Consider the following 57,671-nt stretch of genomic DNA (forward strand, 5'->3'; position numbering starts at 1 on the left):
AATAGGAGGTAACGATACTGCCTCGTGTGGAGTGTTATACCCCTCGTCCCTTCGGGGTTGCGAGAACACGATGAAGCGCTAACTTGTGTAAATTTGATTGAATTGTATAGATTTAGTTAAGTTTATCGTATCGGAATAAAGGATACGGCAGGAGAAATTACAAAAGCAATTATGACAGGTGTAATGAGTCCAGATTGGTCGTATGTATCTTTGCCAGATGGTGAAGATTTATTACATGGTTTAATTGATACGTTGGCAATTGCGATATTAGGTACATTTATTTCTGCCTTTTTATCTATTCCATTCGCTTTTTGGGCGGCAACGAATATGAGCAGTGGGAAATTAACTTCAGGAACTGGGAAATTTGTACTTAGTTTTGTTCGTACATTTCCTGAATTAGTTATGGCCATTTTATTTATAAAAGCTGTTGGACCAGGCTCTTTTGCCGGAGTTCTAGCTCTAGGATTACACTCTATCGGAATGTTAGGGAAATTATATTCGGAAGGAATTGAAAATATAGATAAGGGACCGACGGAAGCGTTAATAGCAACAGGCGCAAATCGGTTTCAAATACTTTGGTATGCAGTATTGCCACAAGTATTACCAGATTTTCTATCGTATACGTTATACAGGTTCGAAATTAATGTACGATCCGCTGCCATTTTAGGTGTTATTGGAGCAGGTGGGATTGGGACACCGTTAATTTTTGCATTGAGTTCACGCAATTGGTCTCGTGTGGGGATTATTTTATTAGGCATCATTTTAATGGTCATTATCATTGATTTTATTTCAAGTTCGATACGGAAGAAAATCGTATAATTTGTTTTAGAAGCACCTATAAAAGGTGCTTTTTTATATAATAAGAATAATGAATGTGGGTAATAGGAGGGATATTTTGGCTTTGCAGCACGAGTTCGTATTTATTTCGAATGAAAAAAGATTGGATTTTAAAGAGGTAGATTGGATTGAACTTTGTTTTTTATATAAAGAAGAGGCAACGATAGATGAGTGTATTGTATTAAGTGATGAGTTAATCGTATATCTATTAGATTTTATCCATTGGGTTCCAGTCTATTATCCAGCAAAAAGAGCAGAAGGGTTTGGCATTCATTATTATGGTATTACAAAAATTGAGCAACAAGGGGCAGTGATAGCAGAACAGTTATTTTGTTCGCTAGTTAGCATATTTTCTTTAGCGCCAGAAACAATTGAGCTAACAGGACAGTTTCAATGGGGAAATGATAATAATACTGATGGAGAATATGAAAGATACGTATTTGATCGAGATAAATTATGCCAAGATTTACAGTCGTTTATTCATTTGCTTCGCAGAGTGAAAAATGGGGAAGGATATATTTTGCATTATGGAATTTGAAATTGATGAATAAATATACAGATAATTCCCTTTCTTTTTAAAATAAAAATAATAAAAAAGTATGTCATATTGAATACCCATACATTCCCGAAATCATTGATTTTTTTATAAAAAATCAAAAAAACATCAACATATTTGTCGATACATGTTGTATAATCTTGCGTGGGAAGCTATCATATAAATGTATAAAACGTTTACTAATATAAGCGAAGGGAAGAATAGCATGTCACATTCAATCGAACAACTTTCTATCAACACGATTCGCACATTATCCATCGATGCGATTGAAAAAGCAAACTCTGGTCACCCAGGAATGCCAATGGGTGCAGCACCAATGGCTTATACATTATGGACTCAATTTATGAAACACAATCCAAATAACCCAACGTGGTTTAACCGTGATCGTTTCGTATTATCTGCAGGTCATGGTTCAATGTTATTATACAGCCTACTTCACCTATCTGGTTATGATGTAACAATGGATGACTTAAAGAACTTCCGTCAATGGGGAAGCAAAACTCCAGGACATCCTGAGTACGGTCATACAGCTGGGGTAGACGCAACTACTGGTCCACTTGGACAAGGTATTGCAACTGCTGTAGGTATGGCGATGGCTGAAAGACATTTAGCTGCTAAATATAACCGTGATGCGTATAATGTAGTAGATCATCATACATACGCTATTTGTGGTGATGGAGATTTAATGGAAGGCGTTTCTGCTGAAGCATCTTCATTAGCTGCTCATTTACAATTAGGTCGTCTTGTTGTGTTATACGATTCAAACGATATTTCATTAGATGGCGATTTAAATCGTTCATTCTCTGAAAGTGTAGAAGATCGTTACAAAGCATACGGATGGCAAGTAATCCGTGTTGAGGATGGAAACGATATTGAAGCAATCGCGAAAGCAATTGAAGAAGCGAAAGCTGACGAAAAACGCCCAACGCTAATTGAAGTAAGAACGACAATTGGTTTCGGTTCTCCAAACAAATCAGGAAAATCAGCTTCACATGGTTCTCCACTTGGTGTAGACGAAACGAAATTAACAAAAGAAGCATATGCTTGGACTGCTGAGCAAGACTTCCATGTTGCAGAAGAAGTATATGACAACTTCCGCAAAACAGTACAAGATGTTGGTGAAACTGCGCAAGCAGCTTGGAACACGATGTTAGGCGAATATGCACAAGCATATCCAGAATTAGCAAACGAATTGCAAGCAGCAATGAACGGTCAACTTCCAGAAGGTTGGGAGCAAAACTTACCAACTTATGAATTAGGATCTAAAGCAGCAACTCGTAATTCTTCAGGTGCTGTAATTAATGCAATTGCAGAGTCTGTACCATCATTCTTCGGTGGATCTGCTGACCTTGCTGGTTCTAACAAAACATATATGAATAACGAAAAAGACTTTACAAGAGATGATTACAGCGGTAAAAACATTTGGTACGGTGTACGTGAGTTCGCAATGGGTGCAGCAATGAACGGTATTGCATTACATGGCGGTTTAAAAACTTACGGTGGTACATTCTTCGTATTCTCTGACTACTTACGTCCAGCAATTCGTCTTGCAGCATTAATGCAATTGCCAGTAACGTATGTATTCACACACGACAGTATCGCTGTTGGTGAAGACGGTCCAACACATGAACCAGTCGAGCAATTAGCAGCGCTACGTGCAATGCCAAATGTATCTGTTATTCGTCCAGCTGATGGTAACGAATCTGTTGCAGCTTGGAGATTAGCTTTAGAATCTACAAAAACACCAACTGCTTTAGTATTAACTCGTCAAGACCTTCCAACATTAGAAGGTGCAAAAGACGATACGTATGAAAAAGTAGCAAAAGGTGCATATGTAGTTTCTGCAAGCCAGAAAGAAACAGCTGATGTAATTTTACTTGCATCGGGATCTGAAGTAAGTCTAGCTGTGGAAGCACAAAAAGCGTTAGCAGTAGACGGCGTTGACGCAGCTGTTGTCAGCATGCCATCTATGGATCGCTTTGAAGCTCAAACTGCTGAGTACAAAGAATCTGTATTACCAAAGGCAGTAACAAAACGTTTCGCAATCGAAATGGGTGCTACATTCGGATGGCACCGTTACGTAGGTCTTGAAGGAGATGTGTTAGGTATCGATACATTCGGTGCTTCTGCTCCTGGTGAGAAGATTATGGAAGAGTATGGATTTACTGTAGAGAACGTTGTTCGTAAAGTAAAAGAAATGCTTTAATGATTTTAGAAAAATCTCTCCGGCATGGAGAGGTTTTTCTATGTAAATGAGTTTTTTCGACAGAAAAAGTTTTTTATCTCTCCGCAGTCAGACAATCATTGCAAAATTTCTTCTATATAATGAAGGGAAAAGGTTGTCCAGATTGGGAGGCAAAAGATGAAAACGTATGAATTGTATTTAATTCAAGAGGATATTGCGAAAGCTTACTTTGGTCGTGAATATTTGTTTTTTGATTTATTTGCTCGATTTTCAGAATCTGGGTCCCTTTCAGAGAAAAAAGTGTTATATAAACAAATGATGTATATAACGAGACCATTACAAGTAATGAAAATTCATCATAAATTAGAGCAAGCTTTACGTGTTCTTGGTAGATATGATAGAAAACATCATACACATACACTTTTTACAGGAGCGGAATACGGCGAAATAATGGTGAAACCACACTATATTCGTATGAACACCTCTGGAAATGTCTCTATGGAAACGACGTTCTTTGAGGTGCTTCGAAAGTGTGAATTAACATTTTTAGCTATGGATTATGAAAATACAAAGTACGGATGGCTGAATCCTCTAAAACAAGTACGAACATATGTGTAAAAAATGTCGAATTGTATCTTGTCTTATTGAAAAGGTTTTAGTACACTGTAAGGTAGACAACATGAAGGAGGAAAATATATGCCAATTTGGTTAGGTATTCTAGTGGGCGTAGTAGCACTAGTAGCAGGCGTGGCGTTAGGATTTTTCATTGCCCGCAAATACATGATGAACTACTTAGAAAAAAATCCACCAATTAATGAACAAATGTTAAAAATGATGATGATGCAAATGGGACAAAAACCTTCCCAAAAGAAAATCAATCAAATGATGAGCGCGATGAGCAAGCAACAAACAAAATAAGCGCTAAAAGACACTCGCTAAGAGTGTCTTTTCTTTTTGCTAGTTATAGAGTTTAAAACTTCCAAAAATTCTGTATTTTTGATAAACTGAAAACATCGCTCATTTTAAGGGAGGAGGATAAAAATGAAGGTATTTATTAATTTAGCGTGGTTTTTTAAACAAGAAAAACGAGCGTACATAATTGGAATTATTATGTTATTTGGTGTCGCGCTTCTTGAACTTGTAGCCCCGAAGGTACTAGGTATTGTAGTAGATGAAATTAATAATGGAACATTAACATCTGAAAAGTTGTTGAAGTTGGTTATTTTGTTAGTAGTTGTAGGGATTACTATGTACATCTTACGTTATTTATGGCGTATTATGATTTTTGGATCTTCGTTAAAACTAGCCCGTCAATTACGAAAGAATTTATATGAACATTTTACAAAGATGAGTCCATCTTTTTATCAATCACGTCGTACGGGTGATTTGATGGCGCATGCGACCAATGATATTCAGGCGATTCAGCAAACTGCTGGATCGGGTGTTTTAACACTTGTTGACTCATTAGCAGTTGGAGGATGTGTACTCGTAGCAATGGGTTTTACAATTAGTTGGAAGTTAACATTGTTAAGCTTAATTCCAATGCCGATTGTAGCAATTTCGACAAATTATTATGGCACGTTATTACATAAAAGGTTTCATAAAGCGCAGCAATCGTTTTCGGAAATCAATGATAAAGTGCAAGAGAGTATGAGTGGGATGAAGGTAATTCGATCACTTGGACAAGAGAAAGAAGACTTACAAGCATTTCGAAAAAAGTCAGAAGATGTTGTACATAAAAATATGTTAGTTGCACGTATTGATTCGTTGTTCGATCCGACAATCTCACTTATCGTTGGATTTTCTTTTTTAATTGCAGTATGTTACGGGTCAGTATTAGTTGTGAGAGGGGAACTAACTGTAGGGGATCTCGTTACATTTACAACGTATTTAGGTACCCTCGTTTGGCCAATGTTAGCCTTTGGATGGTTGTTTAATATTATGGAGCGTGGGCGTGCTTCGTATGACCGTGTAGAAAAAATTCTCTCTCAAAAATCAGATGTAGTAAATAGAGAAGATGCTGTACATAAAGTAGCAAGCGGTGACGTTACATTTGCGGTCGATTCATTTTCATATAAGAAAAATGAACTGTTACAGCTAATAGATGTTCACTTTGATTTGAAGAAGGGTGAAACACTAGGAGTTGTCGGACGTACAGGAGCAGGGAAAACGACGTTATTAAAATGTTTAATCCGTGAGTATGATCATTTTAATGGTGGATTAAAAGTTGGGGAGCGGGATATTCGCGATGTAACACTTTACGGTGTCCGTTCTGCCATTTCATACGTGCCGCAAGATCATTTTTTATTTTCAGCGAGTATTGGGGAGAATATTGCCTTCGGAAAGGCGGATGCTACATATAATGAAATTACCCGCGCTGCAGAGATTGCTTGTATTCATAATGATATCCTCCAATTTTCAGAAGGGTATGAAACAGTAGTAGGAGAAAGAGGCGTTTCGTTATCTGGAGGCCAAAAACAGAGAATTTCTATTGCACGTGCTTTATTAACGAATGCGGAAATTTTAATTTTAGATGATTGTTTATCAGCGGTAGATGCAAAAACAGAAGAAACGATTTTAAATGCATTAAAGAGGGAAAGAGCAGGAAAAACGACGATTATTACTGCTCATCGTTTAAGTGCAATTCAACATGCTAATCTTATACTTGTTGTGGATGAAGGGAAAATTGTGCAACGAGGTACACATGAGCAATTAATGGAAGAAAACGGTTGGTATAAAGAGATGTATGAGAGCCAGCAGTTAGAAGCATTAGTTGAGAAAGGAGGCGTATGATGACTGAGAAGAAGCAGAGTGATTTAAGTAGATTGCTTTCTTATATGAAGCCATATAAGGGGTTGCTATCTTTAGCATTTATCTTTTTAGTTGGTGCAACAGTAACTGAAATGATGGGTCCTTTTTTAATTAAACAATTTCTTGATGAACATTTAGTACCACGAAACTTTGATCAATCAGCACTTGTTACTCTATTTGTAGTGTATCTTATTGCTCACTTATTAAAAGTATTATTTACTTATTTAGACTTATTGTATTTTCAAAATATCGCTTTTAAAATTGTTCAAGATATGCGTGTTGAAGTATATGATCATGTTCAAAAGTTGTCATTAAGTTTCTTTGATCGTACGCCGATTGGTACGCTCGTATCGCGCATAACGAATGATACGGAAGCAATTAAAGATTTTTATGTTAGTGTATTATCCACATTTGTCAAAAATGTAGTCTTTTTAATAGGTATTTTAGTAGCAATGTTTTTATTAAATGTAAAACTAGCCCTATTTTCTCTCGTATTAATTCCGATTATGTTTGCAATTATGGTGCTATATCGCCGGAAAAGTGCAGCTTTTTATTTAGAAGTACGTAATCAATTAAGCGTGTTAAATGCGAAGTTAAATGAGTCTATTCAAGGAATGAATATTGTTCAAGTGTTCAGACAAGAAAAGCGTATGAGAAAAGAGTTTGAAGAAGTGAATAATAAACATTATAGTGCAGGGCGACGGACTTTAAAGTTAGACGCGTTACTTTTACGTCCAGCAACGGATTTAGTTCATATTGTAGCCATTGCGTTAGTACTTGGTTTATTTGGAATTGATGCTTTGAAAAGTCCTGTTGAAGTAGGAGTTCTATATGCGTTTGTTAATTATATACATCGTTTCTTCCAGCCTGTAAATGAGATGATGATGAAATTATCATTTTTCCAACAGGCACTTGTTTCATCATCACGTGTATTTCATTTAATGGATGAGAAAGATTTAGCGCCAGTTCAAAAAGGGGATGGAAATCCTCAAGTTGTTAATGGAGAAATTGAATTTAAAAATGTTACTTTTTCGTATGATGGAAAACGTGATGTTTTAAAAAATGTATCTTTTCACGTGAAACAAGGGCAAACGGTTGCTTTCGTTGGACACACTGGTAGCGGGAAAAGTACCATTATGAATTTGTTAATGCGATTTTATAATATTAAGTCAGGAAATATTGTAATAGATGGTGTGGATTTAGAGAAATTTGAAGAACGAGAAATTAGACAAAAAATAGGACTCGTATTGCAAGATGCATTTTTATTTGCGGGAAATGTAAAACAAAATATTCGTATGTACAATGAAGAAATTACGGATGAAGAAGTAAAAGAAGCGGCACAATTTGTGCAAGCCAATACGTTTATTGAAAAATTACCAGAGCAGTATGAAACAGAAGTAGTAGAAAGAGGAGCTGCATTTTCTAGTGGTCAACGCCAATTAATTGCTTTTGCTAGAACGATAGCAACGAATCCGAAAGTATTAGTATTAGATGAAGCAACAGCTAATATTGATACAGAAACAGAAGATGCGATTCAAACAGCATTACAGCAAATGAGAAAAGGGAGAACGACGATAGCCATTGCGCACAGATTATCTACAATTCAAGATGCAGATCAAATCTTTGTTATGCATGATGGAGAAATAGTAGAAAGAGGTACACATCAAGAATTACTGAGTGAACAAGGGTTGTATTATAATATGTATTTACTACAAAATAAAGGAAGTTTACAAAAAGCCTTGTAATTACAAGGCTTTTTTACTTTGTTTATAAAATATGTTTGCTCTCAATGTCTATAGTATAAACGTCGTGACCCTTTATTAAAGTTGTACATATTGTATGTATACGAAATGAAAAAAATTGATAGGAGCTTTTATATGCAAGATAGATCTAGTTCAAATATTACGTTTATCGATGTGTCTCATTGGGAAGGGAATATTGATTGGAATGCAGTGAAGGGGTCCGGTATTTCAGCGGCGTATGCAAAAGCGACAGAAGGTGTAAATTACATTGATCCTACTTTTGTTCAAAATGTACAGGCTGCAAAAAATGCAAATGTATTGATTGGTGCATATCATTTTGCGCATCCAGAACAAAATGATGCGATTTTAGAAGCGAAATATTTTGTGAGTATATTACAAAGCAATCAGACAGACTTAATGCCAGTTCTAGATTTAGAATCACCGGTAGATCCGAGTAATAGTAATTTAACTGGTACAGCTATATCTAATTGGGCAAGAAGTTTCATAAATTATGTGAAACAGGCTACTGGAAAAGATGTTATGTTATATACAGGAGTTTGGTATATTAATGAGTTCGGAATTAGCGGGTTAAGTGATATACCACTTTGGATTTCCAAATATTCTAGTACGCCGCCTGCTGATGCTGGTGGATGGACAGAGTGGACAGCGTGGCAATACACAGATTCAGGACAAATTTCAGGTGTAGGAGGAAATTGTGACGTATCAGCAGCTGTTTCATTAGAAGCTTTACAAGGGAATGGAACAAATGGTGGTGGAAATGTTTCCCCGCCTAGTACTGCTACTGCGGTCTACGGCGTTGCTGTAATTAATGGCGATAATGTAAATTTACGGAGTGGACCTTCTTTGCAATCTAGTGTAATCCGTCAGCTAAAGCGTGGCGAATCATATGAAGTTTTGAACGAACAAGGTAGCTGGCTTGCTTTAGGTGGAAATGAATGGATATACTATGATCCAAGTTACATTCAGTATAAACATTATGTGGCGACTATTACTGGTGATAACGTGAATCTGCGGGATGCTCCATCATTAAATGGAAATGTTATAAGACAGTTACATCATGGTGAGGCTTATAGAGTATGGTGTAAGCAAGACGGATGGCTTGGTTTAGGTGGAAATGGCTGGATATACTATGATCCAAGTTATATTCAGTATGGTGTACAATAAAATGCACATAGAAGGTATCTCGCCTGAGATGCCTTTTATTCTGCTATTTGCGGACAACCTGAAACAATCAGTGGGGAATGGGAAAAATCGCTTATTAAAGTCTCGCTTCGTTAAAAATATGTAATTTTTACAAAGTGTATATTGAAAGCATAGTATAATATAATGGATGTTTATAAAAATAAATGAAAATGAAATAAAGGAGTAAAAATATGGATTATGTGCTAATAGGTGTGATTTTATTATTATTAGCTGTAGTATTCGTGCTGTTCTATAAAAATAAACAGCTAGAATCAGAGAGTCAGCAAGTAGAATTCGAAAAGAAACAAGCAATTGAAACGTATGAAAATGAAATTGCAGCTACGGTTACAGAGCATAAAGAACAACAAAGTACATTGAAAAATATGGAACAGAAGAAATATAATAATTTACAAATAAGTGCAGCTAGAGAACTTGAAAATATGCGTATGATGAAAAATCAATTAGCTATGCAACATAGTAAAGAACGCAGTGAAATGCAAGAAAAACATAGTAACGAAATACATATGTTTCAAAATTTAATTGCAAATTTACGAGAGTATACGAAAAATGGAGCTGAAGTGAATACACACGAAACATTACATTATATGAAACGAGGCTTCGTAGAACAAGGCATAATACTAGATAATGAATTTCATATTATGCCGAATGTTTTTATTAGAAATCAGCACGGCGGAAATGATTTTCGAATTCATCATCTTGTCTTAAGTAAAACGGGCATGTATCTACTTGAGACGAAAGAATGGACAGGTAAATTAATTCATGGCTTAACGAAAGAAAATGCTAGTATATATTCATTTATGATTGATGAAATTGGCAAGTATCAACAAGAAGTAGAAAAAGAAGAGACGTTTGAATGCATAACAGGTGAAGAGTCATTAACGATACAAGTGAAAAATGAAGGGAATCCAGTATATAGAGCGAAGAAACTATCTCATATTCTATACAATTGTTTGAAAGAAATCCAAGTTGATATTGTAAAGGAAAACGTAAAACCGATTGTATATTTTTATAATGAGAGTGGGAAAGAAGTGCTAGATCTTTCTGAAGAAAAAACGCCGAGATTAAAAGATAGAGAGCAAATTGTAACGTTCTTCAGAAATGAGGTCTTAACAGGAAAAGTAATATATACAGATCAAGAGTTAGAAAAACTTCGAGAAATCATTAACTGGATGAATTATAAAATGAATTAAAAAGAGGTGGGATTTTTGAGTGCTATATTAAGGGGTATTTTGTATATTTATTTTTGTTTGTATATACTAATGTATCTTGCGTTTATCTTTGTTATTGATGCGGTTCATATGTCATTAAGTGTAAAAAGTATGTTTGTAGTAGTCATACCATTTGTTTTATTAGTCATGATTCAAAAGTTCGTCTTACATACTTCTACAAATCGTAATACAGAAAAGAAGCAAATGCTAGGTGTAATGATAGTAGGTTGCATTCTATTGTTAGTGTGCACATGGCAATTAAGTATGAATACATACACTTCAAAGTTTAATCAAGATCGCTGGTTACATGCTGAAGAGAAACGGGTCCACATGGTAGATGATTTATTGCAAAAATATAAATTAACAGGGAAATCAAATGAAGACATTACAAAATTATTAGGAGCACCTACTGAAACAAAAAATGGAGAAGAAGGGATTATCACTTCGTACTATCTTGGAAATGAACGTGGCTTTATTTCAATAGATAGTGAACAGCTTGTTTTACAATTTGATAGAGATGGTAAAGTTATGGAATATAAGGTGCATAGAGATTAACGAAACGTAGAGAGAAGCTATATAATAGCTTCCTTTTTTATTTTTCAATACGTTATGGAAGGGAGAGAATGGTTTTGAGGGGAATAAGGAATGAAAGCGGAGGTGATACATATATATAGATGCATTGGGGTGTTTTTTATCGTGCATAAACGGGAAGCCCGATTATAATCCGTGTGGAGTGGACCAAACCTCTACTGATTAAACTTTCACTTTATCATATTGTATAAATGAAGAGGAGGTAAGACGGTGAAAGCTATACCGACTGATGTCCTGAGTAAAGAGTTGATGGAAAGAGAAGGGGTTATATCTATTACTGTAAAGGAATTTGAAAAGATAGAAGTAGCTGGAGTAGTAGTCGCTGGTCCTGCGATTATTTTGATTAATCAAGATTAAGTACATATTATCAATTTTGAAAAGTACGAAAAGCATCCGTCCAGGGTGCTTTTTATTTGTATGCAAGGAGGAATATGGTGGATAATTGGATTACTGGAGGGAGAGTTTGTGGCAATTATTATAACGATGTTAGTAATGGGGGTTTTATTAGGGTTTGTTGGAGCAGGGGGAGCTGGTTTTATTATCGCAATACTCACTTTAGTATTCCACATTCCTATTCATGTTGCGCTTGCAACGTCTTTAACTGCCATGGCATTTACGACATTATCTGGGGTTATAAGTCATTATCGCGAAGGAAATGTTGTATTTACTATAGGCGGGATTGTTGGTGGATGTGGAGCACTGGGTTCTTATATCGGTTCAAAAATTGGTTCACTTATACCACCGCATCTTCTTCATTGGTTTACAGCTGGGATGTTATTTTTATCTGCAATTTTTATGTTTATTAAAATAATTAAGTTTCAAAATAGGGAAGAATTACTTTTAGCAGAAATTAAAGATTTTTCGAAAGAAAACATAATGAAATGTATATGTCTTGGATTAGTCACTGGAATTATGGCTGGTTCATTTGGGATTGGTTCTGCACCATTTATTCAACTTGGATTAATGGTTCTATTAGGATTAACGATTCCGCAATCTGTAGGAACAACAATGCTTGTTATATTGCCGATTGCGATTGGAGGTGGGCTGGGATATAGTTCAGAAGGGTACTTAGATTATATATTGTTATTGCAAGTATTAATTGGGACGATGTTAGGAGCATATATCGGGGCGAAGTTTACAAATTATGCACCACGTATGCTTTTGAAGGTTTCAATGATTATGACACCAGTTTTAGCGGGATGTATGTTATTGATAGAATGAAAATAATATAGCAAACTAATATGTTTTACGAATGAATTATGTAAGTAATTCATATTTCCCATATAAAAGGATTTGCTTTAATATAATGAGTGTAAAGTTCGAGTATTCGAAGTACTACTTGAATTATATCCCTATCCCTTTTCTAAAAATGCGAACAAGTTTTGCCCTATTCTATTCAATATTTAATTGCATAGAAATATATTGTTCGATGACCATTATGGAACGTACATAATGGGAAAATCCCGATCCTTAAAGAGGATGCCCCTAATCTTCATGTGAAAATATGATCGGATATGAAAGCTGACCAATTTATGGTCAGCTTTCTTTTTGTTCAAAAACTATTTCTTCTTTAATTTCTGTTTGTAATAATAAAGCTTTTCCGAAACGACGTTTACATTCCATACGCACTTTTTCAATGGCTAGTAGCTGAGTAGTGGCGGGAACTGTGACGATAGCTTGACGAGGTTTTCGATTTTCTTCACAAAAGACACATTCCACAACATATTTAGAAATCATATTTTCATCCTTCCATTTTTAATTTCTAAGAAGGGATTGTCTATGAAGTTGATGTAAAATTTCGTCATCGTTTGACTTTTTTCCTCTTTTTTCAAGGAGAAAATAATAAAGAAGGCGAATGTTTGTAGGGGAGGGATGTACAATGGAGAGGTGGATAGGTGCAGCAGCTATATGTGTAAATGAAAGAAATGAAGTCTTAATGGTATTACAAGGACAAAAGGGAGAAGAAAAAAGGTGGTCTATCCCAAGTGGAGGACTTGAAAAAGGAGAAACATTAGAAAAATGTTGTATCCGAGAAGTTTGGGAAGAAACAGGCTACAATGTGGAAGTTATAAATAAAATATACGAAAAAGAAGGTATTACATATGGAATTCCCGTGTATGTTCATTATTACTTTGTAGAAAAAGTAGGCGGTAATATGAAAATACAAGATCCGGATGAGTTAATACATGAAATTGCTTGGAAAGGAATACATGAAGTTGAATCATTACCATTAGCGTTTCCCGAGGATTACGAGTTAATATGCCAATATATAAATAAAAAAGCAAGTATTTAAACACTTGCTTTTTAATGTATCCACGATAAGAAAAGCGGAACGATAACTAAACTAGCTCCTGCTGTTAAAAGCATGGATAAACTGGCGATTGTTCCTTCTACAGGACCGATTTCAAATGCTTTTGATGTACCGGTTCCATTTGCGCTCGTGCCTAACATAATACCTTTTGCGAGCGCTGTTTTAATACGACATATACGTATGAGAGAAGGACCGAGCAATGCTCCTGTTAATGCAGTTAAAACAACAAATACAGCTGTTAATTGTGACATACCACCAATCATTTCTGAAATGGCCATTGCAATTGGTGTCGTTACAATATGAGGCGCTAAACTATGTTCTAACGATGAATCAATTTGAAAATAATTTGCTAGTAGTGCGGAAGTAATAACTGATAAAAACGAACCGACAATGACATTAAGTAAGATAGCTATTCCATGTTTCTTGAGTAAATCAAAGTATTTATAGATTGGCCATGCAAAAGCAACTGTTGCAGGCTTTAATAATTCTGTTAACCATTGACCACCTGTTTCATATGTTTCATAAGGTGTGTCTAGTCCGAGCAATAAAGCAATTAAAATAATAGGGCAGACTAGAAGAGGGGAAAGTAAGCTCCAATTCCAGCGTTGATACATTTTTTTCGATATCCAATATGTGAATAGTGTTAATAGCAAACAAAGAAAGCCGATCATTGCACGGATCCTTTCCGCTTTAGTAGCAATTCTGTTAAAAGTCCTGTAACGAGAGTGACACAAAGTGTACTAATCATAATAATTAAAATGAGATCGATTCCATATTGTGATAGTGTATCTTTGTAGCGTATGACAGCGACTGCAGAAGGAATGAAAAATAAAATAAGTTCTTTTAATAAAAAGTCTGCTCCGTCCTGTATCCATTCTTTTTTCACTAGGTTAAATTTTAATGAAATTAATAATAAAAAAATGCCGATTATACTTCCTGGAACTGGGAGGTGTGCCTGTTTTGCAATCCATTCACCTGTCCAAGCGAAACAAAATAATAATAAAATTTGTCCGCTTAATTTCCACCATTTCATACAGTAACCACCTCTTTCTTTTTTTACATAAAAATTGTAAAAAAGAATTAACAATTTCTACTATACGTTCATTCAAAAAATTTGTCTAATATATAAATTATATGTTATTAATATATTAGATGTATTAATCGAAAGTGAAAAGGGTGTCCAAAATGGAATTACGGCATTTGCAATATTTTGTTGTAGTGGCAGAGGAGTTACACTTTGGACGAGCAGCTGCTCGTTTACAAATGACACAACCACCGCTTAGTCAACAAATTCAGCAATTAGAAAAAGAAATGGGAGTTATGTTATTTTCAAGAACGAAGAGAAAGGTTGAATTAACAGAAGCGGGAGAAATGTTTTTAAAAGAAGTAAAAAAAGCGTTCGAACAAATTGAAAAAGCAGTAGAAATTGCACAAAGTGCCCAAAGGGGAGAAGTGGGATCACTTTCAATTGGTTTTGTAGGTGCGGCGATCTATGATATTTTACCATCTATCGTAAGGGAGTATAGAAAGAAATTTCCAAGAGTGTCTGTTGCATTACATGAACTGTCAACACCGGATCAGGTGCATGCACTTCACGATAACCGTATTGATATTGGTTTTTTACGTCCGCCAATTCCAACGCAATTACTAGAGTTAGAACCGATTCAAAAGCTTTCTTGTACGTTATGTTTACCGAAGGCACATCCACTTGCTGAAAAGGATGAAATACATATTGAAGATTTAAGAGATGAACCGTTTGTATTTATTACGAGACCGGTATGGCCAGCATTATACGATACAATTTTATCACTTTGCCGTGACGTAGGGTTTAGCCCACATATTGTGCAAGAAGCAACGGAATATCAAACAGTTATGGGACTTGTAGCGGCAGGAATTGGAATTACGGTAATACCTGTATCGGCAAATAAATTGTATAAAACAGAAGTCGTATATAAAGAGTTATGTGATTCTAATTTTGTTGCAGAAATGTCAGTGGCTTACAAAAAAATGAATACTAACCCAGAACTTTTAGAGTTTTTGAAAATTGCAAGAGAGAAGAAAAGAATAGAAGTTGAGGACGATATTAATTAAGTTATTTAAAAGTACACCTAATTAAACACTAAAGCGGAAATGCAATTATATTGCATTTCCGCTTTAGTGTTCTTTTTTTAGCTCTATACTAAAGAGATAAACATGTTCATTTTCTTGTAATAGTTGTTCAATAGCGGTTTTTTCCTCAAGCATTGGAACTCTTACGGTTTCTTTATTTGTTTTTATTATAGCCACTAAAGTCGTTTTTTGATTGTATTTTACATTTATAGAAGATTGAATAGTAGTAGTTGCAGAGCTATTTATACTTGGAGGTGCTTCTTCAGGAGCGAGCATGGAACTACCTTCAATATTAACATACCAATGATTTTGCATTTGTAAATCTTTATCGATTTGGGATTGAGGTGGTAAAAAAGAAAGCTTTACTTTCTTTTTTGGAAAATGTGAGGTAGCTATATTAACAATTTCGTTTGTTTTTTTACCATTTTGATAATAATCAATCGTAGCATGTATTTCATCTTTTTCATTTTTAAGTGTAACGTTATAAAATATGCTGTTGCCCTCTGGAAAAGGGGTCATTTGTAAAATAGAGGATTGCTCTTCTGTTAATTTGTATGGCTCAACAATGGCAACTTCATTGTTTATAAGTGGGCTACAACTGGTGAGAAATAGTAAAAACAAGGTTGATAGTAACTTTATACGCATACAAAACCCCTCCTATTTTACAATTATATTGCAAACTTTCTTTTTTTACCATTTTGTTTTCTAGGACTAAAGACTTAGAAAAAACTCCGATTGTAGTGCGATGTTAAGAATGTCATATTTTCATATACTATTAGTATAGAATGAGTTTGTTATGAAGTAAGGTAGGGGAAAGAAAGTATGTCTTTATGTCGGTTAGTGAGAAAAAATATAAGAACATTTGCTGCCAAAAGGATGAAGCAATTTATGTGGATTGCTATGAGTACTATGGTTTTGTTTTTTATGATATCGCTCCAGTTTAATAAAGGAGCGATTGGGGAATTAGGGACTACACTTTTATTTCAAATGTGTTTTTACACGCTGTTTATTGTATTCATTTTTATATGTATTTTTACTACATATAAAATAACGTTTTCTCTTCTGCAAGTGAGGAAAGAGGAAATGAAATCTTATGTAACAGAGAATAGGAAGAAAAATGAAGTACTATGTTTATTATGTCAGGAGCAATTATTTATTTATGGAGCAGCGTTTGTTTTTGGATTAGTTAATGGGATGTTATTTTTGAAATTATTTACGATTATCTTTATGAAAATAGCAGGAATACAAGGGATAAATAGTGCACCGATTACAATATATGCAATAGTAGTTGTTAGTATAATTATGATTGTTATCTTCCTATTATCGATGTTGCAATGTTTTCGATTTATTCAAAGTTTACAAGATAAAAATCCATTTCATTTCAAGGAAAAGGCATGAGAAATCATGCCTTTTTCTATTTTACACATAAAAATAATCATGTTACAGTGTAAAGACCTGACAAAGAATGGGAAGGAAAGGTTGTATAGAATGACAAAAGAACAATCAATTGTAAAAGTTGAGCGGTTAACGAAGCGAATCGGTTCAAAGACACTTGTAGAAAATATTAGTTTCGAAGTTAAAAAAGGTGAAGTGGTTGGTTTGCTCGGACCAAATGGTGCTGGAAAAACGACTTTAATGAGAATGATGGTCGGCATGATTCGCATGACAGAGGGCGAAGTTTGGATTGACGGTCAATCTGTCAAACAGCAATTTGAAAGTACTGCCTCGAAAATTGGAGCAGTAATTGAGACACCGGAATTTTATCCGTTTTTGAGCGGCTATGAAAATTTAACATATTTCGGACGAATGAATGGTAATGTGACAGAAGAACGTATCGATGAAGTAGTGAAATTGTTAGGAATGGGACAAGTAATTGATCGCAAAGTAAAAGCATATTCACTAGGCATGAGACAACGATTAGGAATTGCTCAAGCCCTTATTCACGATCCGGATGTATTGATATTAGATGAACCAACGAATGGATTAGATCCTAGTGGAATACATGAAATGAGAATGTACATAAAGAAAATTGCACATGAACAAGGGAAAGCGGTACTTGTATCTAGTCACTTACTTTCAGAAGTTGAATTAATGTGTGATAGAGTTATCATTATTCAGCACGGAGAATATGTGGCGACGCAAAATATTCAGCATAATCAAAGCGAAGAGATGGAGACAATTCGCATACGAGTAGATGATGCGAATAAAGCGGCAGAAATATTAGAACAAGATGTTTTAATAAAAGGTAATGATCTACTTATTCATGTAAAAGATGAAGAAATCCCAAATGTTATTCGTACATTGCTTGAGAAAAATATTCAAGTGTATCGTGTATATGAAGAAAGAAAAACGTTAGAAGAGCAATTTTTAGAATTAACAGGGGGAAAAGATATTGTTTAATTTAGTATATAATGAACTGTATAAAATATTTAAGCGAAAGCGAACGATTATTCCATTTGCAGTTATTGCAGTATTAATAATTGGATTAGGATGGGTTACGGTCAAGTATTTAGAACCGGAAACAAAAGGATGGAAAGCCGATTATACAGAACGAACTGTAGAAATAGAGAAAAAGCTAGGCATGAAAAAAGAAGCTATTTTAGTGGAACGATCTGGGGATGAGCTGGTCAAGGAATATCAGCTCAAGATGAAACATTTAGATACAGATACAGCACCGGCAAGCAGCTCGCCGCTTTCTTTCATGAGAGATACAGGTTTTATCGTATTTCCAATATTGCTCCCGTTTATCCTTGTGTATGCAAGTACAATTTTTGCGAATGAATATAGCTGGGGAACATATAAATTTTTAACGATACGACCAGCGAGTCGCTTTAAAATTTTGACAGCTAAATTTTTAGCAATCGTGATATTTGCAGCGTTATTGTTTATATTTAATATGATTTTTTCCATTTTATGTGGACTTGTTATTTATAAATTCCAGCAGCCTGCATGGAGCGAGTTTATTTTCCAAGATGGAAATATTATAAAACAAAATATTTTTGTAGAAGCTAGTAAGTATTATATTTTATCGTGGTTGCCGACGATTGTGTACGCAGCGTTTGCATTTATGATTTCTGTGTTAACAAGATCTAGCGGAGGCGCGATTGGTATTTCACTATTTCTTGCTTTATCAGGAAATATTGCATTACTAGCAGCAACTAGATATGATTGGGCGAAATATTTATTGCCAGCAAACACAGATTTATACAGTATTTCAAAGAATGGAAGTTTTATTGATGGAGTAACGTTCCCGTTTGCCTCATGTATGTTATTACTGTATTTATTTGTATTTTTAAGCATTTCTTATACAGTATTTTTAAAACGTGATTTAACCTAATAAAAGGAGCCGTTAAGTATGTCTTAACGGCTCCTTTTTTATGCAAATTGTTTAAGTGCTTTTTCAGCTAATAAAGCGAAGTATTCTGCACTTATAGGTAAAGCTCGCTCGTCTACTGTAAAAGCTGGATGATGCCATTCGTGTGTACCACTCGTTCCCATAAAGACAAATGAACCAGGTATTTCTTGTTGGTAAAAAGAAAAATCTTCTCCGGCCATTGACGGGGTAGGGGAGATGATTTTTAAATTCATTTTTTCAGCAACTTGAGAGGATAAGTTTGTTAAAGATGTATCGTTATGAACAGCAGGAGGACCTGCATAAAAACGAAATTCTGTTTTTACACCTAATGCATCAGAAACCCCTTGAATAATACGTTTCATTAGTGCAGGAATCTTTTCACGTGTTTCAGTTTGGAATGTACGTACAGTTCCTTCCAGCGTTGCTTTTTCAGGAATAACGTTCCACGTATTTCCTGAATGGATGTTTGTGACACTGACGACGGCATTATGTGAAGAGCTTATATTTCGGCTTACAATTGTTTGGAGTGCCATAACAATTTGAGAGGAGGCGACAATAGGATCAACCCCAGCATCTGGTACAGCTGCATGTGTACCAACTCCGTGAATTTCAATTTCAAATCGATCAACCCCGGCCATCAGTGGACCATCTTTAATACCGATTGTGCCTACTGGTAAATCGGGTTTATTATGCATACCGAAAATAGCTTGTACACCATGTAAATGCCCGGCTTCAATTACTTTGCAAGCACCATTGCTACTTTCTTCAGCTGGCTGGAATATAAAGCGTACAGTTCCGCTAAGAGAAGATTCTTTTTCTTTTAATAAATAAGCGGCACCTATAATAGCAGCTGTATGAAAATCATGCCCACAAGCATGCATTTTACCGGGAATTTTTGAAGCGTACGGTAAATTTGTTTCTTCTTGAATAGGAAGGGCATCAATATCAGCACGGATTGCTATAATGGGTCCTCTATTATTCCCTGAAATTTCAGCAATAACGCCTGTTTCTAAACTAGAATGTATAATCGTAATGTTTTTCTCTTCTAACCAATTTTTTATAGTCTTCGTCGTTTCAAATTCTTCGTATGATAATTCTGGATGCTCATGTAAATTTCGACGAATAGAAATTAGCATCTCAGTTAATTGCTCTAGATTTGCTGCCACGTATAATGCCTTCTTTCTTAAATAAAGTATTTACATTAAGTATACAATAAGAAAAGAGAGGATTCTCAAATGAAAATCCTCTCTCGTTTTATGCTGCCAGTTTTTTGGGGGTATGATGTTTACGATAACGTCCACGCATTGCGTAGGCAATTTGCGGGATTGCAATACCAATTAAAATAAGTGATACACCGAACCATTGTGAAGATAGCACAGCTTCTTTTAAAACGAATACAGACATAATTGTTGTAACTGGTAGTTCTGCTGCACCAAGAATAGTCGCTAACCCAGAACCTATTTTTGGAATACCGATTGTAAAGGCGATAGACGGAATAACGATACTAAATGTTCCTAAACCTAAACCGTATTTCCAAAGTCCTTCAGAAATTGCACCGTTAAAAATAAATGTTGGCGGGAATACAATCATTACTAAAGTTAAAGCGCCAGTCATTAAGAGAACACCACGTGGTAATGAAGGTACTTCAACAGCAACTTTTCCGCTCACAAAAATGTATGTTGCAAATGTAACGGCAGATAATAATCCTAGTATGATTCCAGTCGTATCGAAATCACCTGCTGATTTTTCTAGTAAACCACTTGATAAAAACGTACCTGCAAGTAAGAAAATAACAGAAATAACTTTTTCTCTTGAAGGTAATGTTTTTGTTGCAACTGCTTCAATAATAATTCCGACCCAAACGAATTGGAATAAAAGGATAATTGCAATAGATGCGGGCACAGTTTTTAATGAAGCATAATAAAAAATGCCAGTGAAGCTTGCAGATGTTCCTGCAACGAATAAAATTAATGCTTGTTTTAATGGAACACGATGTCTAGAAAATAGAAGTGTAATAGCCAGTAAAATAATCCAACCAAACATATATTGGCTGCCAATTACCTCTGCAAGTGAAAATCCTTCTGCATATGCAAGTTTAACGAAAATAGCTAAAATCCCATAACTACACGCTCCTAATAAAACTAAAAGAGAATAACGAAGCATGAAAAATTCCTCCCATCTATATGAAATCGTTCCGTAACGGACATATATAACTAGAGGGAAGTATACAAAATTAAAAATAAAGGGTCAAATAAAAGAAAAGTGTGACATTTTATAGAATAATAATAAAAGTATGATATTTATGCATAATCTTGAAATTAGTAATAATAGAAGTATTGTAAAATCAGCTGTGTGCTGTATAAAGACAGCATTTGAAAAAAATATTTTTTAGGGAGATAAAAAGGTAGTCCGTTATAGTGTGCTAATCATTTGAGAAACTATGTTACCTTTGTTATGTTAATAGCAATTAGAGAAGTTTCGTAGTTCAATTGAGATTTTTCTATATAATAGAAGGAAATGAAAACGTTTTTTTAGAAACTGTGTGAAAGGGTAGTTTTTCTTATTATCAAGTTGCTAAAGTGATTTCACGAATTGTTCATAGTATTTTTGTATGTTTTTGCTACAATATGTAAGGAGAGGAGTGAAATAATGCAAGATATTAGTATTTTTTTAGCGTTTGGTGCTGGGTTTTTATCATTTATTTCCCCATGTTGCTTACCACTGTATCCGGCATTTTTATCGTACATAACAGGTATGTCGGTTTCTGATTTGAAAGAAGAAAATGCAATGCTTCGCAAAAGAAGTATGATACATACAGCGTTTTTCTTACTTGGATTTTCAATTATATTTATTGCAATTGGATTTGGTACAAGCTTTATTGGAGGCATCTTTACAAATTATAAAGATTTAATTAGACAGCTAGGTGGTATATTTATCATCGTATTCGGTCTTATTACTGTCGGTGTGTTTAAGCCGAAGTTTTTAATGCAAGACCGTAAATTTACGTTTAAAAATCGCCCGAGTGGCTATTTTGGATCTGTTTTAATTGGATTAGCATTTGCTGCAGGATGGACGCCTTGTACAGGACCTATTTTAGTGTCTGTCATTGGATTAGCAGCAACAAACCCAGAATCAGCAATGATTTATATGATCGCATATATACTTGGATTCGCTATCCCGTTCTTCGTACTATCCTTCTTTATTACGAAAATGTCTTGGATTAAAAGAAATAGTATGAAATTCATGAAAATTGGAGGATACGTTATGATTGTCATGGGTATCTTCCTATATTTTAACTGGATGACGAAAATTATCGTATATTTCTCAAGTTTATTTGGTGGTTTTACCGGTTTTTAGTATTATTCTGTGAAAATGTTGGAAATACTAACGGAAAAGCATATAATGAAAGTATATTTTGCATATAGCCACAAAAAAGGATGAGAAAATATGAACATAGTTGTTTTATCCAGTATCGTTGCTGTTTGTATGGCTGTTGGTGCGATGTTTATTCGTTTAAAGGCAGCTAAGAAACCTGCAACATTGAAAAAGATTATACTTCCGCCATTTTTTATGAGTACGGGAGCGTTGATGTATGTTTTTCCTGAATTTCGATTAACTCCAGCAGAAATGTTAGAAGCAATTGGTGTCGGCTTGTTTTTCTCTATTTTTCTTATTAAAACATCTAAATTTGAAATTAGAGGACAAGAGATTTATTTGAAGCGTTCAAAGGCATTTGTTTTTATATTAATTGGATTACTTGTCGTGCGGATTGTATTTAAAACTTATTTAAGCCAATCTCTTGATTTAGGACAACTTAGTGGAATGTTCTTCTTACTGGCATTCGCTATGATTGTGTCATGGAGAATTGCCATGTACCGTTCCTTTACGAAATTACAGAAGGAAATGGAAAAAGAAGATGGTTTTTATAATGAAAAAGATATGAAATTAACTTAAAAACTGTATATGTATAAAATAAAAAGACAGCGTTTTTTGACGCTGTCTTTTTATTTATATTGCTAACATCTTCTATTCCAACCGCGCCGTATAAAACGTTCCCCATTAAAGAAACAGTTTAAATTTGGTGATACGAATGGACCGATAAACGGAATAATATTTGGTTCTGTAGTCTCATCAACTGGAATCGGCGGTTTAGTAGGATCAGGTCTAAGTGTATAGCGAATGCGAGCGGTATTTCGAATGAGACCATTTCGTGGTTCTGCTGTTACTTGGACGATAAAGCGAACAACGACAGATTCACCTGGATTAACAGTGCTGATAAGAATACCAATAGTTGGGTTAGTTCCGGGACGTGCTACTCCGTTTACTGTTACTGAATTCGGATAGAAAGTAACTTCAGGAGGAAGTGGATCGGTAATGAGTACATTATTTGCTGGGATAGCGCCATTGTTAGTAAAGGTAAGGGTATATGTGATGAAGTCACCGAGATGGGCGCTATTTACATTTGCGTTCTTAATAAATGTGTTTGGTTCATTAGGAGTTACTTCTATTGTAATTGGTGGTGTTGTTGTCGTTGTTGTGACAGGTGGTCTAGTAGGGTCAGGTTGAGAAGTATACGTAATGGATGCGATATTTGTAATCATTCTATTAGGTGGAAGGGTAATAACCTGTACTTGGAATGAAATCGTTACTGAGTCTGATGGATTCAGGTTTCCAACTGGAATGCCTGTAGCTGGATTTGCATTTGGAACTGGAATGTTGTTAATTGTAACACTGTTTGGAATGAATGATGTACCGGTAGGAAGTGAATCTGTAACAGAAATACTAGTAACGGGAATCGTACCTTCATTTTGAAATGTGATAGTAAATGTAATTGTATCACCTACTGAAACGATGGATTTATCAGCGGTTTTTATCGGATTAATAGTCCCGACGTTTACAGAGGTAATTGTAGTAGGCGTAGGTGTAGTAACGGATACAGGTGGTTTAGTAGGATCAGGTTGATATTGGAATGAAACGTTACCTTGGTTTTGAATTTTTCCGTTTGGTGGAATAGAAGTAACTAGGACACGGAAAGAAATCGTTGCTGATTCAGATGGAGCAAGGGTTGAAATAGGGATGCCTGTAGCCGGATTTGCAGTTGGTTGCGGCACGTTGTTAATTGTGACACTATTTTGGATGAATGAAGTACCGACAGGAATTGTATCAGTTACAAGTATATTATTAGCAGGAACGGTACCTGTATTTTGGAGAGAAATTGTATACGTAATGATATCACCTAATGTAACTGTTTCCGGCGTAGCTGTTTTTTGCGGATTTAATATAGCTGTATTTACCTTCGTTGTGTTAATTGGAGTCGGGTCTGTAATGGTAATAGGAGGTTCACCAGGATTTGGTTGGTACGTAAAAGTAACAGTTGCTTGATTTCGGATGATACCACCTGGTGGGACGCTCGTTACTCTCGCTTGAAATTGAACGGTTATTGTATCGGTCGGATTGACTGTTCCGACAGGTATACCTACTACAGGATTTGCTCCAAGATCCGGAATACCATTTATTACAACAGTCCCTGGAACAAACGTTAGTCCATTTGCTAACGGATCAGTAATGATAACAGAAGTTGCAGGAACCGATCCACGATTTTGAAACGTTACTGTGTAAGTGATAGTTTCATTAATATCTACAATTTGTTTGTCTGCTAGCTTAGTTGGATTAGGTGTAGGCGTAATAACGGATACTTCAACAGTTGGAGTAGGATCTGTAATGGTAATAGGAGGTTCACTAGGGTTTGGCTGGAACGTGTAAGTGACGGTTGCTGTGTTTTTAATAATACCGTCTGGCGGGAGTGTAGTTACAGTAACTTGATAGGTTAATGTAACAATTTGTCCTGGAGTTACAGTCCCGACATTTACACCACTATTTGGATTTGCACCAGGTGAAGAAACGCCATTTATCGTAACGCTATTCGGAATGAAAGTAGTACCAGTTGGAGTAGGATCTGTAATAATTACATCTGTTGCATTTATATTCCCGACATTTTGGAACGTAATTGTATAAGTGACAGTATCACCGAAATTAATAACTTGAGGGTTTGCTTGTTTGTTAGGATTAGTGGTAACTTCGCTTACTTGTGTTTTTGTAGCTGGGGTTGGTGTAATAACAGATACGGGTGGTAAATTTGGATCTGGCTGATACTGGAATGAAACGGTTCCTTGATTTTCGATAAAACCTGTAGGTGGTATCGATGTTACTTGAACTTGGAAAGTTATAACGACTGAAGTGTTAGGTTCTAGTGTACCGATAAGAATTCCTGAACTAGGAATGATACCTGGTTGTGCAACGCTATTAATCGTAACGCTATTTGGAATGAAAGTAGTGCCAGCTGGAATAGGATCGGTTACAAGTACATTTGTTGCAGGGACAGTACCTGTATTTTGTAAGGAGATTGTATAGGTGATTGTGTCACCTAATAAAGCAAATACTTTATCAGCAGATTTTGTAGGATTCGTTGTTGCGGTGTTGACATTGGTAGTAGTAGGAGGTGTTGGAGTAGTCACTGTTACTGGAGGTTCTCCAGGATTAGGTTGGAAGGTGTAGGTGATAGTAGCTTCATTTACAATAATTCCGTTAGGTGGTATTGAAACAACACGAACTTGGAAAGTTACAACAACTGATTGACTAGGGTTTAATGTGCCAAGAGGTATGCCAAGAGCTGGATCAACATTACTAGTCGATATACCGTTAATTGTAACGCTATTTGGAATGAAAGTAGTCCCGGTTGGAATTGGGTCTGTAAAAACAACGCCTGTCAACTGTACAGTTTGTAAGTTTTGGAAGGTAGCGGTGTACGTAATGATATCACCTATATCAACGTTGTTTCGATCGGCCGTTTTCGATGGATTAATAATGCTGTTAATAATCTCAGTATTAACGGGTGGTGTTTCCCTTGTTTCTATAATAGGTGGTTCATTTGGATTAGGCTGAGATGTAAAGTTGATTGAACCAACATTTGTAACAACCCCGTTAGGAGGTATATTTGTAATTGTTACTTGGAACGTAATGGTTACTATTTGATTTGGTTGTATTGTACCAATAGGTATCCCGATACTTGGATCAACACCTGGTTGTGAGATCCCATTTACAGTAACAGAATCCACAATAAATTGTGTACCTACTGGTGGTTGGTCAGTGACAGATACATTCGTCATAGGAATATTTCCGACGTTTTCAAGGGTGATTGTATAAGTGAGTGTATCTCCAATATTGGCAAGTTGTAAGTCTACTGCTTTTGTTGATTCTAGTTCTGCATTTTGCACAATTGTTTCTGCAATTGGAGTAGGTGTTGTTGTTGTAATGGGTGGGAGATTCGGGTCTGGTTGAGATGTGTAAGTGACATTTGCTTCATTTGAGATAACGCCATTTGGTGGTAGCGCAGTTACTTGTACTTCTAAAGTAACAGTCACTAGTTGTCTAGGGCTTAATGTTCCAACTGGAATTCCTGTTGCTGGTGTCAAATTAGGTTGAGGAATACCATTAATCGTAACACTTCCAGGAATAAATGTAGTTCCAGTGGGGATAGAATCAGTAATAATAACATCGGTTGCAGGTATATTACCAGAATTTTGAAGGATGATTGTATAAGTGAGTGTATCACCAATACTTGCAAACTCACGATCTACTGTTTTTTGCGGGTTCGGGTTAGCGGTACGAACAGGTAATGTTACGGTAGGAGTCGTTTCTGTCGTTGTAATAGGAGGTTCGCTAGGATTGGGTTGAGAAATATAGGTAACAACTGCTGTATTTTCTATTTTCCCGTTAGGTGGAATAGCATTGATTTGTATTTGGAACGTAGCTGTAACAGTTTCGCCAGGGTTAACTGTACCGACGGAAATGCCTGTAATCGGGCTTACACCAGGTTGAGGGATAGTATTTACTGTAACGCTATTCGTAACAAAAGTTGTACCTGGAGGTAAAGAATCTGTAATTGTTACACCTGTAGCAGGTATAGTTCCTTGGTTTGTAAATGTGACAGTATAAGTTACAATATCACCAATTTCTGCAAACGTAAGGTTTGCGGTTTTAGTTGGGCTTATGACTACAGTTTGAATAGGAGTCGTTGTTTCAGGGGTCGTTTCTGTTTTTGTGACTGGAGGTAAGTTTGGATCCGGTTGATAATTAAATGTTGCACTTCCTTGATTGCGTATTTCTCCACTAGCAGGGATGTTTACTACTCGTACTTGGAAAGTAATGGTCGCTCGTTCGGATGGTGCTAAAGTTCCAAGTGAAATTCCTGATGCTGGATTGGTTCCTGGTTGAGGAATACCATTAATCGTAACACTGTCTGGAACTAATATAGTACCAGCAGGGATAGAATCCAGTACTGTTACATTCGTAGCAGGGACAGTACCGGTGTTTTGAAATGAGAGCGTATAGGTAATGATATCATTTAATGCAGCGAAGGAACGATCTGCTGTTTTTTGTGGATTTAGTGTTGCGGTATTAACTGCCGTTTCTGTTTCAGGAGTTATAATAGTTGTCGTAACAGGAGGTTCATTCGGATTTGGCTCATATGTGAATGTTATATTTGCTTGATTTTTAATGATTCCCCCGGGCGGGATGCTATTTACTACACCTTGGAACGTAACTGTAATACTTTGACCAGGATTTACAGTGCCAACTGGTATACCAATTTCGGGATTTTCTCCAAGCTGTGATGTTCCATTCACAACAACACTACCTGGAACGAATGAAATACCAGATGGAAGTGTATCTTTTACGATAACGTTTGTAGCAGGGACGGTCCCTCTATTTTGGAATGTTACGGTAAAAGTAATCGTATCTCCTAAATCAGCAATTTGTCGATCTGCAGATTTTGTAGTCGTCGGATTTGGATTGTTAATTGGGATATTCACACTTGGAGTCGTAGTAGTTGTTGTAACGGGAGGCTCACTTGGATTCGGTTGATATTGATAAGTGAAGGATGCTTGGTTTCTAATTACCCCATCAGGTGGTAAATTTGTAACGACAACTTGATACGTGATTGTTTTTGTTTCTCCGACAGAAATAGTGCCGAGTTGTATTCCGAGTTCTGGATCGGAACCAGGATTCGAAACGCCATCAATTGTAACACTATTTGGAGCGAAAATAGTCCCGTTAGGTGTAGGGTCTGTAACGACTACATTTGTAGCTGGAACTGTCCCATTATTTGTAAAAGTGACCGTATAGGTAATTGTATCTCCTATATCAGCAACTTGTTTGTCGGCAGATTTTGTAGGCGCTGTAACAACGGTCCCGACTTGTGTTTCTGTTTTAGGAGTTGGGGTCGTTTTTGTAGCAGGAGGTTCATTTGGATTAACAATATGATTAAATGATACAATGCCTTGGTTTTCTATAAGGCCATTTGGTGGCACACTTGTAACTTGAACCTGGAATGTAATTGTTTTTGCTTGATTTGGATTTAAAGTGCCGATTGATATACCGTTTTCAGGATTACTGTTAGGTTGTGAGACACCATCAATCGTGACGCTATTTGGAATAAATGTTGTACCGTTTGGAATTGGATCGGTTAGTACAATATTCGTTGAAGGAACAGTGCCGTTATTTTGTAAACTAATTGTATACGTAATAATATCACCAATGTCAACGAAAGTACGATTAGCAGATTTTGTAGGGTTAACCGTAGCGGTATTAACAGCGACTGTAGTAGGTGCTGTCGGTTCGGTTGTTGTAACAGGCGGTCTTGTTGGATCTGGCTGATACGTATATGTCGTTGAAGCTTCGTTTGTAATAACACCGCCAGTAGGAATTTGTGTAACAAGAACTTGGAATGAGAGTATTTTCGTTTCACCAGGATTAATTGTTCCTACTGGAATCCCTAGTGCTGGATTTGAATTTGGGACAGGGGCATTATTTAAGACTACGCTATTCGGAATGAATGTTGTACCAGCAGGAATTGTATCATTAAAAACTACATTCATAGCAGGGATCGTACCATCATTAGTAAATGTAATCGTATACGTAATAACATCACCGATATCAACAGTAGTTTTATCCACTGTTTTAACAGGGTTTGTAATAGCGGTGTTAACGGGAGTAGTAGTAGGTGGTGTAGGGTTTGTTGTTGTAATAGGTGGTTTTGTAGGATCTGGTTCATACGTAAATGTTGTGGTTCCGATATTTCGGATCAATCCATTTTCTGGGAGAGAGGTAACTTGAACTTGGAATGTAACTGTAGTAGTTGCACTAGCGGCGATTGTACCGATTTGTATACCACCAGCGGGATTTACACCAGGTTGTGAAGCACCGTTAATTGTGACACTATTCGGAATGAATGTAGTGCCACTTGGAATTGGATCAGTTACAATAACGTTCGTCACAGCGATGTTTCCTGTATTCGGTACAGTAATTGTATACGTAATAATATCACCAATATCAGCAATTTGTGGACTAGCAGTTTTTGTTGGATTTACAATTGCAGTTCGTACAGAAGTAGTTGTTGGAGGTGGTGTTGTCGTAGTTGTCGTTGGGGGTTCAGACGGGTTCGGCTGCGATGTAAATGTTATATTTGCTTCGTTAGTAATCGTTCCATTAGCCGGAAGAGAAGTGACTTGAACTTGAAATGTGACAGTTGTAGTTTGACCAGCAGGAATCGTACCTAGCGGAATATTTGTTGGTGTTACGCCAGATTGTGTCGCTCCATTAACTGTAACACTGTTTGGAATGAAAGTAGTGCCAGTAGGGATAGGGTCAGTGATAGAAACATTCGTTGCTGAAATATTACCGTTATTTGGGACGGTAATCGTATACGTAATGATGTCACCAATATTCACAATTTGTTGGTTTGCACTTTTAGTTGGATTAATGATAGTAGCATTAATTTGTGTTTCAACTATATTACTTGTAGAGTTTCTGTTAATTGGTGGTTGGTTTGGTGGATTATATTGAAAGCTTGAAGTTGCACTATTTGGAATAGGGTTTGGTGTAGGGAGGGTATTAACTCGAACTTGAAACGTAATTGTAGCATTCCCGTTTGCAGGAATCGTTCCTACATTTATACCAGTAGCAGGATTATCGGGAGTAGAAGTGCCATTTACTGTAACGCTACCTGGTACAAACGATGTACCAGCAGGAGGGGTGTCTGTAATGGTAACGTTATTGGCAGCTAATGGAGCCTCATTTGTAGCAGTAATTGTATACGTAATCGTATCACCGATCGTAGCGATTGTTTTATCGACTGCTTTTGTTATTGCGACATTGGCTGTGAAAATATCTGTATCAACTATATTGCTGGTTGTTGTACGTGTGATAGTGGGTGCGTTAGGTGCAGGTTGAAATTCATATCCAAATGATGCTACGTTGCTGGCGACAGGTGGGGTAGGGATACTTGTTACATCTACTTGGAAAGTAATTGTAACAGAACCACCAGCAGGGATGTTATTGATGGGAATTCCAGTTGAGGGGTCGCCAGCTGTTGGAGTGCCATTAACAGTTACACTGTTTGGAACGAAAGTGGTGCCAGCTGGTATGGGGTCTGTAAATGTAACATTTTGGGCAGGAAGTGTTCCGGTATTTTGGACAACGATTGTATAGGTTAAGCGACTTCCTATTGTTGCTATTGCCATTAGATTCGTCCTTTCTAAATGAATTTAAATCCGATCAATAGTTAGACATTTACAAATAGAATCATTTTACAATTTAAAAATGATTTCATTTGTAAAAAAAATGTGAAAAATGAGCTCGTCATTGCATCCTATTCAAATATAAATGAATAGGTATAGGCAAAGGCATTTTTTTTGCCTAAATTAGCTTGTACGTATATAAATGGAACTTTTTCGTTTTGCTCGCATTAAATGAAATAGCGAGAAAATATTTATTTTATAATAGAAAGGAAGTGAGGTTTTGGCCTTCGTTCAAGCTTATGGAAAGAATGACAATTTATTTATGATGCATACAGGAAATACGATGGGTATGCGTGGTACGGCGAATACAAACTTTGCTTATAACGCACTCATAACATTAAATACAGATTCTACTTTTGGAGGAGTACCGTCATCAACTAATCCAAATACATTTGGAGGTACGACAAATGATTGGACGTTAGATGGTTCATGGGCCGAATTGAATCCTTCAATTACTATTGTTCCTGCTACGGCGGCTGTAGATTTCGCATTACTTGTATGGACAGGGGGGTTGGATGCGACTGTAACAAATGCTGTTGTTGATGCGAATCCTCCAAATTTAGTCGCGCCTGATGGAACGAGTACACAAGTGACAATTAATTCAGCGTGGTCGTCAGGAGGAGTGAATTTACCCTTTATAGCCAATGTTTATAATCGAGCAGCAGATGTAACGAATTTACTACAAGGATTACCAAATCGAGCGGCGGGAAGATATAGTGTAACAGGATTACCAACCCGTCCACCAGTTGGTTATGGCGCAGGATGGTCGTTGATCGTTGTATATCGTGATTCCTCATATCCGATGAGAAATGTGAGTTTATTTCCAGGATTTTTATTATCAGGTACACCGCAAACTCTTTCTGGATTTTTCACCCCAGCTACAGGAACAGTGACAGCACGTGTTTTTGTAATGGCAGTAAATGGTGATCCGAATTTTACAGGTGATAATTTTCAATTGAACTCAGTGACATTAACTGGACCGAATAATCCATTGGGGAATTTTTTTAGAGGGCAAGTGAATGATATTAATGGAAATTTAAATACAATTGGTAGTTTTGCTGATCGGAACTTTTCAGGAACGACTACAAATGCAAATGCAAGAGCTGAATTTGACATTACAAATGTAAATGCTACAGGTTCTATTGCATCAAATACGACATCTACACAAGTAAATATTACAGGTACAGGTGATACAATTTATATGAGTGCGGTAGGGTTACAAATAGATTTAGCAGAGGCTAAATTAACAGCTACAAAATCAGTAACAGTAAGTTAAAGTAAAGAAGATTGCTATAAACTAGCAATCTTTTTTATGAGGGGTATTTTGTTAATAATGATTGATAGTTAGAATAATCAATCTCTTTTTCTTGTAGTTTTTTCACTAAAAATTTATGATCACGCTTCGGTGTAGCAATAATATACCCTTTAATAATTAAATCTTGTGTAATTTGAGAGGCTTTTTCTTGTAATGCCAGTTCTCCGATTTTGCCAGCGATTTTTGATTTAGCAACATCGCGAAATAGTTCTGGAACAGGACTTACGAGCTCTTCTAACAATTGTTTTTGTTCGTCATCCCATAAATGCCTCGTTTTATTAATATAGTGCTCTTCCCAATCTAAAATGGACATCCCATCTTCTTTTGGCAATCGTTTTAAAAATTTTCTGAACATAAAGTATCCACCGATAGACATAAGTCCTAATAAAATAACAGTCCATAGCACAATGAACCAACTGAACCATCCTTCGAGCAAGCGTACCCCTCCTTAATGATTGCGGTTTTCTATTATTCATATTATAAACAGTGAGATTCATAGAAAGCAAGAACGCTTGGTCATTTTGACCAAGCGTTATCATTTAAACGAAGTATAGTTGTTCAACACATAAATTATTATTATCATCTTCTACATATTCAATGATTAATGTGCCAACTTTACGATCTTTATCTTCAGTTGTGAAAATAGAGTAAGAAGTAAAACGTGCTGTTGATAGGCCGCTTATATGTGTAGGTAAAGAAATGTAGTCGTTATCGCGGAAGAATTCCATCAGTTCAATATCTTCAAATTCTTTTCGGTCAACTTGTTTGTTTGTATAGCGGCGTTGAAGTTGTTTTAAAGACTCATTCCAAGAAATTGCTTTTGTGTCGTATACCATTGTTCTATCTCCTTACTGTATGTAATCATTAAGAACATACGTTCTAATCTAGTATACTCTTTTTATTAGAAAAGGGAAAGCAAAAAATAATGTAAGCTTGGATTTCCAAGCTTACATTATCGATGCGTCCGTCATAATCTCTATGTTTTATTATAAGTTAGATAAGAATAAGAAACAAGATGGTATATATTTTGTTGATAGTTTTCAAGATTCTGTATATTATAAGTGTACTAAAGTGCAAGGGAATGAGAGGAATGGCATATGTAATTTCACTCCAAGGACCTATGGCAAGCGGAAAAACAACATTGGCTAAAAGGTTAGAACGATGTGGACTTTCAGTTATTTATGAAGATCCTTATCCAATTGTAGAAAAGCGAAAACAATTAAATTTGGATATGAATTCAAAAGAAGGATTTATTATAAACCAAAAAATGTTTATGGAAGCAAAAATAAAGGAATTTCAAAATGTGAAAGATTCAGTCGTTATTTTTGATCGTGGACCTGAAGACATTGAGTTCTATACACTTTTTTATCCAGTGCTAATAGGGAAAGAGTGGGATATAGAAACTGAATTGAAAGATGAATTATATAAATTAAGAGAATGCCGTTCAGATGCTATTTTTTATTTAGATGTGACGAAAAAGAATGTATATGATAGAAAAAATAACGATAGGACAAGAAAGCGAAGTAAATTTGAGGAGCAATTAAAATTAGTAGAAGCTGAAAAAGAATGGTATAAACAATTTCCTGTAACTTATGTGGACACGAATAGGTTAACAGTGGACGAATTAGAGGCATATTTTATGAGAGGGTTGAAGGAGAGAAGGTTATGAAAAAAATACTTTTATTCGTATATCCAACATTTGCGGAGTTTGAAATAACGGTAGCTACGGCATTGCTGAAAAATAAATTTGAAATCATTACAGCGAGTGTAACAAAAGAATTGATTATAAGTGAAACAGGTTTGCAAGTGCAACCACATATAGAATTAAGTGAAGTGCGTGTAGAAGAATATGAGGGGATTATTATTCCAGGCGGAGATGCAATACATATGAAGGATGCCGAAGTACTCTTTACAGTCATTCGTCAATTTTATGAACAAGAAAAATTAGTAGCTGCTATTTGTGCTGGACCATATGCGCTAGCAAAAGCAGGCTTATTCAAAGCAATTTCGTATACGGTGACTATGGATTATCAAAAATTAGATTGTTTTCCGGTGGGGAATTTTGTATATGAAGAAGTTGTGCAACGCTCAAATATTATTACAGCACAGGGGCATGCATTTGTACCATTTGGAATAGCGATTGCCTCTTATTTTGGAGTAGCGAACGCACATAATATAAATTTTTATGGTGGTAAGGGCAATGTGATGATGGAGAAACTTTTACCTGAGAATGTATAAAAGCTAGCATTTGCTAGCTTTTTTCTTTTTGACATCGATAAATAGCTAACGTTTTCGGATCGCGCCATATACCGTTATGAAGTGTCAATTCATTTTCTACCTCTTCTTTTAGCCATTCCTTCATTTCGGCGTGAAGATATGTATTGTCAGGTATATTTAGCGACGGAAACATGCTAGAAATATAGTTTACAATCGGAGTAGCATGATGAAAAACGAGCGCATTATGAATAACTGTTTCTTCAACAGTTGGAAAAACAGACTGTAATATCTCTTTACCATTTTCTAAACAAAATGGAGTGACTGATGATGTTGTTTTCGGTAAATCAAATGCGTCTAACATGCGATTACACATTTCGACGATACGAGGTAATGTAACGCTAGAATTTGTTGTAGCTAAAAGTGAGCCACCGGGACAAATTACTTTATGGAATCCTTGAATTGTTTTTTCGACATCTTTCATGTGGTATAACATATGTCTTGCGACGATCCAATCATAGCAATTAGCTTCAAAAGGGAGTTTAGCAGCATCACCTAGTCTCCATTCAATTATGTTATTCTTTATTGTAGCTTCAGAAAGCATCGTTTTCGATTGATCAAAACCGGTCAGTTGTCCTTTATGACCGTTAGTTTGTACGAGGGAAAGAAAATTTCCATTAGCACACCCAACCTCTAATATTTTTTCTTCTCCTTGAAGTTGTAAATGCTCCATGGTGAATTCATCTAAATTCACTTGTTTTTCTTCGTAATGTTTATGCGTATCGATACGTATTTGTAAATGGTTGCTTATGTTGTATTGGCGTTTTACATCATTCATTTTTTCGCATTCCACTTTCGCACAAAATTGATGAATCGCATGTGTTAATACGTCCGTTTTCTTTAAACCTTCGTAATGAAGTGCAGATTCGAACCTTTCAAGTAATTTTTCTTCAATTCGAAAATGAATATCTTTTCGTTTCGTCATTGAAATATCGCCCCTTTGCATCTGTTAGAGAGACTATAGCACGCCTGAAAAATTCGTGTAAATAATTTGTGTACACAAATGAAGGAGATGAAAAAATTGTTCGAATGTGAGTTTAAACTATTGACGATTTAACCGTTTTCATATATTCTTAAATTAAGAAATATTCAAATAATTAAAAGAAATGAGAGAGTCACATGCTTCTTCAAGGAACACATCGAATTGGTCGTATGGCCATGCTGTTGGCACTTGCGGATGAGAATGAAAGCCCTGTATTATCTATTCCGAAAGGTTGGAAGTATTGTACTGGGAAAGTGGGTTCGATGAATTCGCAAAAAGTTGTAGCAGCAATGGAAACAGCGGCTAAGAGCACCCAAGTTATTGAAACAGACGTTTACAGAGAAACACATGCACTTTATCATGCAATAATGGAAGCTTTGTACGGAGTGACGAGAGGTCAAATTCAGTTAGCAGACGTTCTTCGTACAGTAGGACTTCGCTTTGCAATTGTGCGCGGTACACCATACGACGGAAAAAAAGAAGGCGAATGGGTTGCTGTTGCATTATATGGAACGATTGGTGCACCTGTAAAAGGATCTGAGCATGAGGCGATTGGTTTAGGAATTAATCACATATGATTTGCCCATAGTCTATTAGTTAGAAGGGGGCCTTACTTTTTTAGGACAGAAGTCTGTCTTAAAAAGATAAGGTCCCCTTTTGCCTTTTTAAGGAGGAAAAAGAATGATTACGTTAACAGGACACACATTGACAATTGAAGAAATGAAGAGGTTGTTACTTGAAGGGGAAGGTGTAACACCTTGTCCAAATAGTATGCAAAAGGTGGCAGAGTGCCGCGAAGTAGTTGAGAAAATTGTAGAGGACGGAAAAGTCGTTTACGGTATTACAACTGGATTTGGAAAGTTCAGTGACGTGCTTATTCAAAAAGATGATGTAAAGGCACTTCAACATAATTTAATTCAGTCACATGCATGCGGAATAGGTGATCCATTCCCTGAAGAAGTATCACGCGGTATGTTAATTTTACGAGCGAACACGATGCTTAAAGGAGTATCAGGCGTTAGGCCGCTTGTTGTAAATATGCTTCTTGAGTTTGTAAATCGTAAAATTCACCCAGTCGTTCCGCAACAAGGTTCACTTGGTGCGAGTGGTGATTTAGCGCCTTTATCTCATCTTGCGCTTGTATTATTAGGCGAAGGTGAAGTGTTCTATAAGGGGAAACGCGTTCATGCGATGGTTGCTCTTACAGAAGAAGGTCTTGAACCGATTGAACTTGAAGCGAAAGAAGGGCTTGCATTAATCAATGGTACGCAGGCGATGACAGCGCAAGGAGTTCTTTCTTATATAGAAGCAGAAGCAATGGCGTATCAAGCTGAATTCATTGCTTCGATGACAATTGAAGGATTACAAGGCATTATTGATGCATTTGATGAAAATGTTCATAAAGCACGTGGTTATAAAGAGCAAGTGGAAGTAGCGAGCAGAATTCGTGACATCCTTCATGATAGTAAATTAACAACAAAACAAGGAGAACTACGAGTACAGGATGCATATTCGCTTCGCTGTATCCCGCAAGTACACGGTGCTTCTTGGCAAGTTTTAAATTATGTGAAAGAAAAATTAGAAATTGAAATGAATGCAGCAACAGATAATCCGCTAATCTTTGATGGCGGAGAAAAAGTAATTTCGGGTGGGAATTTCCATGGTCAACCGATTGCGTTTGCAATGGACTTCTTAAAAGTAGGAATGGCGGAACTTGCAAATATTTCAGAGCGTCGTATTGAGCGTTTAGTTAATCCGCAATTAAATGATTTACCTCCATTTTTAAGTCCAGAACCAGGACTTCAGTCTGGTGCGATGATTATGCAATACGCTGCAGCGTCACTTGTTTCTGAAAATAAAACGTTAGCACATCCAGCGAGTGTTGATTCAATCCCGTCATCAGCTAACCAAGAAGATCACGTAAGTATGGGAACAATCGCTTCACGCCATGCACATCAAATTATTCAAAATGTAAGACGTGTTCTTTCAATTGAGATGATTTGTGCGATGCAAGCAGCAGAATATCGCGGTATTGAAAACATGAGTACAGTGACGAAGAGCTTCTACCATCAAGGTCGTCAACAAGTACCTTCTATTACAAATGATCGCATATTCTCAACGGATATTGAAAATATTGCGTATTGGTTAAAAACGAATTATTCGATAAAAGAAAGATTAGATGTAAACGCAGCACTATAAAATGAGAAAAGGGAGAGATTGAAATGGAAAAAGTTAAACAAACAATTCGCGCGCCAAGAGGTACAGAGTTACAAACGAAAGGGTGGGTTCAAGAAGCTGCACTTCGTATGTTAATGAACAATTTAGATCCTGAAGTTGCGGAAAAACCAGAAGAATTAGTTGTATATGGCGGAATTGGCCGTGCAGCTCGTAACTGGGAAAGCTATAATGCGATTGTAGATTCATTAAAAACGTTAGAAAGCGATGAAACGTTACTTGTTCAATCAGGAAAACCAGTTGCCATTTTTAAATCACATGAAGATGCACCACGCGTTCTTTTAGCGAACTCAAACTTAGTACCAAAGTGGGCGAACTGGGATCACTTCCGTGAACTAGAGAAAAAAGGTCTTATGATGTACGGACAAATGACAGCAGGTAGCTGGATTTACATCGGCACACAAGGTATTTTACAAGGAACATATGAAACGTTTGGTGAAGCGGCACGTCAACATTTCGATGGTTCATTAAAAGGTACATTAACACTTACTGCTGGTTTAGGTGGTATGGGTGGTGCACAACCGCTTGCTGTAACGATGAACGGCGGTGTTGTCATTGCTATTGATGTAGATAAGCGTAGTATCGATCGTCGTATTGAAAAGAGATATTGTGATAAGTATACAGAATCATTAGAAGAAGCATTGGCTATTGCAAACGAGTATAAAGAGAAGAAAGAGCCTATTTCAATTGGATTATTAGGTAATGCAGCAGAAATTCTACCTGAGTTAGTAAACCGTAATATTATCCCTGACTTAGTTACGGATCAAACATCAGCTCATGATCCATTAAACGGTTATATTCCAGTAGGTTATACATTAGAAGAAGCGGCGAAACTTCGTGAAGAAGATCCAGAACGTTACGTACAATTATCAAAAGAAAGCATGACAAAACATGTGGAAGCAATGCTTGCTATGCAAGAAAAAGGCGCAATTACATTTGATTATGGAAATAACATTCGCCAAGTTGCTTTCGATGAAGGTTTGAAAAATGCATTTGATTTCCCAGGATTCGTACCTGCATTTATCCGTCCATTATTCTGCGAAGGAAAAGGGCCATTCCGCTGGGTAGCACTTTCTGGTGACCCAGAAGATATTTATAAAACAGACGAAGTAATTTTACGTGAATTTGCGGATAATGAGCATTTATGTAACTGGATTCGTATGGCTCGTCAGCAAGTTGAATTCCAAGGTCTTCCATCACGTATTTGTTGGTTAGGTTACGGTGAGCGCGCGAAATTTGGTCGCATCATTAATGAAATGGTTGCAAATGGTGAATTATCAGCACCAATCGTTATCGGTCGTGACCATTTAGATTGTGGATCAGTAGCATCTCCAAACCGTGAAACAGAATCGATGAAAGACGGTAGTGATGCGGTAGCAGACTGGCCAATTTTGAATGCGTTAATTAACAGTGTAAACGGTGCAAGCTGGGTGTCTGTTCACCATGGTGGCGGCGTTGGTATGGGTTATTCACTTCACGCTGGAATGGTTATCGTTGCAGATGGAACAGAAGCGGCAGCAAAACGTATTGAGCGCGTATTAACTTCTGACCCTGGTATGGGTGTTGTTCGTCACGTTGATGCAGGATATGACTTAGCTGTGGAAACTGCGAAAGAAAAAGGCGTTAACATTCCAATGATGAAATAAGGAGGAGAAAACATGCTAGACACTTTACTAATAAATATCGGTCAATTACTAACAATGGATCAAGAAGATGGCTTGTTAAGACGGGAAGCGATGAACACGCTTCCTGTTATCGAAAACGGTGCGGTTGGAATTGAAAACGGCGTAATCACTTTCGTTGGAACAGCGGAAGAAGCTAAAGGATTACAAGCGAAAGAAGTTATTGATTGCGGCGGGAAAATGGTTTCTCCTGGTCTTGTTGATCCGCATACTCATCTTGTATTTGGCGGATCTCGTGAAAATGAAATCGCACTAAAATTACAAGGAGTTCCGTACTTAGAAATTTTAGAACAAGGTGGAGGCATTCTTTCAACTGTAAATGCAACGAAACAAGCGTCAAAAGAAGAACTTGTTCAAAAAGCAAAATTCCATTTAGACCGTATGCTATCTTTCGGAGTTACAACTGTAGAAGCGAAGAGTGGTTACGGATTAGATGATGAAACAGAGTGGAAGCAATTAGAGGCAACTGCACAATTACAAAAAGAGCATGCAATCGATTTAGTTTCCACATTTTTAGGTGCTCATGCAGTTCCGAAAGAGTATAAAGGTAGATCAAAAGAATTTTTACAATGGATGTTAGACCTACTGCCAGAAATGAAAGAGAAGCAATTAGCTGAATTCGTTGATATTTTCTGCGAAACAGGTGTGTTCTCTGTCGAAGAGTCAAAAGAGTTTTTATTAAAAGCGAAAGAGCTTGGCTTTGATGTGAAAATCCATGCAGATGAAATCGACCCTCTTGGTGGTGCGGAAGTAGCGGCTGAAATCGGTGCAGCATCAGCGGACCATCTAGTTGGCGCTTCGGATAAAGGAATTGAAATGCTTGCAAACTCGAATACAGTCGCAACATTATTACCAGGAACAACTTTCTATTTAAATAAAGAAAGCTTCGCTCGCGGTCGTAAAATGATTGATGAAGGTGTTGCAGTTGCGTTAGCTACAGACTTTAACCCAGGTAGCTGTCCAACTGAAAATATTCAGCTTATTATGAGCATTGCAATGTTAAAGCTGAAAATGACACCAGAAGAAGTTTGGAATGCCGTAACAGTTAACTCTTCTTATGCTATTAATCGTGGTGATGTAGCTGGGAAAATTAGAGTTGGTCGTAAGGCAGATTTAGTTTTATGGGATGCGTACAATTATGCTTACGTACCGTACCATTACGGTGTAAGTCATGTAAATACAGTTTGGAAGAACGGTAATATCGCATATACAAGAGGTGAACAATCGTGGATCACGGCCACTATTTAAAGAAAAATGCAAAGTTTATTGATCGTGAAGTGACGAAATGGAGTGAAATGATTAAAGATTGGGAGGAAGGCGTGGAAATATTCGGTGCGGCCTTAATTGGAGCACCCCTTTCTAAACCATCTATTAGTCATTCGGGAGCAAGTTTTGCACCAAAAACAATTCGTGCGATGTTAGATGCATATAGCACGTACGCAATTACAGAAGAACACGATATGAAAGAAAGTGTCTTGTATGATTGTGGAGATATTACAATGCATGTGACAGATATACAAGAAAGTCATAACCGAATTACGAAAACGGTTGGTCACTTAACGAAAGTAAATCCGAACATGATACCAATCGTTCTTGGTGGTGACCATTCAATTAGTTTTCCGAGTATAACAGGCTTTGCAAACAGTAAAGGGAAGGTCGGTATTATCCAATTTGATGCCCATCATGATTTACGTAATTTAGATGATGGTGGTCCATCAAATGGTACACCGTTCCGTAGTTTACTAGAAAATGATGTCATTACAGGACAACAACTTATTCAAATCGGAATTCGTAATTTTTCAAATGCACGAGCGTACCATGAATATGCAAAAGAACATGGCGTGACAGTGTATACAATGAAAGATGTACGAGAGCGAGAAATAAAAGATATTATCACGGAAAGTATTGAAGTATTAAGAAAGCAAGGCGTGACTTCTATTTACATTTCTCTTGATATGGATGTACTAGATCAAGCATTTGCACCAGGTTGTCCAGCAATTGGTCCTGGCGGAATGGACAGTACGACTTTACTTGATGCGATTGAATTTCTTGGTAAAGAACCACTCGTTCAAGGGATGGACATTGTAGAGATTGATCCAACCCTTGATTTTAGGGATATGACGAGTCGAGTAGCCGCGCAAGTGATTATGAGTTTTCTTTTAGCGAGAGAGACAGTCCGTAAGCAAGTTAGTGTATAGGCGTGAAATGAATAGAGAATGTTTACCGATTCCGTATAAAAAACACATTACTACTCATATGTAGTAATGTGTTTTTATGTAAAAAGAGAAGGTGAAATTAGAATGTATATATGTGTGGAAAAGTTAATAAAATTGCGGGTTTTTAGTGATATTTTACGAATTTATTTTCTTAGTTCGAAAGGATTGACATGAAAAATAATTTTGTGATAAAATAAAAATTTTGCTAAAAAAGTGATTGTGTGTTAAGATTGAGAAGGTTACCATATATGGAGGTGGATTATTTGTTTCAAATTGGCGATAACATTGTTTATCCTATGCACGGAGCAGGTATAATTAAAGCCGTAGAAGAGAAGGAAATCGCAGGAGAAAAACAACAGTATTATGTTATAAAAATGTCGGGTAGTAATATGGAAGTAATGATTCCGGCAGGGAGAATATTGAGCTCAAATATACGACCAGTCACGAATATAACGGCAATAGCACACATATTGGATATTTTTCAACATGGAGAATCTGATAGATTACTTACGTGGAAACAAAGGTATAAATTGAACACTGATAAAATAAAGACGGGTAAAATACAAGAAGGTGCTGAAGTTGTACGGGATTTACTACGTATGCAAAAAGAAAAAGCACTTAATGCAAGCGAAAAGAAAATGTTAGATAACGCACATGAATTTTTGATTAGTGAACTGGGATTAATTGAAGGTATCACAGAAAGTCAAATAAAAAGCTTTTGTTAAGATTCATTAAAAATAATGTATTACATCCCAAAAAAGATTTTGAATTTTTTGGGAACATAATTATAGAAAATTAATCATTTCAAAGACATTCAACTCTTTCAAACCACTTTTAGAGCATTAACCTCTTTTGTTATTACTACAATCAAATCCATTTTTATTTTTTAATTCTTTACGAATGTTCGAAGTTTAATTAAACACTTCGATAGAATAGTTACTTGATTTTTGCAATCCTGATTCACACTGGCACGGACAAGGAGCCGTAAGGATGAAAGAGAGGTAGGGCTTTCATTGTTTTAGGTTTATAAGTTATTATTTTTAGAAGAATACTGAACCATTTCCGCTTCTATTGATAAGGAATTTTTATATGTGAAGAGATTATAATTGTTTATATTCTTTATATAAAAGAGATAAACAAATTGACAGCCATATATGGTCAATTAAAAAAAGGTTTCCTACTAAGGAAACCTTTTTTAGTTTATTTATAGCATTCTATTTGTTTGATATTCGAATGTTTTGTGATTAAAGCGTATAAATTGACGTTACTATCTAAAAGTAAGTATGATGCGTTTATAGTAAGAATTTTTTAGGGGGAAGAAAAATGACAAGTTCAAATAATAAAGCAGCAAGTATTTATGAAGGAACAAAGGTAAACGCTTGGGGATTTTTTGAAAATATTGAAGAAATAAAGTTGTTTAATCCGCTTCAAATTGGATCTTGGTCTCTTCGTAATCGCATAGCAATGGCACCGATGACGAGATGTTTCGCGAATCATGAAACAGGAGTCGTTGGTACTGATGTAGTCGAGTACTATAGAAAACGTGCAGCTGATGGAGTTGGCTTAATTATTACAGAGGGAATCGTCATTAGCCCAAGAGCAAAAGGGAATCCAGGAGTACCAGGGATTTATACACAAGAACAAATCAATTCGTGGAAGCCTGTTACAGAGGCAGTACATAAAGAAGGCGGAGCGATTATTGCTCAAATATGGCATGTTGGACGTATGAGTCATCACGAAATAATTGGTGGACAAATGCCGCAAGCACCCTCTGCTATTGCTGCAGAAGGAAATGTTCCACGTTTTCGTAAACCGTTCGATACACCAGAAGCAATGACGTTAGAAGAAGTAGAAGAAGTTATCGGTCAATACGCACAAGCTGCGAAGAATGCGATTGAAGCTGGATTTGATGGAGTAGAAATTCACGGTGCACACGGGTATTTAATCGATCAATTTACTTATGAGTTTGCAAATAAGCGTACTGATAAATACGGGGGAGACTTAAAGCAAAGGCTAACGTTTATGAAAGAAGTAACGGCGGCTGTAATAGAAGCTGTTGGGGCTGACAAAACACTTCTTCGCTTCTCTGCTTTCAAAGGTGATAATCCAACTTATATGTGGGAAAACCCTGAGCTTGCAATTGAAACGTTTGTAAATATGTTCAAAGAAGTGGGGTTAACGATGATTCACCCTTCGACGATGAATTATACAGCAGTTATTGCTGACGGAAAGAATTTTCATCAATTAGTAAGAAAATATTGGGATGGTACGATCGTAGGAGTAGGGAATTTAAATCCGAAAGAGGCTGAAGAAGCGTTGCAAGAAGGAACGATTGATGTAGCGGCATTTGGAAGACCTTTAATTGCTAATCCAGATTTTGTCCATCGAATTCAAAATGCTGAAAGTTTAGTTGAATATGATGCGAAAGAGCATCTTGCTACATTAATTTGAATAAAGATAAAAGGAGAACATCTGATGTGTTCTCCTTTTATTATGGATTTTCCTAGGAGGAAGCGGGATGAGTGAAACGCTACTCGTTATTATTAGTATATTGCTCTTATTGATGTTACTATTAATCATTTTTTTTATTATTACATTTTTTATTAAAAAACGGACGCATCATTCGATATTAAAGTTACATCCATACTTAGGAAGGATGCGTTATTTACTTGAAAAGATAGGACCGGAATTTAGGCAATATTGGTTTGATCATGATACGGATGGAAAGCCCTTTTCACGTTATGATTTTCAAAGTGTAATGTTTCTAGCAAAGTATCGTTCAGAAATACTCGGTTTTGGATCGAAACGAGATTTTGATGCATCTGGATATTATATCGCTAATACATTATTTCCGAAATTAACAGATGAATTAAGTGTGAATGTAACGCAAGAACGTGAAGGGAAAAAGTATGTGATTCATAAAGAAGGATTATTTTCACGAAGAGAAAAATTGACAGCGGATACAACGAATCTTTGGTTATACGAAGAAGACGATGCAATTATGGTCGGTGAAAACCGCCAATATCCGTGGAAATTGCATGGCATGTTTGGGGCATCTGCGACTTCTTACGGTGCGATTGGCGAAAATTATATTTTGGCGAGCGGGTTTGGTGCGAAGATGGCTGGCGGATCGTGGATTAATACTGGCGAAGGTGGCGTTATTCCAGAACATTTACATACAGGTGCGAATATCGTCGCGCAAATTGGTCCGGGTTTATTTGGGTACCGTGATGAGGATGGTAATTTTTCAATAGAGAAATTTATGGAGAAAGCAAAAGAAAGCAATATTAAAGCATTCGAATTGAAATTTGGTCAAGGTGCAAAAATACGTGGTGGTCATTTAGAGGGACAAAAAGTAAATGAGAAGATCGCTTCTGTTCGAAATGTGCGAGAAGGGGAGACAATTAATTCACCGAATCGATTTCCATTTTTAAAGAATGCAGCAGATACACTTTATTTTATTCAGAGTTTGCAAGAAAACGGCGGCAAACCAATCGGTATGAAAATTGTAATTGGACAGCAGGAGCCGTTGGAAGATTTATTCAAATCGATGAAAGAGTTAAACATCTATCCAGATTTCATTACAGTTGATGGTTCAGAAGGTGGATCAGGTGCAACGTATAAATCGATGGCAGATAGTATGGGGATGCCGCTTATTCCAGCGTTACTGACATGTATTGATACAGCGAATCATTATGGTATTCGGGACAAATTCAAAGTGTTTGCCTCGGGGAAATTAATTACACCAGATAAAGTGGCAATTGCTTTAGCTATTGGTGCAGATGCTGTAAATTCAGCGCGCGGATTTATGATGGCGAGTGGCTGTATTATGGCGCTTCAATGTAATTCGGGGCAATGTCCATCTGGAGTTGCCACGACGAATCCGCACTATCAAAAAGCGCTAGATCCGTATGAGAAGAAATGGCGAGTAATGAATTATGTTGTTAGTATGAGATATAGTTTGTTCTCACTTGCAGCCGCAGCGGGAGTAAAGAGTCCGCGTCATTTAACGAGAGAGCATATTGTGTTTAAAGATGAGATGGGGCGGATAGTTCCTCTTTCAGAATTGTTTCCTACTAGTAAATAGAAAATAAGCTATGTTTAATAGATTAAAAGTCATACATTCGTGTGGCTTTTTTCTTTTAAAATTTGTCTAATAAGTGAATGAAAATAAGGTGTGAAAAAACAGTATTTTATTTTCTGAATATTTTTACTTTAATTCATTTTAAATCCCGGGTAATCCACTGGGGTAAAGGCGTTTATAAAGGTTTTCACATGTAGTGAAAAGGGTTTGTTCACTTGAAAGAACAAAAAATGTTTGTTAAGGTAGGGAACCATAAGCGAAAACAAGAAAATAGAAAAAGTCAGGTTTCGAAATTTTGAATGGCTTATGTAACTAAGGGAGAGATTTGGTGAAGATTGAGATTATGGTTTCGCTTGCTATTTATATGGCAGGTATGTTGTATATCGGTTATTGGTCTTATAAGAAGACATCCGATTTATCAGATTATATGTTAGGCGGAAGAGGACTTGGTCCGGCAGTTACAGCTTTATCAGCTGGTGCTTCTGACATGAGTGGTTGGATGCTAATGGGATTACCTGGTGCGATGTATGCAACAGGATTATCAAGTGTATGGATTGCGATAGGTTTATTAATAGGTGCTTATGCAAACTATTTAATTCTTGCCCCGCGTTTGCGAACGTACACAGAAGTGGCAAATGATTCAATTACGATTCCAGATTTTTTAGAAAATCGGTTTAAAGATCGTACGAAAATACTTCGTTTTGTCTCCGCTATCGTCATTTTAGTATTTTTCACATTTTATGCGTCGGCTGGTTTAGTTTCAGGTGGACGTTTGTTTGAAAATTCTTTCAACCTTGATTATAAAATTGGCTTATTTGTAACTGTGGGTGTCGTTGTTGCTTATACACTATTCGGTGGCTTTTTAGCAGTAAGTTGGACTGACTTTGTGCAAGGTTGTATTATGTTTATTGCTCTTGTATTAGTGCCAATTGTTGCTTTTACAGACGTGGGCGGTGTAACAGAAACATTCAATACAATTAAGCAAGTTGATGCATCGCATCTAGACATGTTTAAAGGAACTACAATTCTTGGGATTATTTCATTTTTAGCATGGGGTCTCGGGTATTTTGGTCAACCGCATATTATTGTCCGCTTTATGGCAATTACCTCTATTAAAGATTTAAAAACTTCTCGTAGAATCGGTATCGGTTGGATGACGGTTTCAATTATAGGTGCAATGCTTACTGGTCTAGTTGGTATTGCTTATTACGCTAAAAATAATGCGACATTACAAGACCCAGAAATGGTCTTTGTAACATTCTCAAACATTCTATTCCATCCGTACATTACTGGGTTTTTATTGTCAGCTATTTTGGCTTCGATTATGAGTAGTATTTCCTCACAATTACTTGTTATTTCAAGTGCAGTAATGGAAGATTTCTATAAAACATTTTTCCGTCGTAACGCAAGTGATAAAGAACTTGTATTTATCGGTAGGCTGTCAGTATTAGTAGTAGCTATGATTGCAGTTGTTTTAGCGTATCATCCAAGTGATACGATTTTAACACTTGTCGGTTATGCTTGGGCAGGGTTTGGTTCAGCATTCGGACCTGCCATTTTATTAAGCTTATATTGGAAGAGAACGAACAAATGGGGCGTTCTTGCTGGTATGATTGTCGGTGCAGTAGTTGTTATTACTTGGGTACAAATTCCAAGCTTAAAAGCGACTATGTATGAAATGGTACCTGGATTTTTCTGTAGTTTATTAGCTGTTATTGTTGTAAGTTTATTAACGAAAGAACCAGTTAAAGCAATTCATCGTGAATTTAATGAGATGGAAGCAGTACTGAAAGAGGAAACGAAATAATTAGTGAAGAGAGTAAATGATAACTAGCATTTACTCTCTTTTGTTTTAAAATGAAAATAAGTAACTTATTGACAACTAAAAGTAAGTAACTTATAATTAATGTTGAGTTTAAGATAATTTGTGTTCCGAATAAAGATTTCAGATAGAGTAAATATTTTTTTGAGAATTATCTCGAATCCGAGATTAATTTAGTGATATAGGAGATAATGTGTAATTTTACAGCTTATATCTCGAATTAAAGATAAAATCGTAACGATGGATTTTACTTTGCAGTATGGACAAAATGAATAATGAATTTTAATGTAAAGCAATTTTTATAATGGAATAAAAAGGAGTGGACGAAATGGAAAAGAAAACAATGGGCATACATCATATTACTGCAATCGTAGGACACCCACAAGAAAATGTAGATTTTTATGCTGGTGTGTTAGGTTTACGTTTAGTGAAACAAACAGTGAATTTTGATGATCCAGGTACGTACCATCTTTATTTTGGTAATGAAGGAGGAAAGCCTGGAACAATTATTACGTTTTTCCCATGGGCAGGTGCTCGCCAAGGGATTATTGGGGACGGTCAAGTAGGCGTTACGTCTTATGTCGTACCAAAAGGTGCAATGGAGTTTTGGGAAAATAGATTAGAAAAATTCGATGTTTCGTATACAAAAATAACTCGATTTGGAGAGCAGTATTTAGAATTTGATGATCCACATGGTTTGCATATAGAATTAGTGGAAAGAGAAGAGGGCGAATTAAATAATTGGACTTTTGGAGAAGTTACGCCAGAAGTAGCAATTAAAGGATTTGGCGGTGCGGTTCTTTTATCGGCACAACCTCAAAAAACTGCTGAATTGTTAGAGCATGTTATGGGTCTTGAGAAAATTGGAGAAGAGGGTGAATTTGTACGATTCCGTTCTTCTGCTGACATTGGGAATATTATCGACTTAAGGTTATCAACAATTGGGCGTGGCCAGATGGGTGTTGGTACAGTTCATCATATTGCTTGGAGAGCGAGTGATGATGTTGATCAACTAGACTGGAAAGAGCATGTGTCTCGTTTTGGATACGGTGTAACTCCTGTACAAGATCGAAATTATTTTAACGCAATTTATTTTAGAGAACACGGCGAAATTTTATTTGAAATTGCAACAGATCCTCCTGGTTTCGCTCATGATGAATCGTTAGAGACGATGGGTGAGGAATTAAAGTTACCGGAACAATATGAACAACATAGAAAACAAATTGAACAAACACTTTTACCATTTGAAGTGAAAAATTTAGATTAAAGTGATTGAAAGGGGAAAAGGATTATGATGAAACATGTTTTTCAAAAAGGAAAAGATACGTCAAAACCAGTGTTGTTATTACTTCATGGTACAGGTGGTAACGAATTAGATTTATTACCACTTGCAGAAATAATTGATCCGGAAGCATCTGTATTAAGTGTTAGGGGAAATGTATTAGAAAATGGTATGCCGCGTTTCTTCCGTAGATTAGCAGAAGGCATTTTTGATGAAGAGGATTTGATTTACCGTACGAAGGAATTAAATGAGTTTTTAAATGAGGCAGCAAAAACATATGAATTTGATAGAAATAACATTGTAGCTATTGGTTATTCAAATGGAGCGAATATTGCTGCAAGCTTATTATTCCATTACGAAAATGCATTAAAAGGCGCTGTGCTTCATCACCCAATGGTGCCTAGAAGAGGAACGCAATTGCCTAATTTAGTAGGGAAATCCGTGTTTATTGCTGCTGGGACAAATGACCCGATTTGTTCATCAGCAGAGTCAGAGGAATTGAAGGTACTATTTGAAAATGCAAATGCAACTGTAACAATGCATTGGGAAAATAGAGGGCATCAATTAACAATGGGCGAAGTAGAAAAAGCAAAAGAATGGTATGACGATACAGTACTATAAAAGTAAATAAAAAAGAAGCATCTGCTACTGATGAGCAGATGCTTCTTTTTTATTTAAGAATGGATTGCAAGATGAGATGAAGAAAGCGGAAGTTGAATATCAACGATCGTACCTTTATCTAACTCGCTTGAAATGTCTAACTTACCATGATGTTCTGCAATTATTTTGTAACACATCATTAATCCTAGTCCAGTTCCCTTTTCTTTTAAACTATAAAATGGTTCGCCTAAACGAGAGATACGATCTTCTGGGATACCGCAACCTTCATCTATAATACGTATTAAGATGAAAGTATCCTCTAATGGTTTTGTTTGGATGAAAATATTTCCGCCATTTGGCATTGCTTCTATCGCATTTTTTAATATGTTTATAAAAACTTGTTTTAATTGGTTACCATCACATTGAATATCACATACGTAATCAAAATGATCCATTATGATATGAACGCTATGCATAATGGCAGTCGGTAAAATAAATGTAACTACTTCTTCGATTAAAGTTTGTATGTTACACGTTTGAATGGATAATACTTGTGGTTTGGACATCGCCATAAATTGACTTGTGATGGATTCCATTTGTGAAATCTCACTTAACATAACATCGATATACCATTTATGTTCCTCATTTATTTCAGGGAGTAGCAACGTTAGAAAACCTTTTAGAGAAGTGAGTGGATTTCGAATTTCATGGGCAATTCCAGCTGTCAGTTGTCCGACTACCGCGAGCTTTTCAGATTTTCGTAATAACTTTTCAGTTTCTTTTAGCTCAGTCACATCTCTTCCCATCACAATAAGACCTTTGCGAGAACCATCAGGATGATAAAGTGGAACTTTCGATATACTTAAGATTAGGTCGAAATCATCTCTATGTATAATAAATTCCTCACCATGAAGAATTTGTCTTTGTTGCCATGCTAGTTCGTCGATTTCTTCACAATGTAAAAAAGCTTCTCGGTATGCTTCATTATATTGAATGAGTTCACTATCTTTTTTCCCGTGGTAAGGTACATGATGAAAATTGAAACAAGAAAGTGCGTAGTCATTTGCTTCAAGCCAGCGCCCTTCATGATCCTTAAATATAACAAACGCAGGCATGGAGTTCACTAATGTACGTAACCGCTTCTCACTTTCTCTTAGCATATTCTCAATTCTTTCTGATTTTTCAAGCGGTTTCATAATGGCATATACGCCAGTTAGACGATTTTGGACAAAAATTGGAACTAGTTTTGTCACGACGTCTAATAAGAATCCATTTTTATGATAAATAGATATGATGTACTCTTGTTGATTATCCGCTTCAGTATTCTTTATATTTTGTAATACTTGCTCGGAAATATGTGCTTCTAAAATAGAGGTAATATTTTTCTGTTCTAATTCTAAAGAAGTGTAACCTAATATTCTTTCGGCAGAAGGGTTTATATGTAGAATAACTCCCTCTAAATTTAATGAAATAATACTATCAGGATTGTGCTCGAACAGAGATGCGTACATTTTTGTTAATGAACGATCTTGTATATGGTTTCGCAAACGTCTAGAAATGTTCGGATGACGTTTTCTTTGAGTTGATGAATATTTTTTACGACTCATAATAGTTCCTCCGTACAAATAGCATCTAAAAAGATTTGTCTATTCATAACTATAATATAGATGTAATGTGTATTTCTATAAAAAATGGAAGTTATAGAATAAATTTTGTTTTCTTTATTTTTTGCAAAGTGAATGTAAGGTGGTAATAAGGGGAGCTTATATTGTTTTATAAATCTTTTGTCAGTTACAGGCGGGTATTTTCCTTATAATATTAGGATAGAAGAGGGGGAGAGGAAATGAAAAGTTATATTCAAGGGATTGATCATGTGCAAGTAGCTGCGCCTGTAGGGTGTGAAGAAGAAGCACGAGAATTTTATGGTAAAAAAATAGGTATGGAGGAAATACCGAAGCCAGAGGAATTAAAGAAGCGTGGTGGGTGCTGGTTTAAGTGTGGAAATCAAGAGATTCATATCGGAGTTGAGAAAAACTTTAATCCAGCTAAAAAGGCACATCCAGCTTTTTATGTTTTAAAAATTGATGAATTTAAACAAGAGTTAATAAAGCAAGGTATTGAAGTAATAGATGATCATGCACGACCAGATGTAATTAGATTTTACGTGTCAGATCCATTTGGAAATCGAATTGAATTTATGAAAAATAAAAACTAGGTGGAAATCCACCTAGTTTTTTAAGCTTTTCTAAATAATCCTAATACTTCAACCGTTTCGGTAATGTTAACGAATGCATGAGGATCAATTTCAGAAATTGTTAATTTCATACTTGCCAATTCTTCACGAGAAACGACGGTCATAAGTACACGTTTTTTTTCGCTGGAATAAGCACCTTCGCCATCAAGTAATGTAATTCCACGTACAACAGTTGAAAGAAGTTGTTTTTTCATTTTTTCTGCTTCATTTGTTACAATCATAAGTGTAACCTTTCGATGTTTCGTATGAATAGCATCGATCACTTTACCAGTTACATAAATTGAAAGTAAGCTTGTAAGAGCAACATCCCAAGTGAAGAAGAATCCTGCAATTATTACAACGACTGCATTTAAAATAATAAGGAATCCACCAAGTTTAATGTCTCTTTTTCGAGACAATAGCATACCGATAATATCAAATCCACCAGTTGATCCATTACAGTTAAAAACAAGACCGATACCAGCTCCGGCAATGACACCACCAAAGATAGATGATAAAAGTGCGTCTGTTGCTACGACTTTTACTGGGACGTAGTATAATGCAACAGATAATACAATAACAGAGATAACAGTGTTAAAAATGACTTTTTTTCCAAGACCTATGTATCCTAAAATAAGGATAGGTAAGTTTAATACGAAGTTAATAATACCTGTGTTTACAGGCGTTACAATCCCTAAAATAATAGCAATTCCGCCAATTCCACTACTTAAAATTTTGTGGGGGATAAGGAAAAGATTAAAGGCAATCGCAATAATAATAGAACCGATAATAACACCAAGAAATCTAACCATTTCTTTCCCGTCCTTCACTAAAAAATTCATATTATTTCAAGATTATATATGATATTGAAAGTTTTAGGGAAAAACAGTTTATTTCGGAAAATTAGATTAATCAAAAGAATTCGAGTATTTTATCATTTGAAAGGGGATACAGATATGAGGATAAAAACGTATCAACAGAAAAGCCCGTTGAAGCAAGAATGTGAGGATTCTTATTTTTGTAATGACGAAAAAAAGATGTATGGTGTATGTGATGGTGCAACACCGCTCGTCCCGTTTCGTGATGAAAAGGGACATAATGGAGCATACATCGCTTCGCATTTATTTGCAAGTTATTTTACTTCATTACGAGAGAATCGTAGTTTACAATTTGCAGTTGCAAAAGCAAATGAAGCATTGCAAAGCAAAATGTTGGAATATAAAGTAGATACGAGAAAGAAAGAGCATTTATGGTGTACATGTATTGCGGCAGTTCAAATAGATGGTGAGAAAATTGAATATGCGCAGCTTGGGGACTGTATGATTATCGCAACTTTTCAAAATGGAACGATGCAAGTATTAACGAAAGACACGGTTAAAGGAATTAGTAAACGAGCAAAAAGGAAGAGGGAAGAAGATCGTAAAAAAGGTTTATCTGTGCCGGAAGAACCTGTTTTTCAAGATGTTCGAGAACAATTAAAGTACAATCGTTATCTTGCAAATATGCCAAATGGTTATTCAGTTGCAAATGGAATGAAAGAAGCGATACATTATTTACAACATGGTGAATTACATATAGATGAAGTGAGTGGGATTTTTATTTGTTCAGACGGGTTATTCCACCCAGATTGGCCACTCGAACAAACTGTTGCATATATAAGAAAGAATAATATAAACGAATATGTAGCAATCATTGAAGAGCTGGAAGAGGAAAAGAGAATAAGACCAGATGATAAAACGATTATTATGATTGATTTTTAAGAGGAGGCAGTTCAAATGGAAATTAAACGTGTCAATCTAACATTTCAAGATGAATTAGTTCCTTTAGAAAAAGTAAACAAACTGATTATTCACCATACAGCTGAAGATGGGTGGGACGTGTATAAAACGCATGAATTTCATCAAACTGTAAAAGGGTGGAGCGGGATTGGTTACAACTATTTTATCGAAGAGGACGGAACTGTAGTGGAAGGACGAGGTTTACATATTGGAGCGCACGCGAAAGACCATAACCGTCATACAATTGGAATATGTATGACGGGAAATTTCGATAAATACAATCCAACTCCTGCACAAGTGAATGCATTATATTCTTTATGTAAACTGTTTATGAAGCAATTTGCTATAAAGAAAGAAAATATACTCGGTCATAGAGAGTTAGAAGGAGTTACAAAAACTTGTCCTGGAAATCGCTTTTCTATGGTAGAGTTAAGAAACGTACTATCTTAAATATAGAGGAGTAACAAATGATGATGAATATAAAAATACCAAATGATAAAAAAGAAGAGCTTGTAGCACAAATTCAACAGTTTTTCGTTGAAGAAGATTTAGATGAAATTGGACGTTTTCAAGCAGAGCGATTAATAGAAGAAATGATAAAATTAGTAGGACCATTTGCATACAATCAAGCAATTGGAGATGCTAGAAAGCTTGTAACAGAGAAACTATCTAATATTGAAGAAGATTTGTATGTGTTAGAGAAGAATGAAGGAAAATAAAAAAAGAGCCGATGGGCTCTTTTTTTATTTGATTGATAGCAAAAAAACATGGAGAAAACACGGAAAGGACATTGGAAGTACACTATTTATTTTTAGAATATTCTTAGTTTTAAAATACTTCAGAAAGGAAGAGTGTAATGAGATTAACGCCAAGAGAAATTGATAAACTGCTAGTAGTTGTTGCGGCTGATTTAGCTTATCGACGAAAGGAGAGGGGGCTTAAGTTAAACTATCCAGAAAGTATCGCTATTATTACGTATGAAATTTTGGAAGGAGCAAGAGATGGTAAAAATGTAGCGGAATTAATGGAGCTTGGAAAAAACATTTTAAGTGCTGAAGATGTTATGGATGGTATTGCAGACATGATATCAGATATTCAAGTTGAGGCAACTTTTCCTGATGGAACAAAATTAGTAACTATTCATCAACCAATTCATTAAAGGAAGTGAATGAGATGATTCCAGGGCAATATATCCTTGCGAAAGAAGACATAGTATGTAATGAAAATAAAAAAGTAACGGAAGTTAAGGTGTTAAATCAGGGAGATAGACCGATTCAAATTGGATCTCATTACCACTTTTATGAAGTGAATGAGGCGTTAAAGTTCAATCGTAGTGTAGCGATTGGACAACATTTAAATATTCCAGCGGGTACAGCGGTAAGATTCGAGCCTGGGGATGAAAAAACGATTGAATTAGTTCCATACTCAGGGAAGCAAGAAGTATATGGATTTAAAAATAAAGTGGATGGCGATATTCAATCTTACAAAAAAAGAGGGAGATAGCATGAGTTTTAAGATGTCACGTAAACAATATGCTGATTTATATGGTCCAACTACAGGAGATTCTATTCGTTTAGCGGATACACAATTATTCGCACATATTGATCGAAATTACACCGTATATGGTGATGAAGCTGTCTTTGGTGGAGGAAAATCAATTAGGGATGGTATGGGACAAAATTCGCAACTTACAAGGGAACAGGGTGTTGTGGATGTTGTTATTACCAATGCAATTATTATTGATTATACAGGAGTATATAAAGCGGATATTGGTATAAAAGATGGAAAGATTTCAGCAATTGGTAAGAGTGGTAATCCTTCAGTTATGGATAATATTGATATCATCATTGGAACATCAACGGAAGTAATTTCTGGTGAGCGGAAAATCGTTACAGCTGGAGGTATTGATACACACGTGCATTTCATATCCCCACAACAAATTGATACAGCATTAGCTTCAGGTATAACAACTTTAATTGGTGGGGGAACAGGACCGGCAGAAGGGACTAAGGCAACTACAATAACACCTGGATCTTGGAACTTAAGAAAAATGCTAGAAGCAGCAGAAGCTTTTCCTGTAAACCTTGGGTTTTTAGGGAAAGGAAATAGTTCAAGTCTACCTGCCCTGGAAGAACAAATATTTGCAGGGGCTATCGGATTGAAAATCCATGAAGATTGGGGAGCGACTTCTTCAGCAATTAATCACTCGTTACAGATTGCTGATAAATATGATATTCAAGTCGCTATTCATACGGATACTTTAAATGAATGTGGTTTTGTGGAAGAAACGATAAAAGCTATTGATAATCGTGTTATTCATACGTACCACACTGAAGGAGCTGGAGGTGGGCATGCACCAGATATTATAAAGATTGCTGCGCTGAATAATATTTTACCATCTTCAACGAACCCGACCTTGCCATATACAGTGAATACGTTGGATGAACATTTAGATATGCTCATGGTATGTCATCATTTAAAAGCGAATATTCCAGAAGATGTAATGTTTGCAGATTCAAGGATTCGAAAAGAAACAATCGCGGCAGAGGATATTTTGCAAGATCTAGGGGTTTTCAGCATGATTAGCTCTGACTCACAGGCGATGGGAAGGGTTGGCGAGGTTATTATTCGCAATTGGCAAACTGCCGATAAAATGAAAAAGCAGATTGGTAGTTTAGAGGGAGATAAAGAATATAACGATAATAATAGAATTCAACGTTATATAGCTAAGTATACAATTAATCCAGCTATTACACATGGGATTTCAGAATATGTTGGCTCTATTGAAGTAGGAAAGTATGCAGACCTTGTAATATGGGATCCACAATTTTTCGGTGTTAAGCCAGATATGGTTTTGAAAAACGGGATGGTAGTGATGGCATTAATGGGAGACGAGAATGCTTCGATTCCTACCCCACAACCATATTATGAAAAAAAGATGTTTGGTGCATATGGAAAAGCAGTACAGTCAAGTTCGATTACATTTGTATCGAAAGTAGCTTATGAGAATAATATTAAAGAAAAATTAGGTTTAAATAAAGTTGTATTACCTGTTAAAAATACGAGAGAGATTTCGAAGCGAGATATGAAACTAAATAATGCAACACCAAAAATTGAAGTAGATCCGCAGACATATGAAGTTAAAGTTGATGGACAAGTAATCACGTGTGAAGCAGTAGATATACTACCTATGGCTCAAAGATATTTTTTATTTTGATATAACGGGGGAGATAAAATGATTATTGAAAAAATTAATAACAACGTATGTAATATGAATGATTTCTCAAATACAACAAAGCATCTTGATAAAATATCGATTTCTAGTGAGCTTTTACTGAAGAGGGTTCAGAAATTATATTCAGAATCTGGTTTTGAAATTGGGGTGTCTTTAGATAGTGGAGAAACATTAAAGAACGGTGATATTTTATATGAAGATGAAAATCGAATTGTATATATTGAAGTATTACCAGAAGAGGTGATTGTAATTACTCCAACATCAATAAAAGAAATGGGAATTATTGCTCATAACTTAGGAAATAGACATTTACCAGCACAATTCGATGAAGGGTGCATGATTTTGGCAAATGACTACTTAGTAGAAGATTTACTTAAAAAGGAAGGTGTTCCTTATCAAAAAGAAAATAGAGTATTACCAAAACCATTCAAGCATGCTTCACACAAACATATTTAACCTACTTAACCTACTCCAAATTAGTGATTCGAACTTCCCAACAGGAAGTTTTAGTCACTCTTTTGGATTAGAAACGTTTATTCAAGAGGGACAAGTTACAAGTAAAGCCGAATTTTTCAAATGGGTTAATCGATATATAAAAGTCCAATTAACATACACGGATGGCTTAATTTGCAAATATACTTACGAAGCAATTAAGACTAATGAGGGAGAACAAATTACATTTTTAGATGATTTAATAACAGCACAAACACTGCCTTTTGAATGTAGAAAAGCAAATAGAATGATTAGTAAAAGTACTTCTAAATTATTGTGTGAATTGTTCTCATTTGTAAATTTAAATATATATAAAGAAAATATTATGGGTAATAAATTACAAGGTCATCCGAGTATCGTATACGGAATATTAGGAGCGGAATTGAAAATGACAATAGAAGAAACGCTCTTAGTTTTCTTATACTCAAGTGTTGGAAGTATAATTCAAAACGGTGTGAGAGCCATTCCTCTTGGACAAACAGATGGTCAAAAATTATTACAAGAATGCCATGAATTAATCTGTGAATCTATTGATAGAATTCAAATACTTTCATTAGAGGATTTTGGATTGAATGATCCTGAATTCGAAATAAATCAAATGCAACATGAAGATGTAAATGTAAGGGTCTTCATGTCATAGGGAGGAAAAAATAAAATGATAAAGCCTATTAGAATTGGTATCGGTGGCCCAGTAGGTGCTGGGAAAACAATGTTAGTTGAAAAGTTAACAAAACATCTAAATACAGATTATGAAATTGCAGCAATTACAAACGATATTTATACGAAAGAAGATGCAAAGATTTTATTGAAAACAGGTGTTTTGCCAGAAGATAGAATTATTGGTGTAGAGACAGGAGGGTGTCCACATACAGCAAT

Annotated in this window: 54 protein-coding genes and 2 pseudogenes (1 of these 56 running past the window's edge); 44 read left to right on the forward strand and 12 right to left on the reverse strand. The window is 36.0% G+C overall.

Annotation, left to right across the window (positions count from 1 at the left end; all coding sequences use genetic code 11):
* Positions 1 to 132 precede the first annotated feature (132 nt).
* From phnE to KVT31_RS25285, 12 genes and pseudogenes are all read left to right on the forward strand, one after another.
* A pseudogene (gene phnE / locus KVT31_RS25230) lies at positions 133 to 819 on the forward strand (phosphonate ABC transporter, permease protein PhnE); the annotation flags it as partial.
* 76 nt (positions 820 to 895) lie between these two features.
* On the forward strand, positions 896 to 1,375 hold the full coding sequence (locus KVT31_RS25235; RefSeq protein WP_088097364.1) for a coproporphyrinogen III oxidase: 480 nt from the start codon (positions 896 to 898) through the stop codon (positions 1,373 to 1,375).
* A 223-nt stretch (positions 1,376 to 1,598) separates the two neighbouring features.
* Positions 1,599 to 3,599, forward strand: a complete 2,001-nt coding sequence (gene tkt, locus KVT31_RS25240; protein WP_088097363.1) for a transketolase — start codon at positions 1,599 to 1,601, stop codon at positions 3,597 to 3,599.
* Positions 3,600 to 3,755: 156 nt separating this feature from the next.
* The gene (sirA, locus tag KVT31_RS25245; protein ID WP_088097362.1) at positions 3,756 to 4,196 is read left to right on the forward strand and encodes a sporulation inhibitor of replication protein SirA; all 441 of its coding nucleotides are present in this window, start codon (positions 3,756 to 3,758) and stop codon (positions 4,194 to 4,196) included.
* Between the two features lie 78 nt (positions 4,197 to 4,274).
* On the forward strand, positions 4,275 to 4,496 hold the full coding sequence (locus tag KVT31_RS25250) for a YneF family protein (protein WP_001123316.1): 222 nt from the start codon (positions 4,275 to 4,277) through the stop codon (positions 4,494 to 4,496).
* A 123-nt stretch (positions 4,497 to 4,619) separates the two neighbouring features.
* Positions 4,620 to 6,371, forward strand: coding sequence for an ABC transporter ATP-binding protein (locus KVT31_RS25255; protein WP_088097361.1), 1,752 nt, complete (start codon positions 4,620 to 4,622; stop codon positions 6,369 to 6,371).
* The gene (locus KVT31_RS25260; RefSeq protein ID WP_088097360.1) at positions 6,371 to 8,134 is read left to right on the forward strand and encodes an ABC transporter ATP-binding protein; all 1,764 of its coding nucleotides are present in this window, start codon (positions 6,371 to 6,373) and stop codon (positions 8,132 to 8,134) included. The genes KVT31_RS25255 and KVT31_RS25260 overlap by 1 nt, the downstream gene beginning before the upstream one ends.
* 132 nt (positions 8,135 to 8,266) lie before the next feature.
* On the forward strand, positions 8,267 to 9,316 hold the full coding sequence (locus tag KVT31_RS25265) for a GH25 family lysozyme (RefSeq protein WP_088097359.1): 1,050 nt from the start codon (positions 8,267 to 8,269) through the stop codon (positions 9,314 to 9,316).
* A gap of 209 nt (positions 9,317 to 9,525) precedes the next feature.
* Positions 9,526 to 10,545 (forward strand): nuclease-related domain-containing protein, encoded by a 1,020-nt coding sequence (locus KVT31_RS25270; RefSeq protein WP_088097358.1) that lies wholly within the window; start codon positions 9,526 to 9,528, stop codon positions 10,543 to 10,545.
* Positions 10,546 to 10,551: 6 nt separating this feature from the next.
* Entirely contained in the window at positions 10,552 to 11,118 is a 567-nt protein-coding gene (locus tag KVT31_RS25275; RefSeq protein WP_088097357.1) for a hypothetical protein, read from the forward strand.
* Positions 11,119 to 11,364: 246 nt separating this feature from the next.
* A complete protein-coding gene (locus KVT31_RS25280; protein ID WP_000644410.1) occupies positions 11,365 to 11,511 on the forward strand; it encodes a BC1881 family protein in 147 nt (48 codons plus the stop codon).
* Positions 11,512 to 11,571: 60 nt separating this feature from the next.
* The gene (locus KVT31_RS25285) at positions 11,572 to 12,375 is read left to right on the forward strand and encodes a sulfite exporter TauE/SafE family protein (RefSeq protein WP_140392527.1); all 804 of its coding nucleotides are present in this window, start codon (positions 11,572 to 11,574) and stop codon (positions 12,373 to 12,375) included.
* A gap of 315 nt (positions 12,376 to 12,690) precedes the next feature.
* On the opposite strand, the gene KVT31_RS25290 is transcribed toward KVT31_RS25285, so the two are convergent.
* Entirely contained in the window at positions 12,691 to 12,891 is a 201-nt protein-coding gene (locus tag KVT31_RS25290; RefSeq protein ID WP_063221320.1) for a DUF3903 domain-containing protein, read from the reverse strand.
* 142 nt (positions 12,892 to 13,033) lie between these two features.
* Between KVT31_RS25290 and KVT31_RS25295 the strand changes: the two genes are divergently transcribed.
* Complete coding sequence (locus KVT31_RS25295) at positions 13,034 to 13,447, forward strand: NUDIX hydrolase (protein ID WP_088097356.1); 414 nt, start codon at positions 13,034 to 13,036, stop codon at positions 13,445 to 13,447.
* Positions 13,448 to 13,458: 11 nt separating this feature from the next.
* Here the strand turns inward: KVT31_RS25295 and KVT31_RS25300 are convergent, their stop codons facing one another.
* Together KVT31_RS25300 and KVT31_RS25305 are read right to left on the reverse strand one after the other, a co-directional pair.
* Positions 13,459 to 14,136, reverse strand: coding sequence for an LrgB family protein (locus KVT31_RS25300; protein WP_000578956.1), 678 nt, complete (start codon positions 14,134 to 14,136; stop codon positions 13,459 to 13,461).
* A complete protein-coding gene (locus KVT31_RS25305; RefSeq protein ID WP_000872364.1) occupies positions 14,133 to 14,498 on the reverse strand; it encodes a CidA/LrgA family holin-like protein in 366 nt (121 codons plus the stop codon). Before KVT31_RS25305 ends, KVT31_RS25300 begins: the two co-directional genes overlap by 4 nt.
* A gap of 152 nt (positions 14,499 to 14,650) precedes the next feature.
* Between KVT31_RS25305 and alsR the strand changes: the two genes are divergently transcribed.
* Positions 14,651 to 15,556, forward strand: a complete 906-nt coding sequence (alsR, locus tag KVT31_RS25310; RefSeq protein WP_088097355.1) for an acetoin biosynthesis transcriptional regulator AlsR — start codon at positions 14,651 to 14,653, stop codon at positions 15,554 to 15,556.
* A gap of 63 nt (positions 15,557 to 15,619) precedes the next feature.
* Here alsR and KVT31_RS25315 read toward each other — a convergent pair whose 3' ends face one another.
* Positions 15,620 to 16,219, reverse strand: a complete 600-nt coding sequence (locus KVT31_RS25315) for a histidine kinase (protein ID WP_088097354.1) — start codon at positions 16,217 to 16,219, stop codon at positions 15,620 to 15,622.
* 177 nt (positions 16,220 to 16,396) lie between these two features.
* On the opposite strand from KVT31_RS25315, the gene KVT31_RS25320 reads away from it, so the two are divergent.
* The 3 genes from KVT31_RS25320 (at position 16,397) to KVT31_RS25330 (ending at position 18,911) form a co-directional block, all read left to right on the forward strand.
* Positions 16,397 to 16,972: an ABC transporter permease gene (locus KVT31_RS25320; protein WP_088097353.1), complete on the forward strand. Its 576-nt coding sequence runs from the start codon at positions 16,397 to 16,399 to the stop codon at positions 16,970 to 16,972.
* A 90-nt stretch (positions 16,973 to 17,062) separates the two neighbouring features.
* Positions 17,063 to 17,974: an ABC transporter ATP-binding protein gene (locus KVT31_RS25325; protein WP_140392526.1), complete on the forward strand. Its 912-nt coding sequence runs from the start codon at positions 17,063 to 17,065 to the stop codon at positions 17,972 to 17,974.
* The gene (locus tag KVT31_RS25330; protein ID WP_088097351.1) at positions 17,967 to 18,911 is read left to right on the forward strand and encodes an ABC transporter permease; all 945 of its coding nucleotides are present in this window, start codon (positions 17,967 to 17,969) and stop codon (positions 18,909 to 18,911) included. The genes KVT31_RS25325 and KVT31_RS25330 overlap by 8 nt, the downstream gene beginning before the upstream one ends.
* A 38-nt stretch (positions 18,912 to 18,949) precedes the next feature.
* Here the strand turns inward: KVT31_RS25330 and KVT31_RS25335 are convergent, their stop codons facing one another.
* Together KVT31_RS25335 and KVT31_RS25340 are read right to left on the reverse strand one after the other, a co-directional pair.
* Entirely contained in the window at positions 18,950 to 20,095 is a 1,146-nt protein-coding gene (locus KVT31_RS25335; protein ID WP_088097350.1) for a M20 peptidase aminoacylase family protein, read from the reverse strand.
* An 88-nt stretch (positions 20,096 to 20,183) separates the two neighbouring features.
* Entirely contained in the window at positions 20,184 to 21,092 is a 909-nt protein-coding gene (locus KVT31_RS25340; RefSeq protein WP_088097349.1) for an EamA family transporter, read from the reverse strand.
* Positions 21,093 to 21,418: 326 nt separating this feature from the next.
* Here KVT31_RS25340 and KVT31_RS30760 point away from each other — a divergent pair.
* The 3 genes and pseudogenes from KVT31_RS30760 to KVT31_RS25350 all read left to right on the forward strand — a co-directional run bounded on the left by KVT31_RS30760 (position 21,419) and on the right by KVT31_RS25350 (position 22,883).
* A pseudogene (locus KVT31_RS30760) lies at positions 21,419 to 21,562 on the forward strand (peptidase T).
* Positions 21,563 to 21,578: 16 nt separating this feature from the next.
* Positions 21,579 to 22,286, forward strand: a complete 708-nt coding sequence (gene ccdA / locus KVT31_RS25345) for a cytochrome c-type biogenesis protein CcdA (RefSeq protein WP_088097348.1) — start codon at positions 21,579 to 21,581, stop codon at positions 22,284 to 22,286.
* A 90-nt stretch (positions 22,287 to 22,376) separates the two neighbouring features.
* Positions 22,377 to 22,883, forward strand: a complete 507-nt coding sequence (locus tag KVT31_RS25350) for a CcdC family protein (RefSeq protein WP_001028639.1) — start codon at positions 22,377 to 22,379, stop codon at positions 22,881 to 22,883.
* Between the two features lie 62 nt (positions 22,884 to 22,945).
* Here the strand turns inward: KVT31_RS25350 and KVT31_RS25355 are convergent, their stop codons facing one another.
* The gene (locus tag KVT31_RS25355) at positions 22,946 to 30,508 is read right to left on the reverse strand and encodes a DUF7507 domain-containing protein (protein ID WP_088097347.1); all 7,563 of its coding nucleotides are present in this window, start codon (positions 30,506 to 30,508) and stop codon (positions 22,946 to 22,948) included.
* Between the two features lie 277 nt (positions 30,509 to 30,785).
* On the opposite strand from KVT31_RS25355, the gene KVT31_RS25360 reads away from it, so the two are divergent.
* Complete coding sequence (locus tag KVT31_RS25360) at positions 30,786 to 31,841, forward strand: hypothetical protein (RefSeq protein ID WP_088097346.1); 1,056 nt, start codon at positions 30,786 to 30,788, stop codon at positions 31,839 to 31,841.
* 34 nt (positions 31,842 to 31,875) lie between these two features.
* Here KVT31_RS25360 and KVT31_RS25365 read toward each other — a convergent pair whose 3' ends face one another.
* Positions 31,876 to 32,316 (reverse strand): DUF2621 domain-containing protein, encoded by a 441-nt coding sequence (locus KVT31_RS25365; RefSeq protein WP_088097345.1) that lies wholly within the window; start codon positions 32,314 to 32,316, stop codon positions 31,876 to 31,878.
* A gap of 103 nt (positions 32,317 to 32,419) precedes the next feature.
* Entirely contained in the window at positions 32,420 to 32,716 is a 297-nt protein-coding gene (locus KVT31_RS25370) for a hypothetical protein (RefSeq protein ID WP_000262403.1), read from the reverse strand.
* A 254-nt stretch (positions 32,717 to 32,970) separates the two neighbouring features.
* On the opposite strand from KVT31_RS25370, the gene KVT31_RS25375 reads away from it, so the two are divergent.
* Together KVT31_RS25375 and KVT31_RS25380 are read left to right on the forward strand one after the other, a co-directional pair.
* Entirely contained in the window at positions 32,971 to 33,549 is a 579-nt protein-coding gene (locus KVT31_RS25375) for an AAA family ATPase (RefSeq protein ID WP_088097343.1), read from the forward strand.
* Positions 33,546 to 34,118, forward strand: a complete 573-nt coding sequence (locus KVT31_RS25380) for a DJ-1/PfpI family protein (protein ID WP_088097342.1) — start codon at positions 33,546 to 33,548, stop codon at positions 34,116 to 34,118. The genes KVT31_RS25375 and KVT31_RS25380 overlap by 4 nt, the downstream gene beginning before the upstream one ends.
* A 13-nt stretch (positions 34,119 to 34,131) precedes the next feature.
* On the opposite strand, the gene KVT31_RS25385 is transcribed toward KVT31_RS25380, so the two are convergent.
* Positions 34,132 to 35,079 carry a class I SAM-dependent methyltransferase gene (locus tag KVT31_RS25385; protein ID WP_140392525.1) on the reverse strand — a complete coding sequence of 316 codons (948 nt, stop codon included), beginning with the start codon at positions 35,077 to 35,079 and terminating at the stop codon, positions 34,132 to 34,134.
* Between the two features lie 194 nt (positions 35,080 to 35,273).
* Here KVT31_RS25385 and hutP point away from each other — a divergent pair, with 194 nt between their 5' ends.
* The 11 genes from hutP to KVT31_RS25440 all read left to right on the forward strand — a co-directional run bounded on the left by hutP (position 35,274) and on the right by KVT31_RS25440 (position 49,078).
* Entirely contained in the window at positions 35,274 to 35,714 is a 441-nt protein-coding gene (gene hutP, locus KVT31_RS25390; RefSeq protein ID WP_000926521.1) for a histidine utilization transcription antiterminator HutP, read from the forward strand.
* A gap of 103 nt (positions 35,715 to 35,817) precedes the next feature.
* On the forward strand, positions 35,818 to 37,335 hold the full coding sequence (gene hutH, locus KVT31_RS25395) for a histidine ammonia-lyase (RefSeq protein ID WP_088097340.1): 1,518 nt from the start codon (positions 35,818 to 35,820) through the stop codon (positions 37,333 to 37,335).
* A 23-nt stretch (positions 37,336 to 37,358) separates the two neighbouring features.
* Complete coding sequence (gene hutU, locus KVT31_RS25400) at positions 37,359 to 39,017, forward strand: urocanate hydratase (RefSeq protein ID WP_088097339.1); 1,659 nt, start codon at positions 37,359 to 37,361, stop codon at positions 39,015 to 39,017.
* 12 nt (positions 39,018 to 39,029) lie between these two features.
* Complete coding sequence (gene hutI / locus KVT31_RS25405) at positions 39,030 to 40,301, forward strand: imidazolonepropionase (protein WP_088097338.1); 1,272 nt, start codon at positions 39,030 to 39,032, stop codon at positions 40,299 to 40,301.
* Positions 40,280 to 41,251 carry a formimidoylglutamase gene (gene hutG / locus KVT31_RS25410; RefSeq protein WP_088097337.1) on the forward strand — a complete coding sequence of 324 codons (972 nt, stop codon included), beginning with the start codon at positions 40,280 to 40,282 and terminating at the stop codon, positions 41,249 to 41,251. The genes hutI and hutG overlap by 22 nt, the downstream gene beginning before the upstream one ends.
* A 281-nt stretch (positions 41,252 to 41,532) precedes the next feature.
* Positions 41,533 to 41,994 carry a CarD family transcriptional regulator gene (locus tag KVT31_RS25415; protein WP_170930149.1) on the forward strand — a complete coding sequence of 154 codons (462 nt, stop codon included), beginning with the start codon at positions 41,533 to 41,535 and terminating at the stop codon, positions 41,992 to 41,994.
* A gap of 598 nt (positions 41,995 to 42,592) precedes the next feature.
* Positions 42,593 to 43,720 (forward strand): alkene reductase, encoded by a 1,128-nt coding sequence (locus tag KVT31_RS25420; RefSeq protein WP_088097335.1) that lies wholly within the window; start codon positions 42,593 to 42,595, stop codon positions 43,718 to 43,720.
* Positions 43,721 to 43,787: 67 nt separating this feature from the next.
* Positions 43,788 to 45,356, forward strand: a complete 1,569-nt coding sequence (locus KVT31_RS25425) for an FMN-binding glutamate synthase family protein (RefSeq protein ID WP_088097334.1) — start codon at positions 43,788 to 43,790, stop codon at positions 45,354 to 45,356.
* A 325-nt stretch (positions 45,357 to 45,681) separates the two neighbouring features.
* Positions 45,682 to 47,160 (forward strand): sodium/proline symporter PutP, encoded by a 1,479-nt coding sequence (putP, locus tag KVT31_RS25430; RefSeq protein WP_140392524.1) that lies wholly within the window; start codon positions 45,682 to 45,684, stop codon positions 47,158 to 47,160.
* 343 nt (positions 47,161 to 47,503) lie between these two features.
* Positions 47,504 to 48,442, forward strand: a complete 939-nt coding sequence (locus tag KVT31_RS25435; RefSeq protein WP_088097332.1) for a ring-cleaving dioxygenase — start codon at positions 47,504 to 47,506, stop codon at positions 48,440 to 48,442.
* A 24-nt stretch (positions 48,443 to 48,466) separates the two neighbouring features.
* Positions 48,467 to 49,078 (forward strand): alpha/beta hydrolase, encoded by a 612-nt coding sequence (locus tag KVT31_RS25440; protein ID WP_088097331.1) that lies wholly within the window; start codon positions 48,467 to 48,469, stop codon positions 49,076 to 49,078.
* Positions 49,079 to 49,131: 53 nt separating this feature from the next.
* Here the strand turns inward: KVT31_RS25440 and KVT31_RS25445 are convergent, their stop codons facing one another.
* Complete coding sequence (locus KVT31_RS25445; RefSeq protein WP_088097330.1) at positions 49,132 to 50,664, reverse strand: BA3702 family sensor histidine kinase; 1,533 nt, start codon at positions 50,662 to 50,664, stop codon at positions 49,132 to 49,134.
* Positions 50,665 to 50,900: 236 nt separating this feature from the next.
* Here KVT31_RS25445 and KVT31_RS25450 point away from each other — a divergent pair, with 236 nt between their 5' ends.
* Positions 50,901 to 51,272 (forward strand): VOC family protein, encoded by a 372-nt coding sequence (locus tag KVT31_RS25450; RefSeq protein ID WP_088097329.1) that lies wholly within the window; start codon positions 50,901 to 50,903, stop codon positions 51,270 to 51,272.
* Positions 51,273 to 51,292: 20 nt separating this feature from the next.
* On the opposite strand, the gene KVT31_RS25455 is transcribed toward KVT31_RS25450, so the two are convergent.
* On the reverse strand, positions 51,293 to 52,132 hold the full coding sequence (locus KVT31_RS25455; protein WP_140392523.1) for a YitT family protein: 840 nt from the start codon (positions 52,130 to 52,132) through the stop codon (positions 51,293 to 51,295).
* A 114-nt stretch (positions 52,133 to 52,246) separates the two neighbouring features.
* Here KVT31_RS25455 and KVT31_RS25460 point away from each other — a divergent pair, with 114 nt between their 5' ends.
* From KVT31_RS25460 to ureG, 9 genes are all read left to right on the forward strand, one after another.
* Positions 52,247 to 53,050, forward strand: a complete 804-nt coding sequence (locus KVT31_RS25460) for a protein phosphatase 2C domain-containing protein (RefSeq protein ID WP_088097327.1) — start codon at positions 52,247 to 52,249, stop codon at positions 53,048 to 53,050.
* 15 nt (positions 53,051 to 53,065) lie between these two features.
* Positions 53,066 to 53,518, forward strand: a complete 453-nt coding sequence (locus tag KVT31_RS25465; protein WP_088097326.1) for a peptidoglycan recognition protein family protein — start codon at positions 53,066 to 53,068, stop codon at positions 53,516 to 53,518.
* Between the two features lie 17 nt (positions 53,519 to 53,535).
* Positions 53,536 to 53,787 carry a DUF2164 domain-containing protein gene (locus KVT31_RS25470; protein WP_001994665.1) on the forward strand — a complete coding sequence of 84 codons (252 nt, stop codon included), beginning with the start codon at positions 53,536 to 53,538 and terminating at the stop codon, positions 53,785 to 53,787.
* A gap of 137 nt (positions 53,788 to 53,924) precedes the next feature.
* Positions 53,925 to 54,227 carry an urease subunit gamma gene (locus tag KVT31_RS25475; protein ID WP_001241327.1) on the forward strand — a complete coding sequence of 101 codons (303 nt, stop codon included), beginning with the start codon at positions 53,925 to 53,927 and terminating at the stop codon, positions 54,225 to 54,227.
* 14 nt (positions 54,228 to 54,241) lie between these two features.
* Positions 54,242 to 54,571, forward strand: a complete 330-nt coding sequence (locus KVT31_RS25480; protein ID WP_048544111.1) for an urease subunit beta — start codon at positions 54,242 to 54,244, stop codon at positions 54,569 to 54,571.
* 1 nt (position 54,572) lies between these two features.
* Positions 54,573 to 56,285: an urease subunit alpha gene (gene ureC / locus KVT31_RS25485; RefSeq protein WP_088097325.1), complete on the forward strand. Its 1,713-nt coding sequence runs from the start codon at positions 54,573 to 54,575 to the stop codon at positions 56,283 to 56,285.
* An 18-nt stretch (positions 56,286 to 56,303) separates the two neighbouring features.
* A complete protein-coding gene (locus KVT31_RS25490; RefSeq protein WP_088097324.1) occupies positions 56,304 to 56,759 on the forward strand; it encodes an urease accessory protein UreE in 456 nt (151 codons plus the stop codon).
* Positions 56,737 to 57,435 (forward strand): urease accessory protein UreF, encoded by a 699-nt coding sequence (locus KVT31_RS25495; protein WP_088097323.1) that lies wholly within the window; start codon positions 56,737 to 56,739, stop codon positions 57,433 to 57,435. The genes KVT31_RS25490 and KVT31_RS25495 overlap by 23 nt, the downstream gene beginning before the upstream one ends.
* A gap of 15 nt (positions 57,436 to 57,450) precedes the next feature.
* Positions 57,451 to 57,671, forward strand: partial view of an urease accessory protein UreG gene (gene ureG / locus KVT31_RS25500; RefSeq protein WP_016080654.1) — the start only. It continues 397 nt past the right edge of the window; 221 of the gene's 618 nt are visible here — the first part of the coding sequence; its start codon is at positions 57,451 to 57,453; its stop codon lies beyond the right edge, outside the window.

This window comes from Bacillus sp. GbtcB14, assembly GCF_019091205.1.
GTDB lineage: Bacteria > Bacillota > Bacilli > Bacillales > Bacillaceae_G > Bacillus_A > Bacillus_A cereus_AG.

Bases quoted from the DNA above. Each gene is read 5' to 3' on its own strand.
- tkt (WP_088097363.1), top strand. From the start codon at position 1,599: ATGTCACATTCAATCGAACAACTTTCTATCAACACGATTCGCACATTA.
- sirA (WP_088097362.1), top strand. From the start codon at position 3,756: ATGAAAACGTATGAATTGTATTTAATTCAAGAGGATATTGCGAAAGCT.
- KVT31_RS25250 (WP_001123316.1), top strand. From the start codon at position 4,275: ATGCCAATTTGGTTAGGTATTCTAGTGGGCGTAGTAGCACTAGTAGCA.
- KVT31_RS25255 (WP_088097361.1), top strand. From the start codon at position 4,620: ATGAAGGTATTTATTAATTTAGCGTGGTTTTTTAAACAAGAAAAACGA.
- KVT31_RS25260 (WP_088097360.1), top strand. From the start codon at position 6,371: ATGACTGAGAAGAAGCAGAGTGATTTAAGTAGATTGCTTTCTTATATG.
- KVT31_RS25265 (WP_088097359.1), top strand. From the start codon at position 8,267: ATGCAAGATAGATCTAGTTCAAATATTACGTTTATCGATGTGTCTCAT.
- KVT31_RS25270 (WP_088097358.1), top strand. From the start codon at position 9,526: ATGGATTATGTGCTAATAGGTGTGATTTTATTATTATTAGCTGTAGTA.
- KVT31_RS25285 (WP_140392527.1), top strand. From the start codon at position 11,572: ATGCAAGGAGGAATATGGTGGATAATTGGATTACTGGAGGGAGAGTTT.
- KVT31_RS25290 (WP_063221320.1), bottom strand. From the start codon at position 12,891: ATGATTTCTAAATATGTTGTGGAATGTGTCTTTTGTGAAGAAAATCGA.
- KVT31_RS25295 (WP_088097356.1), top strand. From the start codon at position 13,034: ATGGAGAGGTGGATAGGTGCAGCAGCTATATGTGTAAATGAAAGAAAT.
- KVT31_RS25300 (WP_000578956.1), bottom strand. From the start codon at position 14,136: ATGATCGGCTTTCTTTGTTTGCTATTAACACTATTCACATATTGGATA.
- KVT31_RS25305 (WP_000872364.1), bottom strand. From the start codon at position 14,498: ATGAAATGGTGGAAATTAAGCGGACAAATTTTATTATTATTTTGTTTC.
- alsR (WP_088097355.1), top strand. From the start codon at position 14,651: ATGGAATTACGGCATTTGCAATATTTTGTTGTAGTGGCAGAGGAGTTA.
- KVT31_RS25315 (WP_088097354.1), bottom strand. From the start codon at position 16,219: ATGCGTATAAAGTTACTATCAACCTTGTTTTTACTATTTCTCACCAGT.
- KVT31_RS25320 (WP_088097353.1), top strand. From the start codon at position 16,397: ATGTCTTTATGTCGGTTAGTGAGAAAAAATATAAGAACATTTGCTGCC.
- KVT31_RS25325 (WP_140392526.1), top strand. From the start codon at position 17,063: ATGACAAAAGAACAATCAATTGTAAAAGTTGAGCGGTTAACGAAGCGA.
- KVT31_RS25340 (WP_088097349.1), bottom strand. From the start codon at position 21,092: ATGCTTCGTTATTCTCTTTTAGTTTTATTAGGAGCGTGTAGTTATGGG.
- ccdA (WP_088097348.1), top strand. From the start codon at position 21,579: ATGCAAGATATTAGTATTTTTTTAGCGTTTGGTGCTGGGTTTTTATCA.
- KVT31_RS25350 (WP_001028639.1), top strand. From the start codon at position 22,377: ATGAACATAGTTGTTTTATCCAGTATCGTTGCTGTTTGTATGGCTGTT.
- KVT31_RS25355 (WP_088097347.1), bottom strand. From the start codon at position 30,508: ATGGCAATAGCAACAATAGGAAGTCGCTTAACCTATACAATCGTTGTC.
- KVT31_RS25370 (WP_000262403.1), bottom strand. From the start codon at position 32,716: ATGGTATACGACACAAAAGCAATTTCTTGGAATGAGTCTTTAAAACAA.
- KVT31_RS25375 (WP_088097343.1), top strand. From the start codon at position 32,971: ATGGCATATGTAATTTCACTCCAAGGACCTATGGCAAGCGGAAAAACA.
- KVT31_RS25380 (WP_088097342.1), top strand. From the start codon at position 33,546: ATGAAAAAAATACTTTTATTCGTATATCCAACATTTGCGGAGTTTGAA.
- KVT31_RS25385 (WP_140392525.1), bottom strand. From the start codon at position 35,079: ATGACGAAACGAAAAGATATTCATTTTCGAATTGAAGAAAAATTACTT.
- hutP (WP_000926521.1), top strand. From the start codon at position 35,274: ATGCTTCTTCAAGGAACACATCGAATTGGTCGTATGGCCATGCTGTTG.
- hutH (WP_088097340.1), top strand. From the start codon at position 35,818: ATGATTACGTTAACAGGACACACATTGACAATTGAAGAAATGAAGAGG.
- hutU (WP_088097339.1), top strand. From the start codon at position 37,359: ATGGAAAAAGTTAAACAAACAATTCGCGCGCCAAGAGGTACAGAGTTA.
- hutI (WP_088097338.1), top strand. From the start codon at position 39,030: ATGCTAGACACTTTACTAATAAATATCGGTCAATTACTAACAATGGAT.
- KVT31_RS25420 (WP_088097335.1), top strand. From the start codon at position 42,593: ATGACAAGTTCAAATAATAAAGCAGCAAGTATTTATGAAGGAACAAAG.
- KVT31_RS25425 (WP_088097334.1), top strand. From the start codon at position 43,788: ATGAGTGAAACGCTACTCGTTATTATTAGTATATTGCTCTTATTGATG.
- KVT31_RS25435 (WP_088097332.1), top strand. From the start codon at position 47,504: ATGGAAAAGAAAACAATGGGCATACATCATATTACTGCAATCGTAGGA.
- KVT31_RS25440 (WP_088097331.1), top strand. From the start codon at position 48,467: ATGATGAAACATGTTTTTCAAAAAGGAAAAGATACGTCAAAACCAGTG.
- KVT31_RS25445 (WP_088097330.1), bottom strand. From the start codon at position 50,664: ATGAGTCGTAAAAAATATTCATCAACTCAAAGAAAACGTCATCCGAAC.
- KVT31_RS25450 (WP_088097329.1), top strand. From the start codon at position 50,901: ATGAAAAGTTATATTCAAGGGATTGATCATGTGCAAGTAGCTGCGCCT.
- KVT31_RS25455 (WP_140392523.1), bottom strand. From the start codon at position 52,132: ATGAATTTTTTAGTGAAGGACGGGAAAGAAATGGTTAGATTTCTTGGT.
- KVT31_RS25460 (WP_088097327.1), top strand. From the start codon at position 52,247: ATGAGGATAAAAACGTATCAACAGAAAAGCCCGTTGAAGCAAGAATGT.
- KVT31_RS25465 (WP_088097326.1), top strand. From the start codon at position 53,066: ATGGAAATTAAACGTGTCAATCTAACATTTCAAGATGAATTAGTTCCT.
- KVT31_RS25470 (WP_001994665.1), top strand. From the start codon at position 53,536: ATGATGATGAATATAAAAATACCAAATGATAAAAAAGAAGAGCTTGTA.
- KVT31_RS25475 (WP_001241327.1), top strand. From the start codon at position 53,925: ATGAGATTAACGCCAAGAGAAATTGATAAACTGCTAGTAGTTGTTGCG.
- KVT31_RS25480 (WP_048544111.1), top strand. From the start codon at position 54,242: ATGATTCCAGGGCAATATATCCTTGCGAAAGAAGACATAGTATGTAAT.
- ureC (WP_088097325.1), top strand. From the start codon at position 54,573: ATGAGTTTTAAGATGTCACGTAAACAATATGCTGATTTATATGGTCCA.
- KVT31_RS25490 (WP_088097324.1), top strand. From the start codon at position 56,304: ATGATTATTGAAAAAATTAATAACAACGTATGTAATATGAATGATTTC.
- KVT31_RS25495 (WP_088097323.1), top strand. From the start codon at position 56,737: ATGCTTCACACAAACATATTTAACCTACTTAACCTACTCCAAATTAGT.